This is a genomic window from Streptomyces sp. NPDC096205, assembly GCF_044763135.1.
In the GTDB taxonomy this organism is placed as follows: domain Bacteria; phylum Actinomycetota; class Actinomycetes; order Streptomycetales; family Streptomycetaceae; genus Streptomyces.
On sequence record NZ_JBIWFS010000006.1, the window covers coordinates 138,259 to 192,845 of the forward strand.

At 71.6% G+C, this 54,587-nt stretch carries 55 protein-coding genes and 1 riboswitch; of the genes, 27 read left to right on the forward strand and 28 right to left on the reverse strand.

Annotated elements, in window-relative coordinates:
• Nucleotides 1–407: 407 nt before the first annotated feature.
• Nucleotides 408–1,793 carry a trehalose-6-phosphate synthase gene (locus ACIQ6Y_RS22845; RefSeq protein WP_404041785.1) on the reverse strand — a complete coding sequence of 462 codons (1,386 nt, stop codon included), beginning with the start codon at nt 1,791–1,793 and terminating at the stop codon, nt 408–410.
• Between the two features lie 69 nt (nt 1,794–1,862).
• Nucleotides 1,863–2,807 (reverse strand): glucosyl-3-phosphoglycerate synthase, encoded by a 945-nt coding sequence (locus tag ACIQ6Y_RS22850; RefSeq protein WP_404041786.1) that lies wholly within the window; start codon nt 2,805–2,807, stop codon nt 1,863–1,865.
• Nucleotides 2,808–2,965: 158 nt separating this feature from the next.
• Nucleotides 2,966–3,113, forward strand: a riboswitch (SAM riboswitch).
• 18 nt (nt 3,114–3,131) lie between these two features.
• Here ACIQ6Y_RS22850 and thrC point away from each other — a divergent pair.
• The 5 genes from thrC to ACIQ6Y_RS22875 all read left to right on the forward strand — a co-directional run bounded on the left by thrC (nt 3,132) and on the right by ACIQ6Y_RS22875 (nt 8,677).
• Nucleotides 3,132–4,415, forward strand: coding sequence for a threonine synthase (gene thrC / locus ACIQ6Y_RS22855; RefSeq protein WP_404041787.1), 1,284 nt, complete (start codon nt 3,132–3,134; stop codon nt 4,413–4,415).
• A complete protein-coding gene (locus tag ACIQ6Y_RS22860) occupies nt 4,412–4,687 on the forward strand; it encodes a MoaD/ThiS family protein (protein ID WP_404041788.1) in 276 nt (91 codons plus the stop codon). Before thrC ends, ACIQ6Y_RS22860 begins: the two co-directional genes overlap by 4 nt.
• Nucleotides 4,688–5,138: 451 nt before the next feature.
• Nucleotides 5,139–5,345 (forward strand): cold-shock protein, encoded by a 207-nt coding sequence (locus tag ACIQ6Y_RS22865; protein WP_019057200.1) that lies wholly within the window; start codon nt 5,139–5,141, stop codon nt 5,343–5,345.
• A gap of 409 nt (nt 5,346–5,754) precedes the next feature.
• Nucleotides 5,755–7,377: a chaperonin GroEL gene (gene groL / locus ACIQ6Y_RS22870; RefSeq protein WP_404041789.1), complete on the forward strand. Its 1,623-nt coding sequence runs from the start codon at nt 5,755–5,757 to the stop codon at nt 7,375–7,377.
• Between the two features lie 172 nt (nt 7,378–7,549).
• Entirely contained in the window at nt 7,550–8,677 is a 1,128-nt protein-coding gene (locus tag ACIQ6Y_RS22875) for an NADH:flavin oxidoreductase (RefSeq protein ID WP_404041790.1), read from the forward strand.
• A 3-nt stretch (nt 8,678–8,680) separates the two neighbouring features.
• Here the strand turns inward: ACIQ6Y_RS22875 and ACIQ6Y_RS22880 are convergent, their stop codons facing one another.
• Nucleotides 8,681–9,250 (reverse strand): hypothetical protein, encoded by a 570-nt coding sequence (locus tag ACIQ6Y_RS22880; protein WP_404041791.1) that lies wholly within the window; start codon nt 9,248–9,250, stop codon nt 8,681–8,683.
• Between the two features lie 85 nt (nt 9,251–9,335).
• On the opposite strand from ACIQ6Y_RS22880, the gene ACIQ6Y_RS22885 reads away from it, so the two are divergent.
• Nucleotides 9,336–9,983, forward strand: a complete 648-nt coding sequence (locus ACIQ6Y_RS22885; RefSeq protein WP_404041792.1) for a dihydrofolate reductase family protein — start codon at nt 9,336–9,338, stop codon at nt 9,981–9,983.
• Nucleotides 9,984–10,001: 18 nt separating this feature from the next.
• On the opposite strand, the gene murQ is transcribed toward ACIQ6Y_RS22885, so the two are convergent.
• The gene (murQ, locus tag ACIQ6Y_RS22890; protein WP_404041793.1) at nt 10,002–10,919 is read right to left on the reverse strand and encodes an N-acetylmuramic acid 6-phosphate etherase; all 918 of its coding nucleotides are present in this window, start codon (nt 10,917–10,919) and stop codon (nt 10,002–10,004) included.
• 113 nt (nt 10,920–11,032) lie between these two features.
• Nucleotides 11,033–11,968 (reverse strand): MurR/RpiR family transcriptional regulator, encoded by a 936-nt coding sequence (locus tag ACIQ6Y_RS22895; RefSeq protein ID WP_404041794.1) that lies wholly within the window; start codon nt 11,966–11,968, stop codon nt 11,033–11,035.
• A 56-nt stretch (nt 11,969–12,024) separates the two neighbouring features.
• On the opposite strand from ACIQ6Y_RS22895, the gene ACIQ6Y_RS22900 reads away from it, so the two are divergent.
• Together ACIQ6Y_RS22900 and ACIQ6Y_RS22905 are read left to right on the forward strand one after the other, a co-directional pair.
• Nucleotides 12,025–12,405 (forward strand): hypothetical protein, encoded by a 381-nt coding sequence (locus ACIQ6Y_RS22900; RefSeq protein ID WP_404041795.1) that lies wholly within the window; start codon nt 12,025–12,027, stop codon nt 12,403–12,405.
• Nucleotides 12,402–12,668 carry a DUF4031 domain-containing protein gene (locus tag ACIQ6Y_RS22905; RefSeq protein ID WP_404041796.1) on the forward strand — a complete coding sequence of 89 codons (267 nt, stop codon included), beginning with the start codon at nt 12,402–12,404 and terminating at the stop codon, nt 12,666–12,668. The genes ACIQ6Y_RS22900 and ACIQ6Y_RS22905 overlap by 4 nt, the downstream gene beginning before the upstream one ends.
• Before the next feature lie 19 nt (nt 12,669–12,687).
• Here the strand turns inward: ACIQ6Y_RS22905 and ACIQ6Y_RS22910 are convergent, their stop codons facing one another.
• Nucleotides 12,688–13,782, reverse strand: a complete 1,095-nt coding sequence (locus ACIQ6Y_RS22910) for a GNAT family N-acetyltransferase (RefSeq protein WP_404041797.1) — start codon at nt 13,780–13,782, stop codon at nt 12,688–12,690.
• 26 nt (nt 13,783–13,808) lie between these two features.
• Nucleotides 13,809–14,453 (reverse strand): hypothetical protein, encoded by a 645-nt coding sequence (locus tag ACIQ6Y_RS22915; RefSeq protein WP_404041798.1) that lies wholly within the window; start codon nt 14,451–14,453, stop codon nt 13,809–13,811.
• 57 nt (nt 14,454–14,510) lie between these two features.
• On the opposite strand from ACIQ6Y_RS22915, the gene ACIQ6Y_RS22920 reads away from it, so the two are divergent.
• The gene (locus ACIQ6Y_RS22920; RefSeq protein ID WP_404042156.1) at nt 14,511–15,170 is read left to right on the forward strand and encodes a maleylpyruvate isomerase family mycothiol-dependent enzyme; all 660 of its coding nucleotides are present in this window, start codon (nt 14,511–14,513) and stop codon (nt 15,168–15,170) included.
• Nucleotides 15,171–15,262: 92 nt separating this feature from the next.
• Nucleotides 15,263–15,955 (forward strand): copper homeostasis protein CutC, encoded by a 693-nt coding sequence (locus ACIQ6Y_RS22925; RefSeq protein WP_404041799.1) that lies wholly within the window; start codon nt 15,263–15,265, stop codon nt 15,953–15,955.
• A gap of 182 nt (nt 15,956–16,137) precedes the next feature.
• On the opposite strand, the gene ACIQ6Y_RS22930 is transcribed toward ACIQ6Y_RS22925, so the two are convergent.
• Nucleotides 16,138–18,102 carry a HelD family protein gene (locus ACIQ6Y_RS22930; RefSeq protein ID WP_404042157.1) on the reverse strand — a complete coding sequence of 655 codons (1,965 nt, stop codon included), beginning with the start codon at nt 18,100–18,102 and terminating at the stop codon, nt 16,138–16,140.
• A 343-nt stretch (nt 18,103–18,445) separates the two neighbouring features.
• On the opposite strand from ACIQ6Y_RS22930, the gene ACIQ6Y_RS22935 reads away from it, so the two are divergent.
• Complete coding sequence (locus tag ACIQ6Y_RS22935) at nt 18,446–18,625, forward strand: hypothetical protein (protein WP_404041800.1); 180 nt, start codon at nt 18,446–18,448, stop codon at nt 18,623–18,625.
• A gap of 64 nt (nt 18,626–18,689) precedes the next feature.
• Here ACIQ6Y_RS22935 and ACIQ6Y_RS22940 read toward each other — a convergent pair whose 3' ends face one another.
• The 5 genes from ACIQ6Y_RS22940 to ACIQ6Y_RS22960 all read right to left on the reverse strand — a co-directional run bounded on the left by ACIQ6Y_RS22940 (nt 18,690) and on the right by ACIQ6Y_RS22960 (nt 25,109).
• Nucleotides 18,690–20,333, reverse strand: a complete 1,644-nt coding sequence (locus ACIQ6Y_RS22940) for a DNA repair helicase XPB (RefSeq protein WP_404041801.1) — start codon at nt 20,331–20,333, stop codon at nt 18,690–18,692.
• Nucleotides 20,334–20,393: 60 nt separating this feature from the next.
• Nucleotides 20,394–21,311, reverse strand: coding sequence for an RICIN domain-containing protein (locus ACIQ6Y_RS22945; RefSeq protein ID WP_404041802.1), 918 nt, complete (start codon nt 21,309–21,311; stop codon nt 20,394–20,396).
• A 65-nt stretch (nt 21,312–21,376) separates the two neighbouring features.
• Nucleotides 21,377–21,793 carry a CHAP domain-containing protein gene (locus ACIQ6Y_RS22950; RefSeq protein ID WP_404041803.1) on the reverse strand — a complete coding sequence of 139 codons (417 nt, stop codon included), beginning with the start codon at nt 21,791–21,793 and terminating at the stop codon, nt 21,377–21,379.
• A gap of 69 nt (nt 21,794–21,862) precedes the next feature.
• Nucleotides 21,863–22,129: a hypothetical protein gene (locus ACIQ6Y_RS22955; protein ID WP_404041804.1), complete on the reverse strand. Its 267-nt coding sequence runs from the start codon at nt 22,127–22,129 to the stop codon at nt 21,863–21,865.
• Between the two features lie 283 nt (nt 22,130–22,412).
• Nucleotides 22,413–25,109: a helicase-associated domain-containing protein gene (locus ACIQ6Y_RS22960; RefSeq protein ID WP_404041805.1), complete on the reverse strand. Its 2,697-nt coding sequence runs from the start codon at nt 25,107–25,109 to the stop codon at nt 22,413–22,415.
• Nucleotides 25,110–25,351: 242 nt separating this feature from the next.
• Here ACIQ6Y_RS22960 and ACIQ6Y_RS22965 point away from each other — a divergent pair, with 242 nt between their 5' ends.
• Nucleotides 25,352–26,287 (forward strand): hypothetical protein, encoded by a 936-nt coding sequence (locus ACIQ6Y_RS22965; RefSeq protein ID WP_404041806.1) that lies wholly within the window; start codon nt 25,352–25,354, stop codon nt 26,285–26,287.
• A gap of 65 nt (nt 26,288–26,352) precedes the next feature.
• Entirely contained in the window at nt 26,353–26,997 is a 645-nt protein-coding gene (locus tag ACIQ6Y_RS22970; protein WP_404041807.1) for an HAD family hydrolase, read from the forward strand.
• Nucleotides 26,998–27,009: 12 nt separating this feature from the next.
• On the opposite strand, the gene ACIQ6Y_RS22975 is transcribed toward ACIQ6Y_RS22970, so the two are convergent.
• Nucleotides 27,010–27,261 carry a hypothetical protein gene (locus ACIQ6Y_RS22975; protein WP_404041808.1) on the reverse strand — a complete coding sequence of 84 codons (252 nt, stop codon included), beginning with the start codon at nt 27,259–27,261 and terminating at the stop codon, nt 27,010–27,012.
• A gap of 151 nt (nt 27,262–27,412) precedes the next feature.
• Between ACIQ6Y_RS22975 and ACIQ6Y_RS22980 the strand changes: the two genes are divergently transcribed.
• Nucleotides 27,413–27,796, forward strand: a complete 384-nt coding sequence (locus ACIQ6Y_RS22980) for a cold-shock protein (RefSeq protein WP_404041809.1) — start codon at nt 27,413–27,415, stop codon at nt 27,794–27,796.
• A gap of 12 nt (nt 27,797–27,808) precedes the next feature.
• Here the strand turns inward: ACIQ6Y_RS22980 and ACIQ6Y_RS22985 are convergent, their stop codons facing one another.
• From ACIQ6Y_RS22985 to ACIQ6Y_RS23000, 4 genes are all read right to left on the reverse strand, one after another.
• Nucleotides 27,809–28,648 carry a 1,4-dihydroxy-6-naphthoate synthase gene (locus tag ACIQ6Y_RS22985; protein WP_404041810.1) on the reverse strand — a complete coding sequence of 280 codons (840 nt, stop codon included), beginning with the start codon at nt 28,646–28,648 and terminating at the stop codon, nt 27,809–27,811.
• Entirely contained in the window at nt 28,645–29,397 is a 753-nt protein-coding gene (locus tag ACIQ6Y_RS22990) for a futalosine hydrolase (protein WP_404041811.1), read from the reverse strand. The genes ACIQ6Y_RS22985 and ACIQ6Y_RS22990 overlap by 4 nt, the downstream gene beginning before the upstream one ends.
• The gene (locus ACIQ6Y_RS22995; RefSeq protein ID WP_404041812.1) at nt 29,364–29,843 is read right to left on the reverse strand and encodes a DUF2771 domain-containing protein; all 480 of its coding nucleotides are present in this window, start codon (nt 29,841–29,843) and stop codon (nt 29,364–29,366) included. Before ACIQ6Y_RS22995 ends, ACIQ6Y_RS22990 begins: the two co-directional genes overlap by 34 nt.
• A 133-nt stretch (nt 29,844–29,976) precedes the next feature.
• A complete protein-coding gene (locus ACIQ6Y_RS23000; RefSeq protein ID WP_404041813.1) occupies nt 29,977–31,401 on the reverse strand; it encodes an MFS transporter in 1,425 nt (474 codons plus the stop codon).
• A gap of 309 nt (nt 31,402–31,710) precedes the next feature.
• Between ACIQ6Y_RS23000 and ACIQ6Y_RS23005 the strand changes: the two genes are divergently transcribed.
• The gene (locus ACIQ6Y_RS23005) at nt 31,711–32,637 is read left to right on the forward strand and encodes a DUF3027 domain-containing protein (RefSeq protein WP_404041814.1); all 927 of its coding nucleotides are present in this window, start codon (nt 31,711–31,713) and stop codon (nt 32,635–32,637) included.
• Here ACIQ6Y_RS23005 and ACIQ6Y_RS23010 read toward each other — a convergent pair.
• The 4 genes from ACIQ6Y_RS23010 to ACIQ6Y_RS23025 form a co-directional block, all read right to left on the reverse strand.
• The gene (locus ACIQ6Y_RS23010; protein WP_404041815.1) at nt 32,628–33,218 is read right to left on the reverse strand and encodes a Uma2 family endonuclease; all 591 of its coding nucleotides are present in this window, start codon (nt 33,216–33,218) and stop codon (nt 32,628–32,630) included. The genes ACIQ6Y_RS23005 and ACIQ6Y_RS23010 overlap by 10 nt on opposite strands.
• A gap of 91 nt (nt 33,219–33,309) precedes the next feature.
• Nucleotides 33,310–33,474: a hypothetical protein gene (locus ACIQ6Y_RS23015; RefSeq protein WP_404041816.1), complete on the reverse strand. Its 165-nt coding sequence runs from the start codon at nt 33,472–33,474 to the stop codon at nt 33,310–33,312.
• Entirely contained in the window at nt 33,468–34,319 is an 852-nt protein-coding gene (locus ACIQ6Y_RS23020) for a helix-turn-helix domain-containing protein (RefSeq protein WP_404041817.1), read from the reverse strand. Before ACIQ6Y_RS23020 ends, ACIQ6Y_RS23015 begins: the two co-directional genes overlap by 7 nt.
• 140 nt (nt 34,320–34,459) lie before the next feature.
• The gene (locus ACIQ6Y_RS23025) at nt 34,460–34,987 is read right to left on the reverse strand and encodes an ATP-binding protein (RefSeq protein WP_404041818.1); all 528 of its coding nucleotides are present in this window, start codon (nt 34,985–34,987) and stop codon (nt 34,460–34,462) included.
• A 156-nt stretch (nt 34,988–35,143) separates the two neighbouring features.
• Here ACIQ6Y_RS23025 and ACIQ6Y_RS23030 point away from each other — a divergent pair, with 156 nt between their 5' ends.
• From ACIQ6Y_RS23030 to ACIQ6Y_RS23065, 8 genes are all read left to right on the forward strand, one after another.
• Nucleotides 35,144–36,001 (forward strand): helix-turn-helix domain-containing protein, encoded by an 858-nt coding sequence (locus ACIQ6Y_RS23030; protein WP_404041819.1) that lies wholly within the window; start codon nt 35,144–35,146, stop codon nt 35,999–36,001.
• Nucleotides 35,989–36,171 (forward strand): DUF397 domain-containing protein, encoded by a 183-nt coding sequence (locus tag ACIQ6Y_RS23035; RefSeq protein ID WP_404041820.1) that lies wholly within the window; start codon nt 35,989–35,991, stop codon nt 36,169–36,171. The genes ACIQ6Y_RS23030 and ACIQ6Y_RS23035 overlap by 13 nt, the downstream gene beginning before the upstream one ends.
• Nucleotides 36,172–36,231: 60 nt before the next feature.
• Nucleotides 36,232–39,345: a sacsin N-terminal ATP-binding-like domain-containing protein gene (locus tag ACIQ6Y_RS23040; RefSeq protein ID WP_404041821.1), complete on the forward strand. Its 3,114-nt coding sequence runs from the start codon at nt 36,232–36,234 to the stop codon at nt 39,343–39,345.
• A gap of 224 nt (nt 39,346–39,569) precedes the next feature.
• Nucleotides 39,570–40,346 carry a calcium-binding protein gene (locus tag ACIQ6Y_RS23045; RefSeq protein WP_404041822.1) on the forward strand — a complete coding sequence of 259 codons (777 nt, stop codon included), beginning with the start codon at nt 39,570–39,572 and terminating at the stop codon, nt 40,344–40,346.
• Between the two features lie 47 nt (nt 40,347–40,393).
• Nucleotides 40,394–41,188, forward strand: coding sequence for a calcium-binding protein (locus ACIQ6Y_RS23050; RefSeq protein ID WP_404041823.1), 795 nt, complete (start codon nt 40,394–40,396; stop codon nt 41,186–41,188).
• A 212-nt stretch (nt 41,189–41,400) separates the two neighbouring features.
• Nucleotides 41,401–42,156 carry a calcium-binding protein gene (locus ACIQ6Y_RS23055; protein WP_404041824.1) on the forward strand — a complete coding sequence of 252 codons (756 nt, stop codon included), beginning with the start codon at nt 41,401–41,403 and terminating at the stop codon, nt 42,154–42,156.
• A gap of 107 nt (nt 42,157–42,263) precedes the next feature.
• The gene (locus tag ACIQ6Y_RS23060; protein ID WP_404041825.1) at nt 42,264–43,166 is read left to right on the forward strand and encodes a calcium-binding protein; all 903 of its coding nucleotides are present in this window, start codon (nt 42,264–42,266) and stop codon (nt 43,164–43,166) included.
• A 102-nt stretch (nt 43,167–43,268) separates the two neighbouring features.
• A complete protein-coding gene (locus tag ACIQ6Y_RS23065; RefSeq protein ID WP_404041826.1) occupies nt 43,269–44,918 on the forward strand; it encodes a DUF5707 domain-containing protein in 1,650 nt (549 codons plus the stop codon).
• 6 nt (nt 44,919–44,924) lie between these two features.
• Here the strand turns inward: ACIQ6Y_RS23065 and ACIQ6Y_RS23070 are convergent, their stop codons facing one another.
• Both ACIQ6Y_RS23070 and ACIQ6Y_RS23075 read right to left on the reverse strand, forming a co-directional pair.
• Entirely contained in the window at nt 44,925–47,321 is a 2,397-nt protein-coding gene (locus ACIQ6Y_RS23070; RefSeq protein ID WP_404041827.1) for an HAD-IC family P-type ATPase, read from the reverse strand.
• Nucleotides 47,322–47,418: 97 nt separating this feature from the next.
• Entirely contained in the window at nt 47,419–47,691 is a 273-nt protein-coding gene (locus ACIQ6Y_RS23075) for a DUF2530 domain-containing protein (RefSeq protein ID WP_404041828.1), read from the reverse strand.
• A 134-nt stretch (nt 47,692–47,825) separates the two neighbouring features.
• Here ACIQ6Y_RS23075 and ACIQ6Y_RS23080 point away from each other — a divergent pair, with 134 nt between their 5' ends.
• Nucleotides 47,826–49,277, forward strand: a complete 1,452-nt coding sequence (locus tag ACIQ6Y_RS23080; protein ID WP_404041829.1) for an NCS2 family permease — start codon at nt 47,826–47,828, stop codon at nt 49,275–49,277.
• A gap of 4 nt (nt 49,278–49,281) precedes the next feature.
• Here ACIQ6Y_RS23080 and ACIQ6Y_RS23085 read toward each other — a convergent pair whose 3' ends face one another.
• Complete coding sequence (locus tag ACIQ6Y_RS23085; RefSeq protein WP_404041830.1) at nt 49,282–49,470, reverse strand: ribbon-helix-helix protein, CopG family; 189 nt, start codon at nt 49,468–49,470, stop codon at nt 49,282–49,284.
• A gap of 149 nt (nt 49,471–49,619) precedes the next feature.
• Between ACIQ6Y_RS23085 and ACIQ6Y_RS23090 the strand changes: the two genes are divergently transcribed.
• Genes ACIQ6Y_RS23090 through thpR form a run of 3 tightly spaced genes read left to right on the forward strand, consistent with a single transcriptional unit; the run spans nt 49,620 to nt 52,013 of the window.
• On the forward strand, nt 49,620–50,057 hold the full coding sequence (locus ACIQ6Y_RS23090) for a MarR family winged helix-turn-helix transcriptional regulator (RefSeq protein WP_386377691.1): 438 nt from the start codon (nt 49,620–49,622) through the stop codon (nt 50,055–50,057).
• 24 nt (nt 50,058–50,081) lie between these two features.
• Nucleotides 50,082–51,425 carry an MFS transporter gene (locus ACIQ6Y_RS23095; RefSeq protein WP_404041831.1) on the forward strand — a complete coding sequence of 448 codons (1,344 nt, stop codon included), beginning with the start codon at nt 50,082–50,084 and terminating at the stop codon, nt 51,423–51,425.
• Nucleotides 51,426–51,440: 15 nt separating this feature from the next.
• Nucleotides 51,441–52,013: an RNA 2',3'-cyclic phosphodiesterase gene (gene thpR / locus ACIQ6Y_RS23100; RefSeq protein ID WP_404041832.1), complete on the forward strand. Its 573-nt coding sequence runs from the start codon at nt 51,441–51,443 to the stop codon at nt 52,011–52,013.
• A gap of 144 nt (nt 52,014–52,157) precedes the next feature.
• Here thpR and ACIQ6Y_RS23105 read toward each other — a convergent pair whose 3' ends face one another.
• From ACIQ6Y_RS23105 to ACIQ6Y_RS23115, 3 genes are all read right to left on the reverse strand, one after another.
• Nucleotides 52,158–53,147 carry an aldo/keto reductase gene (locus ACIQ6Y_RS23105; protein WP_404041833.1) on the reverse strand — a complete coding sequence of 330 codons (990 nt, stop codon included), beginning with the start codon at nt 53,145–53,147 and terminating at the stop codon, nt 52,158–52,160.
• A gap of 52 nt (nt 53,148–53,199) precedes the next feature.
• Nucleotides 53,200–53,790 (reverse strand): Uma2 family endonuclease, encoded by a 591-nt coding sequence (locus ACIQ6Y_RS23110; protein ID WP_404041834.1) that lies wholly within the window; start codon nt 53,788–53,790, stop codon nt 53,200–53,202.
• Nucleotides 53,791–53,862: 72 nt separating this feature from the next.
• Nucleotides 53,863–54,543 carry an SGNH/GDSL hydrolase family protein gene (locus tag ACIQ6Y_RS23115; protein ID WP_404041835.1) on the reverse strand — a complete coding sequence of 227 codons (681 nt, stop codon included), beginning with the start codon at nt 54,541–54,543 and terminating at the stop codon, nt 53,863–53,865.
• Between the last annotated feature and the right edge of the window lie 44 nt (nt 54,544–54,587).

A 54,587-nucleotide genomic window follows, 5' to 3' on the forward strand; every position in this document is an offset into this window, starting at 1 on the left:
GGTTGCGGGGGGGGGGGGGGGGGGGGGGGGGGGGGGGGGGGGGCCCCCCCCGGGGGGGGGGGGGGGGGGGGCCCCGGGCCGGGGGGTTGTCCGTCCTCGGTCCGGCGATCTGGTCGGCTACAGGGTCGAACTGGGTTTCCGCCGGCCGCTGCGGGCGGACAACCCCCCGTCCCGTCCCCTTCCCGCCGTACGCGGCTGGCCGCAATGCCCACCGTCCGTGGTGGCTTACGGCCGTACGCGGCTGACGGTGGCGTCCTTGAGGGGCGCGGGGAACTGCGCGACCAGCCGACGGCGGCCCGCGGTCGCATACGGCGGGGACGGCCCACTTCCTCAGGGGCGCGGGGAACTGCGCGATCAGCCCACGGCGGCCCGCAGGTGCATACGGCGGGAGAGGGACGGGGCGCTGGTCAGCGGGTCAGGGCGTTCAGTTGGTCCAGGAACCACTGGGCCGGAGGCAGGGCGGTGGCGGAGGCGGCGAGTCTCTTGGTGCGTTCGGCGCGTTCGGCCGGGGGCATGGTGAGGGCGTCGTGGAGGGCGTGGGCCGTGCTCACGATGTCGTAGGGGTTGACCCCCAGCGCGTCCTCGCCGAGCTCCTCGTACGCGCCGGCCTCTCGGGAGAGGACCAGTGCGCAGCCCTGGTCGGAGACGACGGGGACCTCCTTGGCGACGAGGTTCATGCCGTCGCGGATGGGGTTGACGAGGGCGACGTCGGCGAGGCGGTAGGCGGCGAGGGAGCGGGCGAAGTCGTCCTGGACGTGGAGGACGACCGGGGTCCAGGTGGGGGTGCCGTAGGAGGCGTTGATCTCGTCGGCGAGGCGCTGGACCTCTGCCGTGTAGTCGCGGTAGACGGCGAGGTCCTGGCGGGAGGGGTAGGCGAAGGCGACGTGGACGACCTGTTCGCGCCACTCGGGGTGGAGGTCGAGGAGGTGGCGGTAGGCCAGGAGGCCTCGGACGATGTTCTTCGAGAGCTCGGTGCGGTCCACTCGGACGATGGCTTTGCGGCCCTCGCCGATCTCGGTGCGGAGGGACGTCATGCGGTCCTGCACGTCCTGCCGGTGGGCGCGTTCGCGCAGGAAGTCCGCGTCGGCGCCGAGGCCGTGGACGCCGATCCGGGTGTCGCCCGGGCCGCCGGCGAATTCCTCGCAGCACGCGGTGAAGGCGTTCGCCCAGCGGTGGGTGAGGAAGCCGAGGCGGTCCGCGCCGAGCATGCCCTTCAGGAGCTGGGCGGAGATGTCGTCCGGGAGCATGCGGAAGTACTCGGGCGGGGCCCAGGGGGTGTGGGAGAAGTGGCCGATGCGCAGGTCGGTGCGCAGGGTGCGCAGGAGGCCCGGGACCAGGGCGAGGTGGTAGTCCTGGACGATCACTGCCGCGCCCTCGGCCGCCTCGGCGGCGAGCGCTTCCGCGAAGGCCCGGTTGTAGGTTTCGTAGGAACTCCACTGGCGGCGGAAGTCCTCGTCGAAGACCGGTTCCAGTGGGGTCTGGTACAGCATGTGGTGGACGAACCAGAGGACCGAGTTGGCGATGCCGTTGTAGGCGTCGGCGTGGACGTCGGCCGGGATGTCCAGCATGCGGACGCCCGGCTCGCCCTCGCCGCGGCGGACGGCCTCGCGGTCGCCGTCGGACAGGGCCGAGCAGACCCAGAGGGCGCCGGCGTCCGGGCCGATCGCGGAGAGGCCGGAGACCAGTCCGCCACCGCCGCGTCTTGCGTGCAGCGCGCCGTCCTCGCGCAGTTCGTACGAGACCGGGCCGCGGTTGGACGCGACCAGCACCTGTGCACCGTGCGTGGAAGCCATAGCCCTCAACCTAGCCCGGCCCGGAAACGCTCAAACGCGCGTATCAGCCGGATACGGAGAGTTCGGGCGTCACGCGACCTTGCGTGACGCGTACTCTGCGATCTCCAGCATCGGCGGACGCTCCTCGGTGTCCACGGAGTAGGTGCGGGCCTCGAAGCCGTCCTCGCCCCGTTCGAACTGGGTGAGGGCGGGGCGGATGAGGTGGCCGCGGGCCAGGCGGAGCTGGGCCGTGCGGTAGATCGCCGCCGCCATGCGGCCCAGGGCCTGGCCGTCCTGGTGGCGGTGCTTGCGGACGCCGACGTCGACCTGGGCGAGGGCGTCCAGGCCCACCAGGTGCAGGGAGTCCACGAGCATGCCCAGCTCCACGCCGTAGCCGACGGGGAAGGGGAGCTGTTCGAGGAGGCTGCGGCGGGCCGCGTACTCGCCGCCCAGGGGCTGGACGAAGCCGGCGAGCTGGGGCCAGTGCATGTTGAGCAGGGGGCGGGCCATCAGCTCGGTGACGCGGCCGCCCTGGCCCTGGGCGCCGGCCAGGGGGCGGTCGTACATGCCCTTGACCAGGTCCACGTCGGGGTCGGTGAGCAGGGGGCCGACGATGCCGGAGACGAAGTCCGAGGAGAACTCCTTCAGGTCGGCGTCGATGAAGCAGACGATGTCCCCGCTGGTGACGAGGAGCGAGCGCCAGAGCACTTCGCCCTTGCCGGGGACGGACGGGATGCGGGGGAGGATGTCGTCGCGGTGGACGACCTTGGCGCCTGCCGCTGCGGCGACCTCCGCGGTGCGGTCGGTGGAGGCCGAGTCGACCACGACTATCTCGTCGACGAGGGGGACCTGCTGCATCAGGTCGTGGCGGATGATCGCGACGATGTCGCCGACCGTCTCCTCCTCGTTGAGCGCGGGCAGCACGACGGAGACCCTCAGGCCGCTCGCGCGCTTCGCGGCCAGGATCTGGTGGAGCGGGCGGTCGGTGACGGACCAGGAGCGAGTGGTCAGCCAGCGCTCGACTTCTTCCAGCACAGCCTGCGGCTCCTCTGCGTTCTCTCGGCGAGGGGGTCGGAAGTGATCCATCTCGCGGTTCGGACGGCTATCTCAACTGTCCTGGCCTTCGGTTACAGTCTTGAACAACGCTGATGACCATCGCATGTCGGGGGTCCTCCGCGTGGACAACTCCATACCGCTCATCCAGAGGGGCAGAGGGATACGGCCCGATGAAGCCCCGGCAACCCTCCAGTCGGTTCTCCTGACATTCGTGCAGCGAGGCTCCCGGCTAGGGAAGGTGCCAAATCCGTCTCACGGCGAGATGCGTCGTGAGGAAGATGAGGAGAAAGGGCCTCGCCTCACATGGCTGCGCAGACTGTTGCAACCTCCACCGATTCCACCGTCGACCTCGGGCCGGCCGCCGCCCTGAGCTGTCGCGAGTGCGGGCACCAGGTGCCCCTCGGACCCCTCTTCGCCTGCGAGGAGTGCTTCGGACCGCTGGAGATCGCGTACGACTTCTCCTCCTACGACGCCGAAGAGCTGCGCAAGCGGATCGAGTCCGGCCCCGCGAACATCTGGCGGTACGCGCCGCTGCTGCCGGTGCCCGCCGACGTGGCCGAGAAGCCCAACCTGAACCCCGGCTGGACCAAGCTCGTGCAGGCAGACAACCTGGCGCGCGAGCTGGGCGTGACCGGCGGGCTGTTCATCAAGGACGACTCCGGCAACCCGACTCATTCCTTCAAGGACCGGGTCGTCGCGCAGGCTCTCGAGGCCGCGCGTGCCTTCGGGTTCACCACCCTCTCGTGCTCCTCCACCGGCAACCTGGCCGGCGCGGTGGGTGCCGCCGCCGCTCGTGCCGGTTTCCGCTCGTGCGTGTTCATCCCGCACGACCTGGAGCAGGGCAAGGTCGTCATGGCCGCGGTCTACGGCGGCGAACTCGTCGGCATCGAGGGCAACTACGACGACGTCAACCGCTTCTGCTCCGAGCTCATCGGCGACCCGGCGGGCGAGGGCTGGGGCTTCGTCAACGTCAACCTGCGCCCGTACTACGCGGAAGGGTCCAAGACCCTCGCGTACGAGATCTGCGAGCAGCTCGGCTGGCGGCTGCCCGACCAGATCGTGGTGCCCATCGCCTCGGGCTCGCAGCTGACGAAGATCGACAAGGGGCTCCAGGAGCTGATCAAGCTCGGGCTCGTCGAGGACAGGCCGTACAAGATCTTCGGTGCGCAGGCCGAGGGCTGCTCGCCGGTGTCCACCGCCTTCAAGGCCGGGCACGACGTGGTGCGCCCGCAGAAGCCGGACACCATCGCCAAGTCGCTGGCCATCGGCAACCCGGCCGACGGGCCGTACGTCCTGGACATCGCGCGCCGCACCGGCGGTTCTGTGGAGGACGTGACCGACGAGCAGATCGTCGACGCGATCAAGCTGCTCGCCCGGACCGAGGGCATCTTCGCCGAGACGGCCGGCGGTGTGACCGTCGGCGTGACGAAGAAGCTGATCGACAGCGGTGTCCTCGACCCCTCGCTGACCACCGTCGTCCTCAACACGGGTGACGGCCTGAAGACCCTCGACGCGGTGGCCGGTACCGGTCTGACCGCCACCATCCGCCCCAACCTGGACTCCTTCCGAGAGGCTGGCCTCGCATGAGCGTGACCGTCCGCATCCCCACCATCCTGCGCACCTACACCGGCGGTCAGGCCGAGGTTCCCGCCCAGGGCGCGAACCTCGCCGAGGTCATCGCCGACCTGGAGAAGAACCACACGGGCATCGCCGCCCGGGTGCTCGACGACCAGGGCAAGCTGCGCCGGTTCGTGAACGTGTACGTCAACGACGACGACGTGCGCTTCGAGCAGGGGCTGGAGACCGCGACCCCGGACGGGGCCGGCGTCTCCATCATTCCGGCGGTCGCCGGCGGCTGAGACCCGCCCGCCCATTACCTTCGGTAAGGGTGGTCACCGAGAGTTCATCGAATTGCCCCCTCCGTGAGAGAAGCGGAGGGGGCAATTCTGCATGGTTGAGCACGGTAGAGTTGGGGAAGCCCGCCGCCTCCGTATGCCGGGTGCATATGAAGTCCGCTCGAGGATCCGTCGAGAACCGACGAGAAGCAGCCAAAGTGCCCGGCGGTTTTGCGCCTTTCGCTCCTTATGTGCGGCCCGACTTGCCCTGAAACAGGGTGAATTCTTGGCAAACTCCCGAACGCCTGCGTCCTGAATTCTCGTCCGATTGACCTGTTGCAGACGGCAGTTGGACAGATACATTCAGCCGCGGTCGACGCGTTCCGGCGCACGCCCCCGGCCAATGGGGGGTGAGGTCTGACCCGGGTCCGCGAAGTGTGGATCTGTGCAAGGGCCAGTAATAGGGGAGTTAGGCATGGCTCAGGGCACCGTCAAGTGGTTCAACGCGGAGAAGGGGTACGGCTTCATCGCGGTCGACGGTGGTGCGGACGTCTTCGTCCACTACAGCGCGATTCAGATGGACGGGTACCGCACCCTGGAAGAAGGCCAGCGAGTCGATTTCGAGATCTCGCAGGGCCAGAAGGGGCCGCAGGCGGACATGGTCCGGCTGGCGACCAGCTGAAGCACGCGTCGACTCACTGCGCGACGTTCTTCTTCGAAGGGCCCGCACCTCCCGGGGTGCGGGCCCTTCGTCCTGCCCGCAGTCTCCTGGACGTGCCGCTCGCCCGTGTCCTGTTCGCCTCCGGCTGATCCCCCCGGCCCGAACCCCGCGCCTGCGGCTGATCCCCCCGGCCCGAACCCCGCGCCTGCGGCTGATCCCCCCGGCCCGAACCCCGAGAGCCGCTTGCACTCGCAGGGGGCGAGTGCTAATCATTGCGTTAGCACTCTGAAGGTGAGAGTGACAACGAAGGACCGGGTCGGTGAGGCCGCAGGCCAAGTGGGGCAAGGAACCACGGGGCAGGCAGGCCGTCCGTCGCGGGCGCGGGCGCGGTCCGAAGGAATCACCCCCAGTCCTGGAGGGACCACTTCACATGGCCAAGATCATCGCGTTCGACGAGGAGGCGCGGCGCGGCCTCGAGCGCGGCATGAACCAGCTCGCGGACGCCGTCAAGGTGACGCTCGGCCCCAAGGGTCGCAACGTCGTCCTCGAGAAGAAGTGGGGCGCCCCCACGATCACCAACGATGGTGTCTCCATCGCCAAGGAGATCGAGCTCGAGGACCCGTACGAGAAGATCGGCGCCGAGCTGGTCAAGGAAGTCGCCAAGAAGACGGACGACGTCGCCGGCGACGGTACGACCACCGCCACCGTTCTCGCCCAGGCGCTCGTGCGCGAGGGTCTGCGCAACGTGGCCGCCGGTGCCAACCCGATGGCTCTCAAGCGCGGCATCGAGAAGGCCGTCGAGGCCGTCTCCGGTGCGCTGCTCGACCAGGCCAAGGAGGTCGAGACCAAGGAGCAGATCGCCTCCACCGCCTCCATCTCCGCCGCCGACACGCAGATCGGCGAGCTCATCGCCGAGGCGATGGACAAGGTCGGCAAGGAAGGCGTCATCACCGTCGAGGAGTCGCAGACCTTCGGTCTGGAGCTCGAGCTCACCGAGGGCATGCGCTTCGACAAGGGCTACATCTCCGCCTACTTCGCGACCGACATGGAGCGCATGGAGGCGGTGCTCGAGGACCCGTACATCCTCATCGCCAACTCCAAGATCTCCTCGGTCAAGGACCTGCTCCCGCTCCTGGAGAAGGTCATGCAGTCGGGCAAGCCGCTGCTGATCATCGCCGAGGACGTCGAGGGCGAGGCCCTGTCGACCCTGGTCGTCAACAAGATCCGCGGCACCTTCAAGTCCGTCGCCGTCAAGGCCCCGGGCTTCGGTGACCGCCGCAAGGCCATGCTCGGCGACATCGCCATCCTCACGGGCGGCGAGGTCATCTCCGAGGAGGTCGGCCTCAAGCTGGAGAACGCGACCCTGGACCTCCTGGGCCGCGCCCGCAAGGTCGTCATCACCAAGGACGAGACCACCATCGTCGACGGCGCCGGCTCCTCGGAGCAGGTGGGCGGCCGCGTGAACCAGATCCGCGCCGAGATCGAGAACAGCGACTCCGACTACGACCGCGAGAAGCTCCAGGAGCGCCTGGCGAAGCTCGCGGGCGGCGTGGCCGTCATCAAGGCCGGTGCCGCCACCGAGGTGGAGCTCAAGGAGCGCAAGCACCGCATCGAGGACGCCGTTCGCAACGCGAAGGCGGCCGTCGAGGAGGGCATCGTCGCCGGTGGTGGCGTGGCCCTGCTGCAGGCCTCCCAGGTCTTCGAGAAGCTGGAGCTCGAGGGTGACGAGGCGACCGGCGCCAACGCCGTGAAGCTCGCGCTGGAGGCCCCGCTGAAGCAGATCGCCGCCAACGGTGGTCTCGAGGGTGGCGTCATCGTCGAGAAGGTGCGCAACCTTCCCGTCGGCCACGGCCTCAACGCCGCGACCGGTGAGTACGTCGACATGATCGCCGAGGGCATCATCGACCCGGCGAAGGTGACCCGCTCTGCCCTGCAGAACGCCGCCTCCATCGCCGCGCTGTTCCTGACCACCGAGGCCGTCATCGCCGACAAGCCGGAGAAGGCCGCTGCGCCGGCCGGCGGCGGCATGCCGGGCGGTGACATGGACTTCTGATCCTCCCGAGGATCAGCGGCAGTCCTGCGCACGAGGGCGGCACTTCCTGTCTCCGACAGGGGGTGCCGCCCTTCGGCGTGTCCGGGGTCATAGGCAGGTACTTAAGAACCTGCAAGAATGCGCACTCACATACCGACCGGTTTCACCGGCGCACGACCTGAGGAGCCCCCACGTGAGCGTCACCGAGTCCCCCGCCTCCCGCGCCGCCGCGGTGCTGTCCCGGCCGATCACGCTGAACGGCCTCACCGTCCCCAACCGGATCGTGATGGCCCCCATGACCCGCATGTTCTCCCCGGGCGGCATACCGGGTGAGGACGTGCGCTCCTACTACGCCCGCCGCGCCGCGGCCGGCGTCGGCCTGATCGTCACCGAGGGCACCTACGTCGGCCACGACTCGGCCGGCAACAGCCGCCGCGTCCCGCGCTTCCACGGCGAGGAGCAGCTGGCGGGCTGGGCGAAGGTCGCCGAGGACGTGCACGCGGCCGGCGGCACGATCGTCCCGCAGCTGTGGCACATCGGCATGGTCCGCAACCAGGGCGACGGCCCGTTCCCCGACGCCCCCGCCATGGGCCCCTCCGGCCTGGTCACCGCGGGCGCCGAGCCCACGGGTAAGGCCATGACCCAGCAGGACCTGGGCGACGTCGTCGCCGCGTTCGCGCGGGCCGCCGCGGACGCCGAGCGCATCGGCTTCGACGGCGTGGAGATCCACGGCGCCCACGGCTACCTCGTCGACCAGTTCCTGTGGGCCGGCACCAACCGCCGTACCGACGCCTACGGCGGTGACGCGGTGGCCCGCACCAAGTTCGCCGCCGAGATCGTCGCCGCGGTGCGGGAGGCCGTCTCCCCCGAGTTCCCCGTCATCTTCCGCTACTCGCAGTGGAAGCAGCAGGACTACACCGCCCGCCTCGCCGAGACGCCCGAGGAGCTGGAGGCCGTCCTCACCCCGCTCGCGGCGGCCGGCGTCGACGTCTTCCACGCCTCCACCCGGCGCTACTGGCTCCCCGAGTTCGACGGCTCCGACCTGAACCTGGCCGGCTGGACGAAGAAGCTCACCGGCAAGCAGGTCATCTCCGTCGGCTCGGTCGGCCTCGACGGCGACTTCATCGGGGCGTTCCAGGGCGAGGGCGCGCCGCTCGGCAGCATCGACAACCTCCTGGACCGGCTGGAGTCCGACGAGTTCGACATGGTCGCCGTCGGCCGCGCGCTGCTCCAGGACCCGGAGTGGGCGGCCAAGGTGCTCGCCGACCGGACGGCCGAGCTCAAGCCGTACGACGCCGCCGCGCTGAAGACCCTCAGCTGACCTTCACAGGCTGCCGTTCAGCGGCTCGATGTCGACGCGGACCGGGGTGCCCCAGACACGCAGCACCTCGTAGTCGGTGAACTCGTGGACGAGCCGGTACGCCATCGCGGCCCGGGGGCCCCGGCGCTGGGCCGCGAGGTAGAGCTCCGCCTCGCGGCGGTCCCGCCGGGGCGTGCCGCACAGCTGCCACTCCTGGCCGTTCCACAGCTCCGGCAGCCACCGCTGCTGGGGCTGCGGCCGGTCGCCGCGCACCCCGTACCTGGACGGCGCGTTCTCCGCGGGCCGGGACGCGGCCGGACCGTTGATCTCGGCCCGCCGGGCCGCCCTGCGCCGCGTCTCGCACAGCAGGCACAGATCGGGCGCCGCGCTGTCGACCGGCCCGTTCGGGTGCTCGGCACAGCGCGTGGCGGGTGCTGCCGTGCTGATGCCCTCCTCCAGCAGGTCAAGGGCCCGTCGCAGATCCCCCTTCACCTCGTGCAGCCTGGCATCGGGCGTGTCGGCGGTCAGCGCCTCCCCGTGCTCCCCGAGGAGACGCAGGGCACGGCCTAGGGCGGTGAGCTGGGCGTGGTTCATGTTGTCCCAGGATAGGAGGTGCCGCCGATGAGTTTCCGGTGGCTTCCCGGTCTCAAGTCCTGGAGACGACTTCAGGAGGAGCCACATGAGTCAGCTGCTGCGCGTCCAGAATTTCTGTGTCTCGAGCGACGGGTTCGCCTCCGGGGAGGGGCAGAGCCTTCAGAGGCCGTTCGGGCATGCCGATCCGGGGGCGATGTTCTCGTGGGCCGGGGCCACGGCGAGCTGGCCCAACCGGACCGACCCCGGCGGGAGCCGGGGCCTCGACGACTACTTCACACGTGACTTCGCCCGGAACATCGGCGCCGAGATCATGGGGCGCAACAAGTTCGGGCCCCAGCGTGGCCCGTGGCAGGACCACGAGTGGCAGGGGTGGTGGGGCGACGAGCCCCCGTTCCGTACGCCGGTGTTCGTGATGACGCACCACCCGCGGCCCTCGTTCACCCTGTCCGACACGACCTTCCACTTCGTCGACGGTGATCCGCTCACCGTCCTGCGGCTGGCCCGGGAGGCCGCGCAGGGCAAGGACGTGCGGCTCGGCGGCGGCGCCACCACCGTGCGGGAGTTCCTGGACGCCGACCTCGTCGACACGCTGCACGTGGCCGTCTCCCCGGGCGTGAAACTCGGCTCGGGCGTACGGCTCTGGGAGTCTCCCGACGAGCTCCTCGACCGCTTCCACCTGGAGGTCGTGCCCAGCCCCAGCGGGGTCACGCACCATCTGTTCTGGCGGAAGTGAGCGCGGCCGAGCCCTGGGTCAGCCGCTCGTCGCCGACAGCGCCGCGCGCAGGTGGCCGCCCGACTCCTCCAGCAGGCGGGCGGCCGTCGGGCCGTCCACGTCGGCGAGGATGGTGAGGATCGCGTCCTTCACCTCCCCGTCGGTCGCCGCCAGCGCCGCTTCGATCTCGTCGGCCGTGGCCCCGGTGGCCAGCGCGACGATACGGCGGGAGCGGGCGCGCAGCTTCTCGTTGGAGGCCCGTACGTCGACCATGAGGTTCCCGTAGGTCTTGCCCAGCCGGATCATCGTGATCGTCGAGATCATGTTGAGGACGAGCTTCTGGGCCGTGCCCGCCTTCAGCCGCGTCGAGCCGGTGATCAGCTCCGGGCCCGTCACGACCTCGATGCCGTGCTCGGCGGCGGCCGCCAGCGGACTGCCCGTGTTGCAGGACAGGCCCACCGTGAGGGCGCCCAGCGACCGGGCGTGCTCCACCGCCGCCACGGCGTACGGGGTGCGGCCCGAGGCCGAGATGCCGATCACCGTGTCGTCGGGGGCGACCTTGAGGGCGTCCAGGTCCGCCCGCGCCAGCTCCTTCGAGTCCTCCGCGCCCTCGACGGAGGTCACCATCGCCTGGGGGCCGCCCGCGATCAGGCCGATGACCTGGGCGGGGTCGGTGTTGAAGGTCGGCGGGCACTCGGAGGCGTCCAGGACGCCGAGTCTGCCGGCGGTGCCGGCGCCGGCGTAGATCAGGCGGCCTCCGGTTGCCATGCGGTGGCTCACGGCGTCGATGGTTCTGGCGATTTCCGGCAGGTGCCGGGACACGGAGGCCGGGACCGTCGTGTCCCCTGTGTTCATCAGGCGCGCGATCTCCAGGGTGGGGAGGCGGTCGATCTCCGCGAGTTCCGGGCGGAAGGCTTCTGTGGTGAGGGTGTCCAGGTGGAGGTCTTCGGGAGTCATGGGGGGCGGCTCTCTCCGGGTTCAACTAAGACCGTAGGGGTTGTTCGTTGTGGTCGGGTGCCGGTTTGTTGTGGCTTGTCGCGCAGTTCCCCGCGCCCCTGACAGCATCCACTTCACCTGCGATGGCGATGTGCCAGTGCCTCGTACGACGCCGCCAGGGCCGGGGCCGCCGTTTCGTAGGTGCGTTGCATGACGCCTACGAACAGGCAGTCCACGACGAGGAGTTGGCTGGTCCGTGACGACATCGCGGCCGGTCTCAGCTCTGTCTCGCGGGCCGTGGACGTCGTCAGGACGTGGTCGGCGTACTGAGTGACCGGGGAGTCGGGGCGGCCGGTGATGGCGACGGTCGTGGCGCCGTGCTCGAAGGCGACGCGGAGGGGTTCTATGACGTCCCCGGTGGAGCCGGAGTGGGTGATCGCGATCGCCACGTCACCCGCCCTCAACTGCACCGCGTTGGTCACCGCGAGGTGGGGGTCGCTGTGGGCGTGGGCTATGAGGCCTATGCGCAGGAGCTTCTGGGTGAGGTCCTGGGCGACCAGACCGGAGGCGCCTATGCCGTAGACGTCGATGCGGCGGGCGGAGGCGGCCGCGGTGACGGCGGCGCCGAGCTGCACGGTGTCCAGGGCGGCGGCGGTGTCGGCGAGGGTCTGCTGTTCGTCGTAGGCCAGCTTCGCCACCACGTCCGCGATGGGGTCGTCGACGGCGATGTCGGTGGTGATGGAGGGCGCGCGGCCCGACTGCTGCTGGGCCGCGAGGCCGGCGAGGGCGAGGCGCAGGTCGCGGTAGCCGGGGTAGCCGAGCAGGCGGGCGGTGCGCACGACGGTCGCCTCGCTGGTGCCGGTCAGTCCGGCGAGGCCGGTGACCGTGAGGGCCGCGCAGCCGGCCGGGTCGCTCGCGACGGCCTCGGCGACACGCTGCATGGAGCGGGTCATCGAGGGGGCGAGGGTGCGGACCTTGGCGGCGAGGGCGGCCGGAGCGGGCGGGGTGTCGCCGCCCGAGGAGGAGCTGCCGCCCGACGGGGAGAAAGTTTCCTTCACTACACGGGTCACCCGTGAAAGATATTTTCGGCTCGGTGTCGCGGTCAAGAGTGCGCACAATGGGAGCTATGGAAGCCCTCAGCCCCTTGGAACAGGCCCTGCACGCTGCCCGCGCACTGGTGCTCGCCGACCTCATGGCGGGACGGGTCGCCGAGGCGGACGTCGTCTCACTGGTCGAGGAGTCCGTCGCGCAGCGCCGCTGGTGGGTGGAGCAGTGGCCGGAGGGCGCCCACTATGTGGCCGGGCTGGTTGCCCAGGACGTCCAGGACGCGCTCCTGGAGCGGTACGGGCGCTGGCCGTTGTGCCCGGTGTGCGGCTCGGGCGACCCGCACTCGCTGGACGTCGAGCCCGAACTGGGCCCCGACCCGCACTGGGTGTGCCACAAGGCCGGGGTGCGGGTGGCCCGGGTCGGCACGCTGGGCGCGGCCGGCGGGGCCACGTCCTCGTGACCGTCTACATCGACCCGCCCCAGTGGCCGGGGCACGGCCGGATGTGGTCCCACCTGGTCAGCGATGTCTCCTACGACGAACTGCACACTTTCGCCGACCGGCTGGGCGTGCCGCGCCGCGCCTTCGAACGCGACCACTACGACATCCCCGCGCACCGCTACCGGGACGTGGTGCGGGCAGGCGCCGTGGAGGTCAGCAGCCGCGAGGTGGTGCGGCTGCTGCACGGCGCCGGGCTGCGGCGCAGGAAGAACAACAGCTCGTAGCCGTCAGCCCGCCGGCCCGTCAGCCCTTCAGCTCGAACACCAGCAGTTCGCCGGCGTCGCCCTTCTCGCCGACCTGGACGAAGCCCGTGCGGGTGACGACCGCCTGGGAGGCGAGGTTGTCCCGGTCGACGGTGGCGACCAGCGTCGTGACGTCCTCGCGGTCCAGCGCCCAGCGGGTCAGCGCGCCCAGCGCCTCGGTGGCGTAGCCCTGGCCGCGGGCGGACTCGGCGAGGTCGTAGCCGACCTCCACCCGGCCCTGCTCGTCCGGCGCGCCGTGGAAGCCCATGCCGCCGACCGCGCGGTCGTCCTCCTCGCGGACGAGGACGTACACACCGAACTCGGGGCGGTGCACCCCCGCCTCGTACGCCTGCCACAGCATCTGGGAGGCGACCCGGGTGCCGTCGAAGGGCCCGTCCTCGACCCAGTCGAAGCCGCCGTCGCCGCCGCTGTGGAGGTCGGCCGCGGCGGCGGGGGTGACGCCCTCCAGGGCGAGGCGGTCGGCCCGGATGACGTGGTTGTTGGACCAGCGCCAGCCGGTGACCGGCTCGCGGCCCGGCAGGTCGCCGCGGCCGGTCGCCCACAGCAGGGTCGGCCACGGGGCCGGGCCCGGCCGGACGGTCGGGAAGATGGTCGTCAGGACGTACTCGGCGACCTCGGCGGGCGGCTCGTAGGGCGTGTCGAAGGCGCGGGCGATGTCATGGGTGTGCAGCAGCACCTCGGCGATGCCCATCGCGGCGAATCCGTCGCGGTTCGCGCTGCGGAAGGGGTACGGGTGGAAGCCGCGCGCCGCGCGCGGGGTGGTGCGCAGGGTCGCCGAGAACAGGGCGCCCATGACCTCGACGACCTCGATCTGGCCGGCGTTGTCCGCCTTGTAGTCGCCGTTCTCGTCGCCGTCGACGGTGATGTCGAAGGGCGCGTACGACGACTTGAGCCGTCCGGCCAGGTTGCCGGCGTACCCGATGAGGTCGCTGGCGATGTGCGTGACCGTCTCCCGGCAACTCCACTCCAGGCCCGCGGCCTTGGTGCCCGACCAGTCCTCCCCGACCACCGTCCGCAGCAGTGCCGCGCAGCTCGCGACCGCCTCTTCCGCCCGTTCCGCACCCATGAATCGCATGCGGGCAGGCTAGGCGGCCCCTCGCCTCAGGTCGACAGCATTTCCAGCTCACCGCGCAGGTTGTAGCGGGCCGTCGCCTCCCAGTGCTTCTGCCCGAAGGGCGTGTGGAACAGCCGTGGCAGTTCGAGAAGTTGGCGCAGGATGTCCGAACGGCCCGCGCGGAAGGCGTCGTTGGGCACGAAGTGGTACTCCTCGCGTACGGCGGCGGTGTACGCGGCGTACGCCGACGGCGGCGAGGCCAGGACCGCCAGGTCCGCGTCGCACAGCACCTGCCCGTCGAAGTCGTCCTCGCCCGGGTCGTGCGTCACGGTCAGCCGCACCAGCCGCGCCACCTCGGCGGTCCTGACGTCGGACACCCCCGCCTCGGGCAGCGCGCGCTCGGCGAGCCGGGCCGACCGCTCCTCGTTCTCCGAGCGGTCCGGCAGATACACCGCGTCGTGGAACCAGGCCGCCAGCCGTACGACGTCCGCGTCGGCGGCGTACCGCTCCAGCGTGTCGACGTGGTCCAGCACCGCGACCAGGTGGGCGAGCGTGTGGTAGTGCCGCTGCGGCTCCTGCCAGCGGGTGAGCAGGTTGTCGGCGTACGGCGCCGGGTCGGGGCCACCGCCGGGACCGCGGGCGCCCTCCAGGGCACGGGCGAAACGGGCACGCAGGACGTCGAGATCGGCCATGCGGCCATTCTCCCGCGTGGGGCGACGGGCCCCGCCTAGCGTGGCCGTATGACTGACATGGCTGAGGTACACGACCCGGAACTGCCCGGACGACTGCTCGTCACGGAGCGGGACGCGCTGATCCCGCTGCTGCGGGGACGCCCCGAGGAGGACTTCGCGATTCCCACCGCCGCCTGTCCGGGGTGGTCGGTGCGGGATGTGCTGGCGCACTGTTCGTCGGCGCTGATGCGGGTGGTGGAGGGCCGGTTCGAGGAGGGCGTGTTCTCGCCCGCTTCGAACGACCGGGACATCGCCGAGCGGGCCGGGTGGAGCAACCAGCAGGTCGTCGACGAGCTGGAGCGCGGGATGACCGAGGCCGGGGCGGCGATCGTGAAGGCGGGCGGACGGCTGGACATGGTCGCGCTGGGGGAGTGGGTGCACGCCGGGGACGTGCGCGAGGCCTTCGGCGAGCCGGGTGCCTACGCGGGCCCCGGCCTCCCGCACGCCCTCGCCCTGCTGGCCTGGCTGACCCGGGCCAAGGGGCACGTGCCGCTGCACGCCGACCTGGACGACGCCGACGAGCCGCTGCGGCTGGGCGAGGCCAGCGGTGAGCGGACGCCGGCCCGCTACATCGGGGACGCGCCGACGCTGGTCCGGCTGTACGCCGGGCGGCCGCTGAGCGGGGCCTCCTACGAGCTGGCCGGGGTCGAGGCCGCCGAACTGAACATCTTCGGCTGAAGGGCGATCTCGCGGCCCGGCGCCTTCCCGACGTACCCTGAGATTGGACTAGACCTGTAGCCGCTCCAGGGAACACCGACGGAAGGGGTCCTATGAGCACGCGTGCAGTCCTGGAGGTGATCGCCCTCGACGCCGAGGACGCGGTCGCCGCCCAGGCCGGAGGCGCGGACCGCCTTGAGGTGGTCACCGACATGGCCGCCGACGGGCTCACCCCGCCGGCTGCGACCGTCGCCGCGATCCGCGCCGCCGTCGACATCCCGCTGCGCGTGATGCTGCGGCTCGCGGGCGGGTTCGCCGCCGGGGAGGTCGGCCTGCTGGTCGACGCCGTGCATCGGATGCGGGGGGCCGGGGCGAGCGAGTTCGTCCTCGGCTTCCTGGACGCCCACGGCGGGGTCGACATGTACGCCGTCGAGCGGGTCGTCGCCGAGCTGGACGGGTGTCCCTGGACCTTCCACCGCGCGATCGACCGGGCCGCGGACCGGGACGCCCTGCGCAAGCAGCTCGACGGGCTGCCCGGCCTGGACACCTACCTGACCGCAGGCGCGGCCGCCGGGGTCGACGACGGCCTGCCCACGTTGGTGGCGGAGGCCGCGCGGCAGGGCGAGCCGGGGTACGAGCAGCAGATCCTCGTGGGGGGCGGGTTGCAGCTGGAGCACGTACCGCGGTTGCGGGAGGCGGGGATCGACGCGTTCCACATCGGCGGAGCGGCTCGCTCGGCGGGTTGGGCGGGGGTGGTGTCGGTGTCGGCTGTGGCTGAGTGGCGGCGGGTGCTGGACGCGGACTGAGGGGGCTGGTTCCGGCGCCTACCGGGCTGCGGGTGATCGTGGGTTGCTCGCGCAGTTCCCCGCGCCCCTGGGGACGTCACCCCTGGGTGCGTGCCCTAGGGGGCGCGGGGAACTGCGCGACCAGCCACGGCGGTGGGACAGCCCGGTACGAACGGTCACCACCCCCGAACAGCCCCGGAACGTCAGCCCAGTTGCACCGGCAGTGGCGCCCCGTGCACCACGGTCAGCCCCGACACCGCCCTCGTCAGAGCCACGTACAGCCGCCGCAGCCCGGTCCGCTCGTCCGGCTCCCCGTCCACCACGGCCTGCGGCTCGTCCAGCACGACATAGTCGTACTCCAGACCCTTGGCGAGAGACGCCGGCACCAGCGTCAGCCGCGTGTCGGGAGTCGTCTCCTCACCGGGATCGAGGTAGCTGATCCCGGCCGACCCCAGCGCGGAAGCCAGCGCAGCGACACGCGCATCCGCGGCGATGAGGCCGATCGACCCCTCCTGCCGCAGGGAATCCCGTACGGCATCGATCACCGCGGTGTCCCCCTCCGCCGCGCGGACCTCGAAGGACCCGGGGTTCTCCCGGACCGAGGCCACGGGCGTGAGCCCGGGCGCGATGTGCGGCAGCAGCCGGGAGGCGTAGGTGATGACATCGGTCGGGACACGGAAACCGGCGGTCAGTTCCTCGATCACCGCGTCGGACTTGCCGAGATGGGCCAGCGCCTCCTCCCAACTGCGGGTCGCCCAGGGGGTGGTGCCCTGGGCGAGGTCGCCGAGGACCGTCGCGGAGCCGGTCGTGCAGCGCCGGCCCACCGCCCGGTACTGCATCGGGGACAGGTCCTGCGCCTCGTCCAGCACCACATGCCCGAGGGAGTGCGTGCGCTCCACCAGGTCGGTGGCCTCGTCGATCAGCACCGCGTCGGCCGGCGACCACTTCGCCGACTTCACCGACCGCACCGGCTTCGCCCACAGGATCGTCTTGCGCTCGTCCTCGTCGAGGATGCCGTCGGCGTGTACGGCGAGGAAGTCCGCGTCCGTCAGCAGCCGCAGGACGAGTTTCGCCGGGTCGACGGCCGGCCAGAGGGCCTTCACGGCAGCCTTGACCGCGCTGTTGCGGGCCACCGCGTCCTGGACCCGGTCGTCGGGGGCCTCGCCCGCCCGCTCCATCTGCACCAGCACCGCGTGCGCGATCCGCTGGGGCAGGGCCTCGCGGGCGGCGCCGTAACGCAGACCGCGGTCCAGCAGCTCGCGGACGATCTCCTCCAGCTCGTACGCCGGGACGCGCCAGCGGCGTGAGCCACGCACGACCACCACCGCCTCGGTCGGCATGACCACATGCGCGTACAGGGCCCGGCGCAGCACCTCGGCCATCCTCGCGTCGCCCTTGACGACGGCGGCGGCCGCGTCGTCCGTGCCGCGCACCTCCACATGCGCCACCAGGTCGTCGACGGTGGCCTGGCGGACGGTCAACTCGCCCAGCGCGGGCAGGACTTGCTCGATGTAGTGGAGGAAGGACTTGTTCGGTCCGATGACGAGCGTGCCGGTGCGGGCGAGGCGCTCGCGGTGGGCGTACAGCAGGTACGCGACGCGGTGCAGGCCGACGGCCGTCTTGCCGGTGCCGGGGCCGCCCTGCACACACACCGTGCCGCCAAGCCCCGACCGTACGATCTCGTCCTGCTCGGGCTGGATGGTGGCGACGATGTCCCGCATCGGGCCCACACGCGGGCGCTCGATCTCCTGCTGGAGCAGCTTGCTGGTCTTCGCCGCCTCGGCCGGGTCGGAGAGGTGCTCGTCCTCGTACGCCGTGAGGTCGCCGCCGGTGTAGCCGAAGCGGCGGCGCAGCGCGATGTCCATCGGGTCCTTCTTGGACGCGCGGTAGAACGGCTGCGACACCGGGGCACGCCAGTCGATGACCATCGGGTCGCCGTCGGCGTCATGGACGTGCCGCCGCCCGATGTAGAAGCGCTCGCCCTGCGCGCCCTCGGCCTGCTCGGCCCCGGGGGCATGCAGGAAGTCGAGGCGGCCGAAGAACAGCGGGGTGTCGCTGAGGTCGGCCAGCGCCTTGATGCGGTCGTCGATCTGGCGGGCCAGGACCTCGGCGTTGACCCAGTTCGCGGTCACGTCGCGGATGTCCAGGGACTCCACGTCCTCGCGCATCGCACGCAGCGCGGCACGGGAGGAGGCCAGGTGGGAGCGCTCTCGGGAGAGGGGATCGACAGCGGGCGTGGACAAGGGAGTGCCTCCGTAGGACCTGCTGGACGGGTGGCTGCGGGATGCCGACCGGTTTCCGTCCGGTCGACGGCGCTCCGGCGAGGGGAGGCGGGCAAGAGCGGCGATTGTAGGGCAGCGGCCGGGGCGGAGGCCAACGGTTTTCCCGTCCCCTAGGGGACGCACGGTCCCGCCCTCGGGGGCCCGCTCCCTCTGGGGTCGGACGAGGCCGGACGGGGGTTCAGCCCCTGGACGGATGTCGCACTTATGCCCGGAATCGCACTATGGAGACATGAGCGCAGCAACCATCCACCCCGCCCACCTCCAGCCGTCCGGTGCCAGCGCCCTGATCGCGGGACATCGCCACCGTCTGGGCGACGCCCTGCGCGCGATCAAGGTGTTCGCGGGTGCCGCCGTGGACGTGGTCCTCCTCGGCGAGTACGGCGAGGAGGCCGGCGTCCGCCGACGTTAGGCTCCGGAGCCGCATCCGCCGCTGTCCGGAGCCGCGTCCCCCCACTGGCCCCCGAAACCCCAGGTCAGCTCTCCGCGAGCAGCTCGTCCGCGTCCATGATGCGGTACGCGTAGCCCTGCTCGGCCAGGAAGCGCTGCCGGTGGGCGGCGAAGTCCTGGTCGATGGTGTCGCGGGCGACGACCGAGTAGAAGTGCGCCTGGTGGCCGTCGGCCTTGGGCCGCAGGACCCGGCCGAGACGCTGGGCCTCCTCCTGACGGGAGCCGAAGGTGCCCGAGACCTGGATGGCGACGGTCGCCTCCGGCAGGTCGATGGAGAAGTTCGCCACCTTCGACACCACGAGCACGCTGATCTCACCCTCCCGGAAGGCGTCGAAGAGCTTCTCGCGCTGCGCGTTGGAGGTCTCGCCCTTGATCACCGGCGCGTCGAGGTGCTCGCCCAGCTCGTCGAGCTGGTCGATGTACTGCCCGATGACGAGGATCTGCTGCCCGGCGAACCGGCGCACGATCGCCTCGGTCACCTTCCGCTTGGTGGCGGTCGTCGCACAGAAGCGGTACTTCTCCTCCGTCTCCGCGGTCGCGTACGCGAGGCGCTCGGAGTCGGTGAGGTTCACCCGCACCTCCACGCAGTCCGCGGGCGCGATGTACCCCTGCGCCTCGATCTCCTTCCACGGAGCGTCGAACCGCTTGGGCCCGATCAGCGAGAACACGTCCGACTCGCGGCCGTCCTCGCGGACCAGGGTCGCGGTCAGGCCCAGGCGGCGGCGCGCCTGGAGGTCGGCGGTGAACTTGAACACCGGCGCGGGCAGCAGATGCACCTCGTCGTAGACGATCAGACCCCAGTCGCGGGAGTCGAACAGCTCCAGGTGCGGGTAGACGCCCTTCCGCTTGGTCGTCAGCACCTGGTAGGTGGCGATGGTGACCGGCCGGATCTCCTTGCGCGTCCCGCTGTACTCGCCGATCTCGTCCTCGGTCAGCGAGGTCCGCTTCACCAGCTCGTGCTTCCACTGCCGCGCGGAGACGGTGTTGGTGACGAGGATCAGCGTCGTCGACCTGGCCTGGGCCATCGCCCCGGCGCCTACCAGCGTCTTTCCGGCGCCACAGGGCAGCACGACGACTCCGCTGCCGCCGTGCCAGAAGTTCTCCACGGCCTGCTTCTGGTACGGCCTGAGCGCCCAGCCGTCCTCGGCGAGGTCGATCGGGTGCGCCTCGCCGTCGACGTACCCGGCGAGGTCCTCGGCGGGCCAGCCCAGCTTGAGCAGCGTCTGCTTGATCTGCCCGCGCTCGGAGGGGTGCACGGCGACGGTGTCCGGGTCGATGCGTGCGCCGACCAGCGGGGCGATCCGCTTGGAGCGCAGCACCTCCTCCAGGACCGGCCGGTCGGTGGTGGTGAGGACCAGCCCGTGCGTGGGGTGCTTGGACAGGGTGAGGCGGCCGTAGCGGTCCATCGTCTCGGCGATGTCCACCAGCAGCGCGTGCGGCACGGGGTAGCGGCTGTATTGCACCAGCGCGTCCACGACCTGCTCGGCGTCGTGCCCGGCGGCGCGCGCGTTCCACAGGCCCAGCGGGGTGACCCGGTAGGTGTGGATGTGCTCGGGCGCCCGCTCCAGCTCGGCGAACGGCGCGATGGCCCGTCGACAGGCGTCCGCCTGCTCGTGGTCGACTTCCAGGAGCAGGGTCTTGTCCGACTGGACGATCAGCGGTCCGTTCACGTGCGTGTCCATCCCTTCCACGCGGGCCAAACGTCCAGTGTGCCCCATCGGGCGCCGATCTCAGCCGTCGTGCTCCGCATCGGGCTCTACGACGAACAGCTGGGCGTCGGTGTCGGCACAGGGGGCGACGACGGCCTCGGCGCCCGCGCCCGTGCCGGCGACGGCCACGCAGGTCGTGTCGGTGACGTGGATCCGATAGGTGCCTTTTTCACCGTCCTCGGTCGGCACGAAGCGGAAGAGGGTCGTCTGCCCGCAGTCCTCCCACGGCTCCAGCAGACCCTTCGCCTTCCCCGAGTCGAGGGCCTTCAGACAGCCCTTCCCGTGGTCGGGGTGTTGCCAGGAGATGCGGTAGGTGTCCCGGCCGGCCGGGACCAGGGTCGTGGCGGGCGGCACCGCCTCGGCACAGGGACGCTGCACCGCGACGAGGGAGTCGTAGCGCCCGTCCGGCACCTGCCCGTCGGTCAGGCACAGCCCCGGGGAGCCGGCCGGCCGGATGAGTAACTCCTCACCCGGCAGCCGGGCCCCCGCGTCCGTCCCGCCCGAGTCCCGCAGCATCCAGGCCCCGGCCGCGAGCGCCGCGACGGCGAGGGCGGCCCCGCCGGCCAGCCACCACCCTCGCCGCGCGACCCCCCAGGGGCGACGGCCCCCGACCCCCGTACGAGAGCCGTCCTCCCCGGCCGGTTCCTCCGCGGGCGTCTGCCCCGCGGCCTCGGCCCGCCGGCGCGCGGCCAGCCACTCCTCCACGGCGTCGCCCTCCCCGCAGGCGCGGATGAACGCGGTCAGCAGCTCCGGCCGCGGCAGGGTGCCGTGGCGGAGCACGTCGGCGAGGGTGCTGCGCGGCAGCAGCTCGCCCTGCTGGGCGGCGCGCTCCTCCAGCTGCCGGTAGGTCAGCCGGGAGCGCGCCTTCAGCTCCCGCAGCTCCGCCGCGAGCTCGGCTGCGGTCCGTACCTCCTGCAACGCGGGTGACCTGTGGCTCATGAGGCAGATCCTGGCGTGGACCTGCCACGTTGGAAAGCACTTTCAGGACACCGCGCGAACGGTGGCTACCGCGCCTTGGGCGTGGTGTAGCCCAGCACCCGGCCCGCCGTGGCGGACTGGGACTTCTTGTAGGTGAGCCGCTCCAGCGAGGTGTTGCCCTCGACCGAGTGGTACACCTTGCGCGAGGCGCTGTACGAGGTCACGATCCCGACGTGGTCGGCACGCCCGTCGCCGTTGTTGTCGTAGGACACGGCGTCACCCGGCTTCGGCTTGTACGAGCCCGACGCCACCTGCCCCTTGCTGTGCCAGGTCCCGTTGGCCCGGCCGTAGGTACGGAAGGAGTCGGCGGCCGCGTTCAGCCCGGTGATCTTCGCCTTGCCCCAGTACCAGCTGTACTTGGCGAAGTCGGCGCACCAGGCGCGCGAGGTCCACTTCACGCTGGTCCACTTCTTCGTCCAGGCGCCGTCGACCTTGACGTACATGTAGCCCTTGCTGGTCCCGCAGGCCTGGCTGTTGGTGATGGTGCCGTGGCGCGGCGCGCTGGTGCCGTCTCAGCGGTAGTTGGCCTTCGCCGTCCAGAAGCCGGTGTAGAAGTTGCAGTTGTTCTTCTCGGTGTCGCCGTCCTTGGCGTCCCCCTCGTAGATCCGCTTGCGCACCTCCGCGTTGGTGCTCTGGTACTGCCCCAGCGCGATGTCCGCTGCCGCCGCCCCCGGAGCGGGCGCCGCGTGGGCCGGCCCGGCCGTGGCCACCCCGCCCGCCATCAGGGCCAGGACCGCCCCCGCGACGGCCGTGGTCTTCGACGCGCTCGTCACCGACATGCGTGTGTCCTTCCATCCGATCCGCACCGGCCCCGCTGACGGGACCGGCTGACGAACCGAACACTGGCGGGGGCACGTGGACCCGCTCAACGGCTTGCCCCGTCCGGGACATGTCCGGGACACACGGGGGCTGTCCGGCCTGGTCACAGGCGTGTCCGAGCGGATTCGGGCGGCCCCCGGACGCGGGCGACAGGGCCCTGGCGGCGGGGGCGGGTCGGCCTTCGAGGCGGGCCGGTCTTCGGGGTCGGACATTCTTCGGGCGGGCCCGCCCTCCCCCGGGGGGCTACTCCTCCGCCAGCTCCGCCACGCCCGTGATCCGGTGCAGCGGGTACGTGCGGACCTCGTCCGCCGTGTGGTCGTACGCCGTGACGAAGCCGCCCTCGACGCGGACGGGGGCGATGACGCGCTGGCTGGCGGCGCCCTCGGCGTTGACGTAGCCGATCCAGAGGGCCTGGCCGGTGAGGACGGCGGCCTGCATGGTGGCGAGGGTCTCGGCGGGGGAGGTGCGGGGGAGTTCGCCGGGCGCGAGAGGGGCGTCGTCCGGGCCGTCCACCGGCTTGCGCGGGGCCGTGGAGGCCAGGTCGCCCGCACGGATGGCCCGGATCGCCGCCGTAAGGAGCGTGGTGTCGGGGGTCGGAGGGCCGTCCGGGACCGGCTCGGGCGCGGTGCGCGGCGGCGTGCGGTGGGCGTGGGCGCGGGTGATCAGGACGTCGCCCTCCGCCGACTCGGCCGCCGGTGCGAAGCCCATCGCGCGCAGCCCCTCCAGCAGCGACGCCGGGTCGGCCTGCGCGGCCAGCACGGTCGGTGCGAGGCGGCGCAGCCGCAGCCCGGCGGCCCGCTTGTCGGCGACGATCTCGTTCAGCAGGGCGTCGTCGTCGCAGCGCACGTACGCCGAGGCCGCGCCCACCCGCAGATGCCCGTGCCTGCGGGCCACGTCGTCGATCAGGTACGCGAGCGGCTGCGGGACCGGCGTACGGGAGTGCGCGGCGAGGAAGGCGTGCAGGTCGGACGCGGTCCGGCCGGCGTCCAGGGCCCGGCGTACCGAGGCGGGCGTGAAGCGGTAGACCGTCGCACCGCCCTTGGACTCGACGTCCGCGAGCACCCCGAGCATGTCGGCCAGCGGCCGCTCCAGCGGACCCGGCGCCACCGCCGTCAGGTCGGCCTGCAGCAGCACATGGTCCAGCGGCTCCGGCAGCAGCGGCGCGAGCAGCCGGGCGGCCGCCGCCGAGGCGACGGCCTGCTCGGTGGCGGAGAGCGGCTCGACGGGCACGGGCCTGTGATGGACGGGAAGCTTGTCACCGGGACCGCCCTCATAGGCGGCGACTGCCTCGCCGGCGGCGACTGCCTCCCCGGCAGCGAGCGTCTCCCCGGCGCCGAGCGCCTCCCCCGCAGGCCGCGCGAGACCGCCCCCGCCCGCAGACGCCTCCCCGGCAGGCCGCACAAGGCCCCCCGAGGACCACCCCGCGCCCCCGGCCCCGCGGCGTCCGGCCCCGCCCGACCCCGGCAGCGCCAACAGCGCCCGCCCCTGTGACGACAGCGCGCCGCGCCCCGTCACACCGAGCAGCTCCGCCTCCGTCAGGGTCCAGCGGGCCAGCCTGGTGCGCAGGTCGTCCTCGTCGCGTCGGCCGCCGCGCAGGGGCCGCTCCCAGTGGAGCCGGGCCAGTACCGACTCGGGGTCGGGGGCCGCGCCCTCGGGCAGGCCGGCCAGCAGGACCAGTACCCGGTGGCGCACCTCGGGCGCGGCCGACCGGTCGAGGCCCGGGCCCAGTGCCGACAGGGTGCGGTCCTTGGCGTCCCGGCCGCCGATCACACCGGAGGTGCGCGTCGCCCGCAGCCAGGTCTCGGCGAGCTGCGCCCACCGCTCGGCGCCGGGGCGCTCCAGCCACTCGTCGTAGGCGGGGGTCGCCGCGTACCGCTCGTCGGCCTCGCCGTCGGACGCGATCAGCCCGGCCCCGTACGCCAGTTCCACCCAGAACGCGGCGACCGGCTCCGACACGTCCAGCGCGACCGCCGTCCGCTTCAGGTCGCGCACGCTCAGCCCGCCGGCCCGCAGCACCGCGGGACCGCCCTCGTGCCACTCCTTCAGCAGCTCCTCGACGGTCGCCAGCGCCGTGAACGCCTGCCCGGCCGCGGTCGAGTCCACCACCTTCGCGCCGTGCGTGGCCGCCGCCACGACCGCGGGCGGCACCGGCTCCGGCGTACGGTGCGCCCGCCCGGCCCGCAGATGCAGAGCCACCTCACGCGGCAGCACCACCGTGCCCGGCGCGGTCGGCAGCAGCAGCCCGCGGTCCAGGAGCCAGCGCAGCCGGGGCGCCGGATCGGCGGTCACCTGCCCGTACGGCGGCCCCCACACCAGCCGCTCCAGCACCTCCACCGAGTCCGCCGGCGCCTCGTCGAGCAGCGCCGACAGCCGCGTCCGGTCCCGGAACAGCCCGCTCAGCGCGTCGGCGGCGGACACCGGGTCATGGGTGGACGGCAGCCCGGCCGCGGTCACGATCTCCTGGATCCGCCCCGGCGACATGCCCGCCGTCGCCTCCCGCACGGTCGGCCCGAGGCCCGTCGGGGACGGATGCTGCGGCGAGGGCGCGAGCAGCTCCCGGGCCGTGCGCACCAGCCGCAGCCGGTCGTCGCCGCCCCACACCAGCGCCTGCTCCCGCAGCGTGCCGAGCGCCTGCGGCAGCGCGGCCGCCACCAGCGGGTCGCCGTCGTCGCCGGCCATCAGCCCGAGCAGCTCCTCGTACGACGCCGGATCGCCCGCCACCGCCAGCGCCTCCGCCGTCTGCAGCGCGAACCGGTCCAGCCGCTCCAGGGCACGGACGACCGACGCGCGTGTCCCCGCCCGCGTGGCGAGCTGCGTCAGGTCGGTCGGCACAGGGGTGATGAGGTCGGGGCGGCTGCGCAACAGCGCGGCCAGCGAGGAGTCGTCCCTGTTGCGGAGCGCTTCCGCAAGGGACCGGGGAGCCGGGGCCTCGGTGCTCATCTTGCCCACGTTAGCGGGTGCCGCCGACAGTGAGGCGGGGCCGGACCGAGGCGGGTGGCTGCCGACCTCCCCGGTCTGCGGGCCGCGTGTGGCCGGTCGCGCAGTTCCCCGCGCCCCTGAAGGCGATGCCCTTGGGGCGACGTCCCCAGGGGCGCGGGGAACTGCGCGAGCAACCCGCAACCACCCGCAGCGCGAAGGCGAGATCAGCCGCCCCCGACCGTCCGCGCGGTACCTTCGTGCCCGTGGGGATCGAGAGCGACCAAGTCGTCTACGAGTATCTGAGCCGCGTGGGAGACGTGGCGCACCAGAGGCAGCTGCCCTCGGCCGAGCGCATGCGCCTGGTCTCCGCGCTGCGGGACGAGATCGACCGCAGACGCGCGAAGGCGGTGGTGGACTCCCCGGCCGCGGTGCGCCGCATCATCGAGCGCATCGGCACCCCGGACGACGTCGTCACGGCCGCCGGCGCCAGGGGCCGTGTCACCGCCGAGCAGGCACCCGGACCCGCCGCCGTACCCGTCCAGCGCGACGGCGCCGACACCCCCCGCCCCGGCGTGCCCCGCCCCCGCTCCGAGGGCGCCGCGCCCCCGCACCTGGCCACCGCCGACGAACTCGGCGACAGCGTGACGCAGCCGGACTGGTGGCGGGTGGAGAACAGCGGCCCCTACGGCCCCGGCGACGAGGTCCCCGGCTTCGTCGGCGGCGTGACGATCCCCGAGCTCCTCAAACGCCCCCCGCGCAAGGAGGAGGCACCCGAGGAGGACAAGGAGGACCCCGAGGAGGCCGAGGAAGCCGAGGAGGAGGCTTCCGGGCGCCGCCGGCGGCTGAGGCTGCCCGCCGTACGCCGGTGGAACAACCCCGTGCTGCTGTGCGCGGTCGCGCTGCTGGCGGCGGGCGCGGTGGTCGGCCGGCCGGAGCCGATGGCCCTCGGCTGGCTGATCGTCTGGGCCTCGCGGCGGCTGACCAAGGCGGAGATCAAGGGCACGGTCCTGGTCGTGCCGGGCCTCGTCGTCGCCGCCGGCCTGGTCTGGCTGTGGGGCCGCGGCGCCGGCCGCTGGGGCGACCCCATCGCCCAGGGCCACACCGCCGACGCCCTCACCGACACCTACCCCTGGGTGCTGCGCGGTGCCGCCCTCGCCTCCGCCCTGTTCCTCTTCTGGCGCTCCCAACGCCAGAAGTGAGACGCCTGGACCCCGTACGCGACAGAAGTGAGACACCCGGACCCCGTCCGCACGCCCCCGGCACAATGGCCCATATGGCCTACTCCACCGCACCCGCGATCACCGTCGGCTTCGACCTCGACATGACCCTGATCGACTCCCGCCCCGGCATCCACGCCTGCTACACGGCGCTCGCCGAGCGCACGGGGACGTTCATCGACGCCGACCTCGCGGTCACCCGGCTGGGTCCGCCGCTGGTGGAGGAGATAGCGAACTGGTTCCCGGCCGCGCACGTCCAGGAGATGGCCGATCTGTACCGGTCGCTGTACCCGACGTACGCCATCACCGGCACCCTCGCGCTGCCCGGCGCCCGCGAGGCGATCGACGCCGTGCACGAGGCGGGCGGGCGCTCGCTCGTGGTCACCGCGAAGTACGAGCCCAACGCCGAGCTGCACCTGGAGCACCTGGGCATCCGGCCGGACGTGCTGGCCGGCGACCTGTGGGCCGAGCAGAAGGCGGTGGCGCTGCGCGAGCACGGCGCGGGCGTGTACGTAGGCGACCACGAGGGCGATGTGCGCGGGGCCCGCGCGGCGGACGCCCTGTCGGTCACCGTGGCGACGGGCCCCTTCGGAGCGGAGGAGCTGCGCGCGGCGGGCGCCGACGTCGTCCTCACGGACCTCACCGAATTCCCGCAGTGGCTGGCCGGCCACCTGGAGACCACCCGCGGCTGAAAAAAGCCCCTCCTACGAGGCGGCCGCGCGAGCCCGTCGCCGCCCCGCGGCGATCGAGCGCAGCACCCCCGCGCCCGCGATCAGGAATCCGACGCCCATCAGCATGCTCAGCCCGAACATGTATGTCGGAAAAGGCGTCGTCCCCAGCAGCAGCGGGGCCAGAGTGACCAGAGTGGCCACCGCACCGAGGAAGAACACGATCGCGCCCGCGCGGATCAGTCGGTCACCGGGCGCGGCGGAATTCGTTTGGGTTTTGTCACGCACCCGACCAGGGTAGTTCCCAGCCCGAAGGAACAACCGGGCGACGTCTTGTCAGCCGCCCGGGGACCATTAGCCTGGGTACCGGCGGGTCAGGGACGACCCGCCGCATGGCGTTATAAGCAATTTTCCGACGAGTACGAGGACGAGGACAGACGTGCCTACCGGCAAGGTCAAGTGGTTCAACAGCGAGAAGGGCTTCGGCTTTCTCTCCCGCGACGACGGCGGTGACGTCTTCGTCCATTCCTCGGTTCTCCCCGCCGGAGTCGAGACGCTCAAGCCGGGACAGCGCGTGGAGTTCGGGGTCGTCGCCGGTCAGCGCGGCGACCAGGCCCTGTCGGTGACGCTCCTGGAGCCCACCCCGTCGGTCGCGGCCGCCCAGCGCAAGAAGCCGGACGAACTGGCCTCCATCGTGCAGGACCTGACCACGCTCCTGGAGAACGTGACGCAGACCCTGGAGCGCGGCCGCTACCCCGAGAAGACCGCCGGCAAGAAGGTCGCCGGCCTGCTGCGCGCGGTCGCCGACCAGCTCGACGTCTGAGCCACCCCGGACTTACGGAAAGTCCAGCGCGTCCGGCCCGAGGGGCGGCAGCAGCCCCTCGGCCGTCGCGCGTGTGAGCAGCCCGCGCACGGCCGCGTAGCCGTCCTCGCCGAGATCGGCCGTGAACTCGTTGACGTACAGCCCGATGTGCTGGTCGGCGACCGCCGGATCCATCTCCTGGGCGTGCTCCATGACGTACGGCCGGGAGGCCTCGGGGTCGTCCCACGCGGCTCGTACGGATGTACGGACCGAGTCGGCGAGGAGTCGCAGCGTGTCCGCGCCCAGCGACCGCTTGGCGATGATCGCGCCGAGCGGGATGGGCAGCCCGGTGGTGCTCTCCCAGTGCTCGCCCATGTCGGCCAGCTTGTGCAGCCCGTAGTCCTGGTACGTGAACCGCGCCTCGTGGATCACGAGACCCGCGTCGACCTTCCCGTCGCGCACCGCCGGCATGATCTCGTGGAACGGCATCACCACGATCTCGCCGACCCCGTCCGGGATCGTGTCCGCAGCCCACAGCCGGAACAGCAGGTACGCCGTCGAGGTCCGGCTCGGCACCGCGATCGTCGCGCCCTTGAGGTCGGCGCCCGCCTCCCGGGTCAGCACCAGCGGCCCGCAGCCCCGCCCCAGCGCGCCCCCGCAGGGCAGCAGGGCGTACTCGTCGAGGACGTACGGCAGGACGGCGTACGACACCTTCAGCACGTCGAACTCGCCGCGCTCGGCCATGCCGTTGGTGATGTCGATGTCGGCGAACGTCACGTCCAGCGCGGGTGCGCCGGGGACGCGGCCGTGGGCGAGGGCGTCGAAGACGAAGGTGTCGTTCGGGCAGGGGGAGTACGCGATCCGCAGGCTCATGCCGGTTTCCAACTCTTCAGGACGGGTGCGAGCTTCCCGAAGGCCGTCGTCAGGGCGGCGAGCGCGTCGCCGATGCGCCAGGCGGCGCGGTCGCGCGGGCCGACGGGGTTGGAGACCGCGCGGATCTCCAGCACGGGCGTGCCGTGCAGCGCGGCGGCCGCCTCGGCGACCCCGAAGCCCTCCATCGCCTCGGCGAGGACACCCGGGTGACGCCGGCGCAGGGCCTCGGCGCGGGCGGCGGTGCCGGTGACGGTGGAGACGGTCAGCACGGCGCCCGTCGCCGCGCCGGTGGCGGCGGCGCACTGCCGTACGAGGTCCTCGGGCGGACGGTGGGTGACGGTCCCGAAGCCGAGCTCGGTGACCGGCAGGAAGCCGTCGGCGCTCTCCGCGCCCAGGTCGGCGACGGTGATCGCGTCGGCGACGACGAGCGAGCCGACGGGAGCGGCGGGCAGGAATCCGCCCGCGACACCGGCGGACACGACCAGCGTGTACGGCGTCCCGTCCAGGGCGGCGGCCGTCAGCGCGGCCGACACCGACGCGGCGGCGCGGGCCGGGCCCACCCCGGCGGCCAGCAGGTCCGGGCCGCCGTCCGGCAGCCGGTGCAGGACCGCGCCGGGCAGGTCCACCTCGGCGGGCGGCTCCGGGAACGCCCGCGCCACCGCGTCCCGTTCGGCAGGGACGGCGGTGGCGACGAGGACGCGTGAGGCGGGCGTGGTCAGTCCTCGGCCTTCTTCAGCTTGAAGGACCACAGGCCCTTGACGCCCTTCTCGCCCTCCTGGATGGAGACGGTGTTGGTGTCGCCCTCGGTGCCGTACTGGGCGTTGAAGAACGCGCTGCTGGGGATCGTGCGGTACGTCTTCTTGCTGGCGTCGGTGAACTGGCGGCCGTTCACCAGGACCACCCAGCCCTCGTCCGCGATCTCCGGGTCGACACCGAAGCGGACGGTCTCGTCCTGGCCCACCTCGATGGACTCGATGTCGTCGGTGTTCTTGGCGCACTTGCCCAGCGACTTGGCGTCCAGCTTGTCGCCGTCGTTGTAGCAGACGGCCTCGGCGTTGACCGAGCTCGAACCGACGGTGACCGTCGAGACGGGCGTCGGCTTGTCGCAGGCCGTGAGGACGAGCAGTCCGGCACAAACGGCGCCGGCGGCGGCGACGGCGCGGCGGCGTCGCACAGCGGATTGCAGCGTGGTCATGGCCGAAGGCTATCGGGCCCCCCGGCCCGCCCACCCACCTGGGGGCGGGGCCATGCCGTGGGTTACGCCACTCGCACCTGGCGGCACACCTCACGCACGCCGGCCTCGACCCGGGCCGGGACCGCCGGTGGGCTCACGCCACCCGCGTCCGCTGCGCCCCGCTGTGCCGGGCCGAGCTCAGCAGCCCCCGCAGGGTCGTCAGCCAGCCCGCCGCCACGATCGCGGCCCCCACCGACAGGCCCAGGGCGCCGTTCAGCGGCATGGCGATACCGACCGCGCCGCCGAACACCCACGACATCTGCAACAGGGTCTCGGAGCGGGCGAAGGCCGAGGTGCGGACCTGTTCGGGGACGTCGCGCTGGATCAGGGCGTCCAGCGACAGCTTGGCCAGGGCCTGGGCGAAGCCCGCGAACGCGGCCAGGCCCGCCACCAGCGCCGCCCCGAAGAACACGGCCGCGACGACCGCCGCGCCCAGCACCAGCGCCACCACCGTCACGATGATGATCTCCGGCGCCCGCGAGCGCAGCCACGCCCCCACCGCCGTACCGGCCGCGTTGCCCACGCCCGCCGCGACCGCGACCATGCCCAGCGACACCGCCGCGCTCTGCCCGGTCATCGGATGCTCACGCAGCAGGAACGCCAGGAAGAAGATCAGGAACCCGGACAGACAGCGCAGCGCGCAGTTCGCGCCGAGGGCGTGGGTGACCGCCGGGCCGACCGTCCGCAGCCCCGGCCGCTTGACGGGCTTGAGATGCGGCCCGTGCAGATGCTCGGCGTCCGCCGCCAGCAGCGCCCGGTCCTCGCCGCGCGCCGAGTCGACCTTCGGGGGCAGCGTGAACGACAGGACCGTACCCGCCACGAACAGCACGAACGCCCCGTACAGTGGCCAACGCGGCCCGATCGCCTGCAGCCCCGCCCCCACCGGCGCCGCGATCCCGGTGGCCAGCAGCCCGCCCAGGGTGACCCGGGAGTTCGCCTTCACCAGCGAGAACATCGGCGGCAGCAGCCGCGGCACCACCGCGCTGCGCACCACGCCGTACGCCTTGGACGCCACCAGCACGCCGAGCGCCGCCGGGTACAGCTGGAGACTGCCCGAGATCACCGCACCCGACAGCACCAGGGCGAGCAGCGCCCGCGCCAGCATCGCCATCGCCATCGCGGCCCGGCGCCCGTGCGGTACGCGGTCCAGGAGCGGGCCGATCACCGGGGCGAGCAGCGTGAAGGGCGCCATCGTGATGGCGAGGTAGAGCGCGACCCGGCCACGGGCCTCGTCGGTGGGCACGGAGAAGAAGACGGTGGAGGCCAGCGCGACCGTGATCATCATGTCGCCGGCGCCGTTCACGCCGTGCAGCTCGATCAGCTTGCCCAGGCCCGACTCGCCGGCCCCCTGCGCGTGCGTGGCCTTTCTGATACCGCGCGCCGGGCCGGTCAGCGGCAGGTGCAGGGCACGCCCCACCCGGCGGACGGAGCCGCGGAACCGGCCCGTACCGCCACCCCGGCTGCTCCCGTTGACCCCACCGACACCGGTGGTTCCCTGGGACGACCTCGCGGCTGCCACGACGCCATAGTGCCCCGAACCGGGCATGTGTAGTGCGGTTACCGCGCGTATGGCCCCGTACTTTCGCGGTTCGCGGGCCCCGGCGGAGGCCGGTGAAGATCACTCCGATCGATCAGGAAACCACGTCGGTGTAGGCCGAGCGCGCGCGAACAGGTAGCGTGCGTATCTCAGCCATCCCGCACAATGGATGGCACAGGTGCGCCCGAGTGTGATCGGAGGCGGACGTCGACGCGGCCCACAGGTCCGCTCCGTCCGCGCCGCCGCCGAGGAGGCACCCACGAGAGACGGCGTAGGAGAGAAGCGATACCTGTGAGCGCAGCGACCACGCGAAGCCGCACCCCTGACCGCCTGTGCGCCGAGGCGGTCGACCTCGCCCGCGCCGCAGCCGAGGAGGCTGCCGCCCCCGGCGTGGTCGGCGAGCACGCCGGACTGGTCTCCGAGGGCGACCGGGTGGTCACGCACTTCTTCGAGTGCAAGGAGCTCGGCTACCGCGGCTGGCGCTGGGCGGTGACCGTCGCCCGGGCCTCCCGCGCGAAGGTCGTCACCCTCGACGAGGTCGTCCTCCTGCCCGGCCCCGACGCCCTCCTCGCCCCCGAGTGGGTGCCCTGGAGCGAGCGGCTGCGCCCCGGCGACATGGGGCCCGGCGATCTGCTGCCCACCGACGCCGAGGACCTGCGCCTGGAGCCGGGCTGGACCGGCGAGGACGAGCCGACACCGAACTCCCCCGTCTCCGAGGACCTGGCGGAACTGGTCGAGGCGGAGGACGCCGAGGTGACGCCGGCCGCCCCGGCGAGCCTCCCGACGGTTCCGTCCCGGGGTTCGATCGCCGCGGTGGCCGAAGAACTCGGCATGCGCCGGGCTCGCGTCCTGTCCCGCTACGGCCTGCACATCGCGGCCGACCGCTGGGAGGAGTCCTTCGGCGCGACGACCCCCATGGCCCAGGCGGCCCCCGCCACCTGCGTCAGCTGCGGCTTCCTCGCCCCCATCGGCGGCTCCCTCGGCCAGGCCTTCGGCGTCTGCGCCAACGAGTTCTCCCCGGCGGACGGCAGGGTCGTGTCCCTGTCCTACGGCTGCGGCGGCCACTCCGAGGCCGCGGTCATGCCCGCCCCACCCCGCCCCCCCGCCCCGGTCATCGACGAGACCCGCGTCGACCCGTTCCCGCTCCGCCCGGCGCGGGACGGGGGTTCGGTGCCGGACGTCACGGACGAGGATGCGGCGGAGCTGGGTCACTCGTAGAGCGGCAGGTTCTCCGTGCCGATCGTCCAGTCGCCGATGGTGACGTCCTCGCCGTAGACGAAGTCCTTACGGGTCGCGTAGCGCGGGCCGTCGGGGGTGGGGTGGATGTCGGTGAGGACGGCCCCGGTGCCGGTGCGGGGGTCGAAGATCGCGTAGACGGGGATGCCGATCAGCGGGTAGTCGCGGACCTTGCCGACCCAGTCGTTGTCGGGGTTGGAGCGGGAGACGACCTCGATGGCGGCGATGAGTGTGCGGGGGTCGATGGAGCCCTCGACATCAAGGTCGTTCCACGCGATCACCATGACGTCGGGGTGGCGCATGATGCCCTCGGACTCGTCCTCCACATCGGGTGTGCCGGTGTGGGCCAGCAACTCGTCCGGCATGAGCCTCTCCAGACGTCGGCTGACGTGGGCGGCCGTGACCTCGTGGGGCCCTCCCGGCGACATCATGTCGTGAACGATCCCTTCCTTGGTGATCTCGAACTTCCCGGGCAGGGAGTCGTCCATCGACTGAACGAAGTCGCGCATGGCCCGATACAGGTGGGAAGCGCCCTGTCGTGCGTCGTCCGGGGCGATGGTCATGGCGCTCGCTCCTCGTCTGTGCCCAGGGGCAAGGATCGTCGCTCTCATGCTAGGCGGCCTCCAGGCCATTGGATCGGCAGCGGTCGCCTTGTCAGATCAGGACCCAGCTCTGCAAAGGGCTGAGGGACTGCCACTCCAGCGCCTTGGTGAAGGCGTCGTCCTTCATGGCCTGCATCTCGTCGAGGCGGTGTGGAGCGACGACGGCGAGGGCGGCGCGGAGAGCATCGGGAGTCGGCGCAGGGCGGGGGATCAGCACGTCTCCGTGGCACGGCAGTCGCGGCAGCGGCCCGGGGACGGGGCGCGGAAGGGGCGGTCGCAGCCTTCGCAGTCCTGGAGGGGGTGGATGACTCTTCGGGGTGGGGCGGGCGCCCGGAAGGGTGGTGGCGGGGGTAGCTGGGCTGTCAGGCGGTGGGCCAGGAGGGCGGCCGGGCGGCGTACGCCCTCTCTGGGCAGGTCGGCCGTCAACGCGTCGCGTACGGCGGTGGGGGTGACGTCTCTCTCCAGCCAGGCGGCGACGCCCGGGGCCAGGTGGGCCGTGTCGAGGGCCGACAGGAGCAGGCGGGGGTCGTGGCGGCGCAGGTCCGCCAGGAGGTCCGTGGCCTGGCGCAGGAGGCCCGGCGCCGGGTGGGCCGGCTTGGGCACCACCGGGAGGGACTTGCGGGGCGTGCGCTTCTTCGGCGGGGTCGGCCTGTGCTGCTGAGCCTCCCGGCGGGCCCCCGGCTGGTTGCAGGAGACCGTCCGGGTGACGATCCGGCCCCCTGCGACACGCTTGCGCTCCCGGCGCAGGTAGCCGTGCGCCTCCAGCTCCCGCAGGGCCCCGGCGATACGGTTCACGCCCTCCGGGAACCGGGCCGCCAGGCTCTTGATGTCCACCTGGGCCTGCTTCGGCAGCGACTGGATGTGCACCGCCAGCCCGATCGCCAGCAGCGACAACTCCTGGTGCTGGGCCAGGTGGTTGCCGATCACCGTGAAGCGGGTGGTGTGGCGGGTGTTGTCGTGGCGCAGGCCGCCGTGGGGGGAGTTGGACCGCCGGATCGGGTGGTTGTTGCTGCCCGTCCGGGACTCGGCGCAGGGGGGCGCGCTAGGGTGCTGGGTGTCCATCGGGAAGCCCTTTTCTTCCTCGGTGGTCAGGCCCTCGCAATGGGATGGCAGTCCCTGCGAGGGCCGTCACATGTCTGGGGTTGTCTCGCGCTGAGCGTAGAGCAAACAACCTGCCCCGAATCCAGCCCAGTTGGCGATGTTCACCCTTGCGAGCGAACGGACGCTCGTGGCGGGAGGGGTGGGCTTGGTGGGGTCCTTTCACCTGGTGCTTTTTCAGGGGTACCGCCTGTGCCACCGGCGTACGACAGCCTGTGTGCCGGTGTCTCGGGCAGGGACACCTCCGCCCAGACCGTCTTGCGTGGGGCCGGCCCCTCGGCCACGCCCCAGCGGTCGGCCAGCGCCGCGACGAGCAGCAGGCCCCTGCCTGACTCCTGGTCGTCGGCCGGGTCCTGGGGAACCGGGTTCCGGTCACCGCGCGTGTCCGTCACCTCGATACGGAGGGTCGTACCGACGACGTAGGCGGTGAGCCGGAAGTCGCGGCCCGTGACGCGGCCGTGCGTGACCGCGTTCGCGGCGAGCTCGGCGACGATGTGCGCCGCCGGGTCCGACGGGAGGCCCCACGTGCGGAGTTGCTCCACGGCGAGGAGACGTGCGAGGCGGGCTCCGCGGGGCGTGGGGGACAGTCGGAGGCTGAAGTTGCGTACGGCGATGACTGTTTGCTCGTTCACGTCACTCAGCGTGGCCACGTGTGCGTACCGTGAACAGTGACGACGCCGATGCGTACGGTGACTGTCCGGACGTTGTCCGGCCGTGTCCAGGCTGTCGGAGTGGGGCCGACGGGTAAGGCGTCGCTGCATGGTCGTACGACGGAGGGGTGCGGGTTTATGTCGGTGCAGGCGGACGAGCCGGGCTGGGAAGTCGACCCGGACGACGAGTGGGGCGTCGCGGTCATCGCGACCGTAGGACGACAGCTCAAGCTGCGCAGGGAGGCCGTGGGGATGCGCGTCCCCGAATTCGGCAAGGCCATCGGCTACGGGGAGGACCTCGTCTACAAGGTCGAGGGCGGCAAGCGGATTCCCCAGCCGGAGTATCTGGACAGGGCGGACGAGGTGCTGCGGGCGGAGGGGTTACTCGCCGCGATGAAGGAGGACGTGGCGAAGGTCCGTTACCCGAAGAAGGTGCGGGCCTTGGCGAAGATGGAGGCCAAGGCGGTCGAGCTTCAGTTGTACGACCCGCTGAACGTCCATGGGCTGCTGCAGACGCCGGAGTATGCGCGTGGGCTGCTCATGATGCGGCGGCCTGCCTATAGCGCGGACGAGGTGGAGCGCTACATCGCCGCACGCGTGGCTCGTAAGTCAGTCTTCGAGCGGGACCCGGGCCCCGAGATCAGCTTCGTACTGGAGGAGTGGACGCTCCGGCGCCCCCTCGGAGGCACCGCAGCGCTGCGCCGCCAGCTGGAGCACCTTCTGGAGATGGGGCAGTTGCGCAACGTCGAGCTTCAGGTCATGCCGATGGACCGGGAGGAGCATGCAGGGCTCGCAGGCGGCATCGAGGTGCTGAAGTTCGCGGACGGCTCAGCCGTCGGCCGGTCTCCCGGGGTGGCCAACGGCCGACCGGTCCACGAGCCCCGGCATCTCCGTATCCTTGAGCTGCGCTACGGCATCATCCGGGCGCAGGCTCTCACGCCCCGTGAGTCGACGGCCTTCATTGAGCAACTGCTGGGGGACACATGCAAGACCTGAAGTGGTTCAAGAGCAGCTACAGCAGCAGCAGCGAAGGTGACTCCTGCGTCGAGGTCGCCGAAGGCCCCCACACCATCCACATCCGCGACTCCAAGCAGACCCACGGCCCCCTCCTCACCCTCACCCCCTCCGCCTGGTCCGACTTCGTCACCTACGCCTCGGAGGGCTGAGCGCACACTCTCCTCGAGGACGGGTACCTTCAAGGTCACCCCGATGAGGAGAGTGTGGACGTGAGCAAGTTCGTGCGGCCCGCGGCCGAGGGTGCGGACCCGTTCGGGACCGCCCGGCTCAGGCGAGGCGTCCTGGATGCGTGGGCGACCAGCCCGGCCCGGTTCCGGGAGGACGCGAACGCCGAGGAGGATCTGGTCCTCGGCGGGTACCGGGACCGGCTCGTCGTGGAGCTTGCCCAGAATGCCGCGGACGCCGCCGCCAGAGCCGGGGTGCCGGGCCGGCTGCGGCTCACCCTGCGGGACGGGGTGCTGGTCGCGGCCAACACCGGGGCGCCTCTCGACGCCGCCGGGGTCGAGTCGCTGGCCACCCTGCGTGCCTCCGCGAAGCGGGAGAGCGGCACCGCCGCCGTGGGGCGGTTCGGGGTCGGGTTCGCCGCCGTGCTCGCCGTCACCGACGAGCCGGCCGTCGTAGGGCGGCACGGGGGCGTGCGGTGGTCGCTGCACGAGGCGCGGGACCTCGCTGCCGACACCGCCCTGCACAGTCCCGGCCTGGGGGACGAGATCCGCCGGCGTGACGGGCATGTGCCGCTGCTGCGGTTGCCCTTCGCCGCCGAGGGCAGCGCGCCCGCCCCGTACGACACCGCCGTCATCCTGCCGCTGCGCGACGCCGCCGCCGCCGACCTCGCCGAGCGGCTCCTCGCCGCCGTCGACGACGCCCTGCTGCTCGCCCTGCCCGGCCTGGACGAGGTCGTCGTCGAGGTGGCCGACGAGACCCGCACCCTGCACCGCCGTACCGACGGCGACCTGACCGTCGTAGAGGATTCCCGGGACGGGACCACCCGGTGGCGGACCGCCGCGGCGCACGGTTCGCTCGCCGCCGAGCTGCTCGCCGACCGGCCCGTCGAGGAGCGGCTGCGGCCGTACTGGTCGGTGACCTGGGCCGTGCCCGTGGATGCCGATGGCTCGCCCGCCCGGCCTCGTACGAGTCCCGTCGTGCACGCGCCCACCCCCAGCGACGAGCCCCTCGGGGTGCCCGCGCTGCTGATCGCGTCCTTCCCGCTGGACACCACCCGGCGGCATGCCGCCCCCGGGCCGCTGACCGATCACCTCGTCGAGCGGGCGGCCGACGCCTACACCGAACTCCTCGCCGCCTGGCGGCCGGTGGGGGCCGGGATCATCGACCTCGTGCCCGGTCCGCTGGGCAAGGGCGCGCTGGACGGGGCGCTGCGGCAGGCGATCCTGGAGCGGCTGCCGCGGACGTCCTTCCTGCCGCCCGCCGCCGGGCCCGGCGAGGACCTGCCGGAGTCGCTGCGCCCGCGGGACGCGGAGGTCGTCGAGGGGGCCGGGGCCGAGACCGTGGCCGTCCTGGCCGAGGTGCTGCCGACCCTGCTGCCCGCCGGCCTGGAGCGCCGCGTCGAGCTGCGCACGCTCGGGGTGGCCCGGGTGCCGCTGACCGACGCCGTCGACCGGCTGGCCGGGCTCGAGAAGGAGCCCGACTGGTGGCGGCGGCTCTACGACAGCCTGGCCGGGGTCGACCCGGACCGGCTGACCGGGCTTCCCGTGCCGCTCGCGGACGGCCGTACGACGATCGGGCCCCGGCAGGTGCTGCTGCCCACCCCGGACGCGGCCGGCATCGACGCCGAGGTGCTGGCCCGCCTCGGGCTGAAGGTCGCCCACGAGGACGCCGCCCACCCGCTCCTGGAGAAGCTGGGCGCGCTGCCCGCCACGCCGCGGGCCGTGCTGACCACGCCCCAGGTGCGGGCCGCCGTCGCCGCCTCGCTGGACGACGAGGGCGCACTGGACTGGGAGGCCGACGCCCCGGACGCGGAGGAGCTGGCCGACACCGTGCTCGCGCTGGTCCGCGACGCCGGTCTCGAACCCGGTGACGAGCCCTGGCTCGGCGCGCTCGCGCTGCCCGACGAGGACGGCGAACTCGCCCCCGCCGGAGAGCTGGTGCTGCCGGGCAGCGCCTTCCACCAGGTCATGCGTGAGGGTGAACTCGCTTCGGTCGACACCGACCTGGCGGAGAAGTGGGGCGAGGCGCCGCTGGCCGCCTGCGGAGTGCTGGCGAACTTCGCCCTGGTCCGCGCCACCGACGTCGTCCTCGACCCGGACGAACTGGAGCCGCGGGAAGGGGACTTCGCCGAACCCGACGACGCCGGGCTGCTGGACGCCGTGGACGTCTGGTGCGAGGACATCCTCGATCGCTTCCCCGACTCGCCCGTGCCGCCGGTCGCCACCGAGCTGGTCGCCGTACGCGATCTCGACCTCGTCGACGACGACCGCTGGCCGCAGGCCCTCGCCCTGCTCGCCCAGCCGCCGCTGCGGGACGCCCTCACCCAGCCGGTGCGCATCCTGCTGCCCGACGGCACCCACGAGACCGTACGGCCGTACACGGCCTGGTGGCTGCGCGGCCACCCGGTGCTGGACGGCCGCCGCCCCGCGGGCCTGCTGGCGGCGGGCGGGGACCCGCTCCTGCGCGGGCTGTACGACGAGGCCGACGCGACCGGCTTCGACGACGAACAGGTCCTGCGGGCGCTCGGCGTACGCACCTCGGTGGCCGCGCTCCTCGACGAGCCGGGCGGCGCGGCCGAGCTGCTGGAGCGCCTCGCCGACCCGGAGCGCGAGGTGTCGGCCGCGCAACTGCACGGGCTGTACGGCGCGTTGGCCGACCTCGACCCCGAGCAGGTGACGCTGCCGGACGAGCTGCGGGCGGTCGTCGACGGGCGCACCGCCGTCGTGGACGCCGCCGACGCGGTGGTCGTCGACTCGCCCGACCTGCTGCCCTTCACCGAGGGCGTGCCCCTGCTGCCCGTCCGCCCGGCACGCGCCGCCGAACTGGCCGAGCTGTTCCAGGTGCGGCGGCTGAGCGAGTCCGTGTCCGGGGCGATCGGCTCCGAGGGCGCCGAGCACGACGTACCGGAGCCGGTGCGGGTGCTGCTCGGCCCGCGCACACCGTCCTCGTACGTCGAGCACGAGGAACTCGTCGTCGACGGCGTGGAGATCGACTGGCGGCTCACCGACGACGGCGTCCTGCACGCCGCCACCCTGGAGGGCGTCGCCGCGGGGCTCGCCTGGGCGGCCGGCCAGTGGCCACGGCGCTTCGAGGTGGCGGCCCTGCTGGAGGACCCGACCCGCACGGCGGAGCTGGCGCGGGACCGCTGGTTCGACTGAGTTCCGCGGGAGGGCCGTACGGCCGGCGGACATCACGTGTCCACCGGCCGTACAACCATTCCCGTCCCTCACGGATCTGATCAGGTGAGTCAAACGACTCCGAGATTCGGCTACTTGGCCCTCGTCACGCTCACGAGCCGTGCGTACGCGTCTGCGTTCTGCGTCTGTCTCGGCCTCGGCCTCGCAGAGCGACGAGGTCCCTTCCCGTGGGGGGAAACCCAGATATGCGCAAGCGTGTCACCCTTTGCGTCCTCACCGGCGCCCTGGCACTGTCCACGCTCGCCGTCCCGGCCGCACAGGCCGACGGCAGCTACGGCGATACCAAGATCACCAAGGTCGTCGTCGACGGCGACAACAAGGTCGTCGTCGGCAGGGACGAGACGAGGTTCACGGTCAGCGTCACGGTGACCGACGACTCCGGCTTCGGCTTCTGGTCCGAGGCCGCGGAGTGGCTGGACGTGTACGGCCCGGACTCCGGCTGGTTCCAGGCGAAGTACCCGAGCTGCTCGCGCGTCGACGACACCACCGCGACCTGCACCGGCGGGTTCGTGATCAACCCGAGGACCGACGCGCCCGAGCACCTCACCGACGACAACGCCGGCACCTACCGCGTCGACACGTGGATCAACGCCTCGGACAAGGACTGGGTCTGGAAGGAGTCCGCGGGCACCTTCAAGCTCCAGCGCCACACCAGGCTGACCGCCAACGCCTCCCCGGAGCCCGTCCGCAAGGGCCGCACCGTCACGGTCACCGGACGGCTGACCCGCGTCAGCTGGGAGACGCTCACCTACGGCGGCTACGGCGGCCAGTACGTCAAGCTCCAGTTCAGGAAGAAGGGCGCGACCTCCTTCACCACGCTGAAGACGGTCAAGTCGACGTCCTCGGGCTATGTGAGCGCCACCACCACGGCCGGCTACGACGGTGCCTACCGCTTCGTGTACGCCGGCAACTCGGCCTCCGCCGCCGTCACCTCCGCGGCCGACGCCGTCGACGTGCAGTAGGCACGCGCCCGGTCCCGGACATCCCTGCGAATCCCGAGAAGGAACCCATGCGTACTCGTGTCACCATCGCCGCGGTCTGCGGCACGCTGGCCCTCTCCGCCCTCGCCCTGCCGGCCGCCCAGGCCGACGAGGTGCCGGCCGGCATCACGGTCTCGAACGTCGTCGTCAACGACGGCAAGCCGATCGTCTTCAACGCCACCGGCGTCAAGCCGGTCAGCGTCTCCATGACCGTGAAGGCCCCGGCGGGCGTCAAGAGCGTCGGAGCCACGCTCTGGAGCGGCGGCACGCTGCCCTCCCCCGACGACCTCGACGACGACAGCTGGCCCGACATGTCGGGGCCCCAGACCCCCGACCGCCTGCTCGACTGCACCGAGGTGAACGCCACCACCGCCACCTGCCGGGCGACGTTCATCCTCCGTCCGTGGCGCGGGGACGGCTTCAGCTGGAACACCCTCGTGACCGTGACCGACAAGAACGGCGGCACCTACCGGAACGAGAACGTCAAGACCTTCGAGACCAAGCGCCACACCATCGTGCGGGTCAACGCCTCCCCGGAGCCGGTCCGCAAGGGCAGGACCATCACCGCCACGGGCAAGCTCACCACCGCCGAGTACACCTTCGAGTACGGCTATGTCCCGCTGCCCCACCAGTACGTGAAGCTGCAGTACAAGAAGGCGGGCACGTCCACCTGGACCACGCTGAAGACCGTCAGGTCGTCGTCCACCGGCGCCCTGACCGCCACCACCACGGCGACGTACGACGGCTACTACCGCCTTTCCTACGCCGGTGACGCGCACAACGCGCCGTCCGTCTCCGTCGCCGACCACGTCGACGTGCAGTAGGCGCGGTCGGGGCGTCCCGTACACGGCCGGCCGGGCCCCGCGCAGGGGCTCGGCCAACCTCGAACAAAATCTTCGCCAGTCGTACAACCATTCCCAGCCGTCACAGATCTGATCTTCCGAGTCAACAGACTCCTAGATCTCCCGGACCTCGCCGCGCTCACGAGCCGTGTGCCACGAAGGGCAACGAGGTCCCGTCTCAGTGGGGAAGAGACATGCGCATGCGTGCCACCCTCGGCGTCGTCACCGGCGCCCTGGCCCTGTCCGCTCTCGCCGTGCCGGCCGCCCAGGCCGACGGCTCGCAGGGTGACACCACCATCACCAAGGTCGCCGTCAACACCGTCAACAAGGTGTACGTCGGTACCACCGCGGTGAAGTTCAAGGTCGCCGTCACGGCCACCGACAACTCCGGCATCCTCGGTGCCGACGAGTTCGACCTCTACGGTCCGAACTACGGCCTGCTCACCACCAGCAAGCCCACCTGCACGGCCTCCAGCGCCACCACGTCGACCTGCGTCGGCTGGGTGACCGTGGACCCGCGCGTCGGTGACCTGTTCAACAACAACGCCGGCACCTGGTACGTCGACGCCTGGATCGACGCCAAGGACGACGACTACATCTGGAAGGAGAAGGCCGGCGCCTTCAAGGTCCTGCGCGCGACGAAGGTCACGACCAACGCCTCCCCCGAGCCGGTCCGCAAGGGCAAGACGATCACCGTCGCGGGCAAGCTGACCCGCGCCAACTGGGAGACCGGCGTCTACAACGGCTACGGCAGCCAGTACGTGAAGCTGCAGTACAAGAAGGCCGGCAGCACCAGCTACGCCACGCTGAAGACGGTCAAGGCCACCACCACGGGCGCCCTGAGCACCACCACGACCGCCACCTACGACGGTTACTACCGCTTCTGGTTCGCCGGCAACTCCGTCAGCGCCCCGACGCCCTCCGCGGCCGACTACATCGACGTGCAGTAACACCCCCGGGTCCCCGTGACCCACCCCCGCCCGCCCCGGCAGCCGGCCGGGGCGGGCGTCCCCCTCCACTGCCCTCGGGCACACTCCGAGCACCCTGAAGGACCTCTATGCGTACGCGCACCACTGTCGCCGCGGTCTCCGGCGCCCTCGCCCTGTCCGCTCTTGTCATGCCGGCCGCGCAGGCCGGGACCGATGGCTCCGCCGGTGTCGGCCGCCCGAGTGTCGCCGAGCAGCACGGTGTGGCCGTGCCCGGTGCGGTGTCCGGAGCGTCCAGGTCCGCCTCCGTCGGCGCGCAGGCGGCCCCGACCGTCAGCAACGTCCGCATCAACGCCGGCAAGTCCGTCGTCGTCGGCAGCCAGAGCGCCAAGACGTTCACCGTGTCCCTGACGGCCAGCCACCCCAGCGGCATCAAGTCCCTCTACATCGACCTGTGGCACGGCGCGGACCCGGACGCCGCCGACGGCTGGCTTCCGCCGGCCGAGGGCGTCACCTGCGCGGTCGTCAGCTCCACCACCGCCGCCGACTGCAAGATGACCATCACGGCCCGCCCCGGTCTGAACGACCCGAACGGCAAGGGCGACCTGTACGCCAACATCCTGGCGGGCACCTGGCACGTGGGCGTCGGCGTGTGGGCCAACGACGACAGCGAGTACGTCAACGACTTCTACAAGACCCACCGGGTCCAGCGGAACGCCGTCCTGACGATGAACGCCTCCCCGGAGCCGGTCCGCAAGGGCAGCACGCTCTCCCTCAAGGGCGCCTTCACCCGGGCCAACTGGGAGACGGGCACCTACAGCAAGTTCACCAACCAGTACCTGCAGCTGCAGTTCAAGAAGGCCGGCAGCACCGCGTACTCCAAGGTGAAGACCGCCAAGTCGAACAGCTACGGCGCCATCAGCACCAGCAACACCGCTGTGTACGACGGCACCTGGCGCTTCTACTTCTCCGGCGCGTCCACCACTACGTCCCCGCTGACCGTGTCGCCGGGCGACTACGTCGACGTGCGGTAAGCAGCACGCAGTACCACCCCGCCCGGCCCTGGGGTTCTCCCGGGCCGGGCCCCCTCCGGGGCCCGCGGGCGTCAGTACCCATGAGCACCGGAAGGAAAATCCATGCTTGCACGTGTCACCACGGCCGCCGTCTCCGGCGCCCTGGCCCTGACCGCCCTCGCCGCCCCGGCCGCGCTGGCCGCCGACGATCCCCACGACGGCAAGCCGTATGCGCTGAACTTCAAGTACTCCGACGTCAAGGTCAACAACGGCAAGCCGATCGTCGCAGGCACCGCCGGCTCGGTGAGCGCGCCGTTCAGCTACACGCTCACGCACCCCGCCGGCGCCGATCTGCAGGACATGGATCACCTCCTCACGTTCGCGCCCGTCGGCGCGGCCCCCGACGACCGGCGCGTCCAGCACATCTGGGCCTCCTGCGAGGCGGTCACGGCCACGGTCGCCAACTGCGGGGGCTCGATCTACTTCCGTCCGGGCCATGACCTGGACAACGCGGACGCCACCACGTACACCATCAGCGCTGTCTCCTACGACTGGAACGGACAGAACGACCCGGTCAACGGCGACCTCGAGGAGCCGCCCCCCATCGACTGGGACAAGGTCGGCATGTCCGAGCAGAGCGGCCTGGGCACCGTCAAGTACCAGCGCCTGGCGAAGCTGGCCGTCAACGCCACCCCGGAGCCGGTCACCAAGGGCAGGACCATCACGGTCATCGGCAAGCTGACCCGCGCGAACTGGGACACCCACTACTACGGCGGTATCGCCGGCCAGTACGTGAAGCTCCAGTACAAGAAGCAGGGCACGACCAGCTGGACGACGCTGAAGACCGTCAAGTCCAGCGCCACGGGTGCCCTGAGCGCGACCACCACCGCGACGTACGACGGCTACTACCGCTACTCCTACGCCGGTGCCACGACGACCACGGGTGCCGTCTCCGTCGCGGACCACGTCGACGTGACCACGCAGGCCGTCCCGGGCGGCTCGGTCGCGCCCGTCGTCGCCGGGCAGCGGTTCGGTGACTTGGCGCCCGAGAACGGGCCGGTCGTCTCCGACGTCACGGTCCACGGCGGCAAGAACGTCCTCGTCGGCAGCCAGAGCGCCAAGACGTTCTCCGTGTCCGTGACGGCGAGTCACCCGAGCGGCATCGCCGACGCGAGCGTGTACCTGTGGCGCGGCTCGAACTCCGTGACCGACGTCGAAGGTCTGCTGCCGCAGAACGAGAACGCGGCCACCTGCACGGCCACGTCCGACACCACCTCGACGTGCAAGCTGACCGTCACGGCCCGCCCCGGTCTGAGCAACCCCGAGGGCGTGGGCGACCTGTTCGCCGACTACCTGGCCGGGAGCTGGCGGGTGGCCGTCCAGGTCAAGGCCAAGGACACCACCGTCACCTCGAACACGTCGTACAAGGGCGTCAAGATCCAGCGCAACACCGCACTGACGGTCAACGCCTCGCCCGAGCCGATCGCCAAGGGCCGCACCCTCACCGTCACGGGCAAGCTGACCCGCGCCGACTGGGAGACGGGCACCTACGGCCCGCTCGCGGGCCAGTGGGTGAACCTCGAGTTCAGGAAGAAGGGCGCGACCGAGTGGACGTTGGTCGCGCAGACCAAATCCACCTCCACGGGCGCGCTGAAGGAGACCACGACCGCCACGGCGGACGGCTCCTACCGCTTCGTCTACGAAGGGGGCGGCTACAACATCAACACCAACGGCCCGTCCGTCTCCCGCGAGGACGCCGTCGACGTGCAGTAAGCGGTTCTACGCGGGAAAGCGGCGGTCGACCCATCTCCACACGCACTCCAGGACGACCGCCGCCCCCGCCGCGATGCCGACCGCGAGCCACGGCATCTCCATGCCGACCAGCCGCAGCGCGAAGAACTCCTGCAGCCACGGCACGACCAGGACCAGCAGGAACGCGCCGCCCATCGCCGCGACCAGCAGCACACGCCACCAGGTGTAGGGGCGGGCGATGATCGCCAGCACCCACATCGACACCAGGAACAGCGTCAGGGTCGCGGCGCTGGTCTCGGCGTCCAGCGCGCCCTCGCCGTGGTAGTGGTTCCCGGCGATGACATACGTCGTGAAGGTCGCCGCCGCCGCCACGACCCCGCCCGGGATCGCGTACCGCATGACCCGCCGTACGAAGTGCGGTCTGGCCCGCTCCTTGTTGGGCGCGAGGGCCAGGAAGAACGCCGGGACGCCGATCGTCAGGGTGGACAGCAGGGTCAGATGGCGGGGAAGGAACGGGTACTCCACGCGCGTGCACACCACCAGGACCGCCAGCAGCACCGAGTAGACCGTCTTGACCAGGAACAGCGTCGCCACGCGCGTGATGTTGCCGATCACCCGGCGGCCCTCGGCGACCACCGACGGCAGGGTCGCGAAGCTGTTGTTCAGCAGCACGATCTGCGCGACCGCGCGGGTCGCCTCCGAGCCCGAGCCCATCGCGACCCCGATGTCGGCGTCCTTGAGCGCCAGGACGTCGTTGACGCCGTCGCCGGTCATGGCGACCGTGTGGCCGTGGGACTGCAGCGCGCCCACCATGTCCCGCTTCTGCTGCGGGGTGACCCGCCCGAACACCGTGCCCTGGTCCAGGGCCTCGGCCATGGGCTCCCGCTCGGCCGGTATCCGCCGCGCGTCGACCACCGACCCCGCCAGGCCCAGCTTGCTCGCGACCGCGCCCACCGACACCGCGTTGTCGCCGGAGATGACCTTCGCGCGGACGTTCTGCTCGGCGAAGTAGCGCAGTGTGTCCGCGGCGTCCGGGCGCAGCCGCTGCTCCAGCACCACCAGCGCGGCCGGCTCGGCATCGCGCGCGACCTCGGGGTCGTCCAGCTCGCGGGCGGCACGCGCCAGCAGCAGCACCCGCAGCCCCGCCTCGTTGAGCCGCTCGGTCTCGCCGAGGGCCGGGTCGTCGTCGGCGAGCAGCACGTCCGGGGCGCCGAGCAGCCAGGTGCCGCTCTCGCCGTCGCCCTCGCTGAAGGTGGCGCCGCTGTACTTGCGGGCCGAGGAAAAGGGCAGGGACTCGGTGCAGCGCCACTCCTCGCTGTCGGGGTAGGCGTCGATGATCGCCTTCAGGGAGGCGTTGGGCCGCGGGTCGGACTCGCCGAGCGCGCCCAGCACCTGATGGACGTACCCCTCGTCGTAGCCGTCGAGGACGCGCAGCTCCGTCACGTCCATGCCGCCCTCGGTGAGGGTGCCGGTCTTGTCCAGGCAGACCGTGTCGACGCGGGCCAGGCCCTCGATGGCGGGGAGCTCCTGCACCAGGCACTGTTTCCGGCCGAGCCGGACGACGCCTATCGCGAAGGCGACCGAGGTGAGCAGCACCAGGCCCTCGGGGACCATCGGCACGATGCCGCCGACCGTGCGGGCGACGGAGCCGCGCAGGTCGTTGCTCTCCACGACCAACTGGGTGACGATCAGGCCGAGTGCGGCCGGGACCATCATCCACGTGACGTACTTCAGGATCGTGGAGATGCCCGAGCGCAGCTCGGACTGCACGAGCGTGAAGCGGGAGGCCTCCTCGGCGAGCTGCGCGGCGTACGCCTCGCGCCCGACCTTGGTGGCCCGGAAGGCGCCGCCGCCCGCGACCACGAAGCTGCCGGACATCACCTGGTCGCCGGGCCGTTTGACGACCGGGTCGGCTTCACCGGTCAGCAGCGACTCGTCGACCTCCAGGCTGTCCGCCTCGACGCACACCCCGTCCACGACGGCCTTGTCGCCGGGCCCGACCTCGATGACGTCGTCCAGCACGATCTCCGACGTCCCGATCTGTACGGCCGTACCGTCCCGGCGCACCGTCGGGCGGGCCTCGCCGATCACCGCGAGGGAGTCCAGGGTCTTCTTCGCCCGCCACTCCTGGACGATGCCGATGCCGGTGTTGGCGAGGATCACGAAGCCGAACAGGCTGTCCTGGATCGGCGCGACGACCAGCATGATCAGCCACAGCACACCGATGATCGCGTTGAACCGCGTGAAGACGTTGGCGCGGACGATCTCGGCGACGGACCGGCTGCTGCGCACCGGCACGTCGTTGATCCGGCCGGCGGCCACCCGCTCGGCGACCTCGGCCGCGGTGAGGCCGTCCGCCGGCGCGGAGGGCGCGGACAGGGGATGCACAGGATCGAGGTCGGCGCCCGCGTCGGTGTGCGTCATGCATTCGACGGTACGTGCGGAGGCGGGCGTTCACCCGCCGAGCAGGGGGAAGTTCCGACCACGGGAGGACGCGTGTAGTGCCGTGGTCGTACGGGGGCTACGGGGTGGCCACGTCCGGGTGCTCGGCGGCCGCCGCCCGCTTGATCGCGGCGTCCCGCTTGCGGACGTACCAGATACCGATCAGCCCCAGGCCCGCGCCCGCCAGGCAGGTCCACACCCACCAGGCGTGCCCGCGGTCGTCGAACCAGCCGTAGAACGGCAGCTGCACCAGGAAGAGGACGAACCAGAGGATCGTGCCGCCGACGATGGTCGGGACGACCGGGCCCTCAAGGGGTTCCGGCGCCTCGTGCTGCGGGGTCCACTTCGCCATGCGGGCAGTGTACGAGCCCGACCGGAGGGCTCGGCGGGCGATCAGGTCTACGCGCGGAGATGGCCAGCAGGAAAGTCATATGTTCATACTGAAACCGTTTACCTCTGACCACTTCTGCTCGTAGGAACCAACAAATGTCCACCTCGGCCCCCGCCAAGGTCCCCGCTCCGGAGCAGCCGGGCGGCGCGCCCGCGTACGGCGCTCTCGACCGCTACTTCAAGATCTCCGAGCGCGGCAGCACCCTGTCCCGCGAGGTCCGGGGTGGTTTCGCCACCTTCTTCGCGATGGCCTACATCATCGTGCTGAACCCGATCATCCTGGGCAGCGCGAAGGACATGTACGGCCACCAGCTCGACAACGGCCAGCTGGTCACCGCGACGGCCCTGACGGCGGCGTTCACCACGCTGCTGATGGGCGTCCTCGGCAATGTGCCGATCGCGCTGGCCGCCGGTCTCGGCGTGAACTCCGTCGTCGCCCTCCAGCTCGCCCCGCGCATGTCCTGGCCGGACGCCATGGGCATGGTCGTGCTGGCCGGTTTCGTGGTCATGCTGCTGGTGGCGACGGGTCTGCGCGAGCGCGTGATGAACGCGGTGCCGTTCGGCCTGCGCAAGGCCATCTCCATCGGTATCGGCCTGTTCATCATGCTGATCGGCCTGGTCGACTCCGGCTTCGTCTCCCGCATCCCGGACGCCGCCCACACCACCGTCCCGCTCCAGCTGGGCGGCACCGGTCACCTCAACGGCTGGCCGGTGCTGGTGTTCATCCTGGGCGCACTGCTGACGCTCGCGCTGATCGTCCGCAAGGTGCCCGGCGCGATCCTGATCTCGATCGTCGCCATGACCGTCCTCGCGGTGATCATCGAGGCCGTCGCGACGGTCCCGTCCTGGGGCCTGACGACGCCCAAGTGGCCGGGCAACCCGGTCGCCACCCCCGACCTCGGCCTGATCGGCGAGTTCAGCCTGTTCGGCGGCTTCGAGAAGGTCGGCGTACTGACCGGCATCCTCTTCGTCTTCACGGTCCTGCTGTCCTGCTTCTTCGACGCCATGGGCACGATCATGGGCGTGAGCGACGAGGCCAAGCTGACCGACGCCCAGGGCCAGATGCCCGGCATCAACAAGGTGCTGTTCGTCGACGGGATCGCGGTCGCCGCGGGCGGTGCCAGCTCCTCCTCGGCCACCACCGCCTTCGTGGAGTCCACGGCCGGTGTCGGCGAGGGCGCCCGCACCGGCTTCGCGAACATCGTCACGGGAGGCCTCTTCGCCGTCGCGCTGTTCCTCACGCCGATCGCCACGATGGTCCCGTCCCAGGCGGCCACCCCGGCCCTGCTCGCGGTCGGCTTCCTGATCCTGGCCGGCTCGGTCAAGGAGATCGACTGGGCGGACCACACGATCGCCGTCCCGGCGTTCGTGACGATGGTGATGATGCCGTTCACCTACTCGATCACCAACGGCATCGGCATGGGCTTCATCACCTTCGTGGCGATGCGCCTGGCGGCCGGCCGGGCGAAGGAGATCCCGGCGGCGATGTACGTGGTCTCGGCGGTGTTCGCCTTCTACTACCTGATGCCGGCGCTGGGACTGACCTGATCGGTCATGTGAGGCCGTAGAACTTCTCGGTCTCCTCGACGGCGGACTGGAACCGTTCGTCGAAGTCATCACGGATGAGCGTCCGGACGACATAGTCCTGGACGCTCATTCCTCTTTTCGCCGCATGGTGCCGGAGCCGTTCGAGCAGCTCCCCGTCTATCCGCAGGCTGAGCACGCTGGTCCCCATGCACACGAGGGTCGCCGCACACGGGTGGCCGATGCGTCACTTTCCGGAATCGGCTCACTCGTACGGGTGACCCGGGCGTTTGAGTGGTGAGGGTCACGGGCATCCGGCCCGCCCCGAGTGGTCTTTAGTCAGAGTAATGAGTTAAGCTAAGGAACATGCCGGACCTCACCCATGGCGACGACGCTGCCGCCGTGAACTCCCTGCGCTCAGCCGTGATGCGGCTCTCCCGCCGCCTCAAGCACCAGCGGGTCGACGAGTCGCTGAGCCCCACCGAGATGTCGGTGCTGGGCACCCTGTCCCTGTGCGGCCGGGCGACCCCGGGCGAACTGGCCCGCAAGGAACACGTCCAGCCGCCGTCCATGACCCGGATCGTCGCGCTGCTGGAGGCCAAGGGCCTGGTCCGGCTCGAGCCGCACCCCGAGGACCGGCGCCAGAAGGTCGTCACCCGCACCGAGCAGGCCGAGGCGATGCTCGAGGAGAGCCGCCGCAAGCGCAACGCGTTCCTGGCCGCGCTCGTCGAGGACCTCGACGAGGACGAGTGGGCCAAACTGCGCGCCGCCGCCCCCGTGCTGGAGAAGCTCGCACATCTGTAAGTCGCACCGAGGAGGCGAACGCTCTTGAGTACGGGCCCCGGAACAGTTTCCGCACCCGCACCGGCCACCCCTACCCCGTCCACCCGCTCCTCGATGTTCAGCTCGCTGAAGATCAGGAACTACCGCCTCTTCTTCCTCGGCCAGGCCGTCTCCAACATCGGCACCTGGATGCAGCGCATCGCCCAGGACTGGCTGGTGCTCAGCCTCACCGGCTCCGCCACCGCCGTCGGCGTCACCACCGCCCTGCAGTTCCTCCCGATGCTTCTGTTCGGCCTCTACGGCGGCGTCCTCGTCGACCGCCTCCCCAAGCGGCCCACACTGCTGGTCACCCAGACCGCGATGGCCCTCACCGGCCTCGCGCTGGCCGCCCTGACGATCACCGGCCAGGTCCAGGTGTGGCACGTCTACGTCGCCGCCTTCGCCGTCGGCCTCGCCACGGTCGTCGACAACCCGGCCCGCCAGTCCTTCGTCACCGAGATGGTCGGCCCCGACCAGCTGCAGAACGCCGTCAGCCTCAACTCGGCCAACTTCCAGTCGGCCCGCCTGATCGGCCCCGCGGTGGCCGGCCTGATGATCACCGGCGTCGGCACCGGCTGGGCGTTCCTGCTGAACGGCCTGTCCTTCGTCGCGCCCATCGCAGGGCTGCTGCTGATGCGCGCCCGCGAACTGCACGCCGTCGAGCGTGCCCCGCGCGGCAAGGGACAGCTCCGCGAGGGCCTGCGCTACGTCTCCGGCCGCCCCGAGCTGATCTGGCCGATCGTGCTCGTCGGGTTCGTCGGCACCTTCGCCTTCAACTTCCCCGTCTACCTCGCCGCCTTCGTCGACGACGTCTTCCACGCGGGCGCCGGCACCTACAGCCTCTTCAACACCCTCATGGCCGTCGGCTCCGTCGCCGGAGCCCTGCTCGCCGCCCGCCGCGGCACGGCCCGCCTGCGCGTGGTCAGCACGGCCGCGCTGCTGTTCGGCCTGATCGAGGTCGTCGCGGCCGGGGCGCCCACCCTGTGGATGTTCGCCGCGCTGATGATCCCGCTGGGCCTGTTCGGCATGACCATCAACGTCACCGCCAACACCAGCCTCCAGATGGCCACCGACCCGGTCATGCGCGGCCGCGTCATGTCCCTCTACATGATGGTCTTCCTCGGCGGCACCCCGATCGGCGCGCCCATCGCCGGCTGGATCACCGACACCTACGGCCCCCGCGCCGGCCTCGCCGCGGGCGGCGCCGTCGCGGCCCTCGCCGCGGCCGTCATCGCCGTGATCCTGGCCCGCACGGGCGGCCTGCGCCTGTCCGTGGGCTGGCGCCACGGCCACCCGAGCGTGCGGTTCGTGCCGCGCGAGCGGCGGGAGGAGCTCGCGGCGGCGGCCTGATGGCAGGGTGAGGCCATGAGACTCTTCGCCGCCGTGCTGCCCCCGGACGAGGTGGTCGGGGAACTGGCCGCCGAGGTGGAGGCGCTGAAACGGCTCCCCGGCGCGGACCGGCTCCGCTGGACCGGCCGCCCCGGCTGGCACTTCACCCTCGCCTTCTACGGTGAGGTCGACGACACCGTCGTACCGGACCTGTCGGCCCGCCTGGAGCGCGCCGCCCACCGCACGGCCCCCTTCCCGCTCGCGGTGAGCGGAGGGGGCCAGTTCGGCCACGGCCGCGCCCTGTGGGCAGGGGCCGACGGCGATGTGGCGTCCATGCGGCTGCTGGCCGACCGCAGCGAGGCCGCCGCCCGCAAGGCGGGCCTCGACATGGGCGAGCACCGCCGCTACAAGGCCCACCTCACAGTGGCCCGCAGCCGCGACGCAGTGAACGTGAGGGCGTACGTGGACGCGCTGGCCACGTTCGTCAGCCGCACCTGGACCGTGGCCGAGCTGGTGCTGGTCCGCAGCAACCTGCCGGCCTCCGGCGTGCCGGGCGAGCAGCCCCGCTACGAGGCGGTCGCCCGCTGGCCACTGGGCGCGGCCGGTTAGGCTCGTTCCCGTGGACCCGAAGACCCGGAACCGGATCATGGCCGGTGCGCTCGTGCTGATGTTCGTCGTGGTGGCGGTGGCGGCGGCGCTGGGGAGGTAGCTCGCCCCAGGCCGCCGCCGCCTCCGCATGCGTGCCTTTTCGGCCTACCAGGCGAAGGCCTCCGGAGACGGCCCCGGCCCGGGGAAGATCTCGTCCAGCCCGGCGAGCAGCTCCGGCGACAGCTCCAGCTCGACGGCCCGCAGCGCCGACTCCAGCTGCTGCGCCGTACGCGGCCCCACGATCGGCCCCGTCACACCCGGCCGGGTCAGCAGCCACGCCAGCGCGACCTCGCCGGGCTCCAGCCCGTGCTTGTCGAGCAGCTCCTCGTACGACTGCACCTTGGCCCGCACGGCGGCGTCCTTGAGCGCCTCGGCGGTACGCCCGCTGGAGCGCCGCCCGCCCTCGACCTCCTTGCGGACGACCCCGCCGAGCAGACCTCCGTGCAGCGGCGACCAGGGGATGACGCCCAGCCCGTAGTCCTGCGCGGCCGGGACGACCTCCATCTCGGCGCGGCGCTCGTAGAGGTTGTACAGACACTGCTCACTGACGAGCCCGTACGAGCCTCGCCGCGCGGCCGTCTCATTGGCCTGGGCGATCTTGTACCCGGGGAAGTTGCTGGACCCGGCGTAGAGGATCTTGCCCTGGGCGACGAGGGTGTCGATGGCCTGCCAGATCTCCTCGAACGGCGTGGCCCGGTCGATGTGGTGGAACTGGTACAGGTCGATGTGGTCGGTGCCCAGGCGCTTCAGCGAGGCGTCCACGGCCCGCCGGATGTTCAGGGCCGACAGCTTGTCGTGGTTCGGCCAGGGCTCGCCGTCCGTGCCCATGTTCCCGTACACCTTCGTGGCGAGCACGACCTTGTCCCGGTTCGCCGCGCTCTTGGCGAACCAGCTGCCGATGATCGACTCCGTACGGCCCTTGTTCTCACCCCAGCCGTACACATTCGCCGTGTCGAAGAAGTTGATCCCCGCGTCCAGCGCCGCGTCCATGATGGCGTGGCTGTCCGCCTCGTCCGTCTGCGGTCCGAAGTTCATCGTGCCGAGGACCAGTCGGCTGACCTTGAGTCCGGTGCGTCCGAGCTGCGTGTACTTCATGGTCTCCAAGCCAACGGCTTGGAGTGCGCTCTATGCAAGGAGCCTGTGGCGCTCAGTCCCGGGGGAACTCGTCGGTCTTGAGGACCAGGCCGAGGGGGGTCCCCGTCAGGTCCACCTCGTCGCCGAAGCGGATCTTGGTCTCGGTGACGTAGTCGTCGTCCTTGGGGTTGGTGTAGATGTGACAGCGGCCCTGGTACGGGTCGGCGACGAGATAGACGGGCACCTCGGCGGCGGCGTAGGCGGCCTTCTTGGGGCCGTAGTCGTTGGGGGCGGTGCCCTTCGAGACGACCTCGGCGACGAACTCGACGTCCTTGTGGCTCCAGTGGCCCGTGCCGTCCTTCTCGGCGGAATCGCGCAGCTTGGCCAGGTCCGGGCAGAAGCCGTTCTTGTAGCCGGGGAAGTCGATCCGCACGTCCGAGAAGACCTTGATGTGGCGACCGAAGTGGTCCTCAAGAGCCCAAAGGAGCCTACGGATGATCTCCCAGTGAGTGTCCCGTTGCGGCGTCATGTAGATGGTGCCCCCGACGATCTCGACCCTGTATCCATCGGGGACGGGCATCATCTCAAGCCGCTCGAACAGCTCATCGAGCGTGTTCAGATCGCTGCTCTCGGCCATCTCGATCCTGTCTTCAACGACGGTCATCGTGGCGCTCCTCCCCGGCCGGACTCACCACAAGCCCAGCCGCGCAGTACAACGATACGCACGGTCACCACGTCACGTACGGACCTCGTACTCCGCTCCCCATCCCCACTCCCGCCACATCGCGTCCGCGAAGGCCGCCGCCAGCTTGTGCTCGCCGGAGGCGTTCGGGTGGGTGCCGTCGTAGGTGTCGCTGTGGAAGTCGTACGAGTCGGGGACCGAGGCCAGCAGCAGGGGTGAGGCCGGCTCGTCGAGGTCGGTCACCGCCTTGGCGAGCAGGTCGTTGAAGAGGCCCACTTGCGCGGCGAAGTCCGGGTCGGCGTCCGCGCGGACGTTCCGGATCACCGGGAGCAGCACCATGCGGATGCGGGGGTTGGCCGTGCGGGCCGCCGCCACGAACGCCCGGACGTTGTCGGCCGTCTGCTCGGCGTTCGTGTAGAAGCCCAGGTCGATCAGGCCCAGCGACACCAGCAGCACGTCCGCCCGGCACGCCCGCACGCTCTCCCCGATCAGCGGGACCATGTGCTGCCAGCCCTCGCCCCAGCCGGCGAGGTGGGCGCGGGGGAAGTCCGGGTCGGCGTAGTCGTACGAGGTCGGCTCCTGCGCGGCCTGGTCGTACAGCGTCTCGCGCGGGCCGACGAGGGCGAACGGGCCGTCGTAGGTGTCGCGCAGGTGCTGCCACATCCGGTAACGCCATGTGTGTTCGCCGGCGCTGCCGATCGTCATGGAGTCACCTACGGGCATGAACCTGAGCATCCGCTCATGATGAGGGATCCCGGTGACCGGTGGGGCGCCCGGGG

Excerpts from the sequence above, each read along its gene's own strand:
- ACIQ6Y_RS23050 (WP_404041823.1), top strand. The coding sequence starts at position 40,394 with ATGCGTACTCGTGTCACCATCGCCGCGGTCTGCGGCACGCTGGCCCTC.
- ACIQ6Y_RS22935 (WP_404041800.1), top strand. The coding sequence starts at position 18,446 with ATGAGCGCAGCAACCATCCACCCCGCCCACCTCCAGCCGTCCGGTGCC.
- ACIQ6Y_RS23115 (WP_404041835.1), bottom strand. The coding sequence starts at position 54,543 with ATGCTCAGGTTCATGCCCGTAGGTGACTCCATGACGATCGGCAGCGCC.
- ACIQ6Y_RS23055 (WP_404041824.1), top strand. The coding sequence starts at position 41,401 with ATGCGCATGCGTGCCACCCTCGGCGTCGTCACCGGCGCCCTGGCCCTG.
- ACIQ6Y_RS22845 (WP_404041785.1), bottom strand. The coding sequence starts at position 1,793 with ATGGCTTCCACGCACGGTGCACAGGTGCTGGTCGCGTCCAACCGCGGC.
- ACIQ6Y_RS22910 (WP_404041797.1), bottom strand. The coding sequence starts at position 13,782 with ATGCGATTCATGGGTGCGGAACGGGCGGAAGAGGCGGTCGCGAGCTGC.
- ACIQ6Y_RS23075 (WP_404041828.1), bottom strand. The coding sequence starts at position 47,691 with ATGGCGAAGTGGACCCCGCAGCACGAGGCGCCGGAACCCCTTGAGGGC.
- ACIQ6Y_RS22925 (WP_404041799.1), top strand. The coding sequence starts at position 15,263 with ATGAGCACGCGTGCAGTCCTGGAGGTGATCGCCCTCGACGCCGAGGAC.
- ACIQ6Y_RS22945 (WP_404041802.1), bottom strand. The coding sequence starts at position 21,311 with ATGAGCCACAGGTCACCCGCGTTGCAGGAGGTACGGACCGCAGCCGAG.
- ACIQ6Y_RS22995 (WP_404041812.1), bottom strand. The coding sequence starts at position 29,843 with ATGACCACGCTGCAATCCGCTGTGCGACGCCGCCGCGCCGTCGCCGCC.
- ACIQ6Y_RS22865 (WP_019057200.1), top strand. The coding sequence starts at position 5,139 with ATGGCTCAGGGCACCGTCAAGTGGTTCAACGCGGAGAAGGGGTACGGC.
- ACIQ6Y_RS22900 (WP_404041795.1), top strand. The coding sequence starts at position 12,025 with ATGGAAGCCCTCAGCCCCTTGGAACAGGCCCTGCACGCTGCCCGCGCA.
- ACIQ6Y_RS22920 (WP_404042156.1), top strand. The coding sequence starts at position 14,511 with ATGGCTGAGGTACACGACCCGGAACTGCCCGGACGACTGCTCGTCACG.
- ACIQ6Y_RS22955 (WP_404041804.1), bottom strand. The coding sequence starts at position 22,129 with ATGTCGGTGACGAGCGCGTCGAAGACCACGGCCGTCGCGGGGGCGGTC.
- ACIQ6Y_RS22930 (WP_404042157.1), bottom strand. The coding sequence starts at position 18,102 with ATGCGCGAGGACGTGGAGTCCCTGGACATCCGCGACGTGACCGCGAAC.
- ACIQ6Y_RS22970 (WP_404041807.1), top strand. The coding sequence starts at position 26,353 with ATGGCCCATATGGCCTACTCCACCGCACCCGCGATCACCGTCGGCTTC.
- ACIQ6Y_RS23060 (WP_404041825.1), top strand. The coding sequence starts at position 42,264 with ATGCGTACGCGCACCACTGTCGCCGCGGTCTCCGGCGCCCTCGCCCTG.
- groL (WP_404041789.1), top strand. The coding sequence starts at position 5,755 with ATGGCCAAGATCATCGCGTTCGACGAGGAGGCGCGGCGCGGCCTCGAG.
- ACIQ6Y_RS22880 (WP_404041791.1), bottom strand. The coding sequence starts at position 9,250 with ATGAACCACGCCCAGCTCACCGCCCTAGGCCGTGCCCTGCGTCTCCTC.
- ACIQ6Y_RS22885 (WP_404041792.1), top strand. The coding sequence starts at position 9,336 with ATGAGTCAGCTGCTGCGCGTCCAGAATTTCTGTGTCTCGAGCGACGGG.
- ACIQ6Y_RS23045 (WP_404041822.1), top strand. The coding sequence starts at position 39,570 with ATGCGCAAGCGTGTCACCCTTTGCGTCCTCACCGGCGCCCTGGCACTG.
- ACIQ6Y_RS23035 (WP_404041820.1), top strand. The coding sequence starts at position 35,989 with ATGCAAGACCTGAAGTGGTTCAAGAGCAGCTACAGCAGCAGCAGCGAA.
- ACIQ6Y_RS23105 (WP_404041833.1), bottom strand. The coding sequence starts at position 53,147 with ATGAAGTACACGCAGCTCGGACGCACCGGACTCAAGGTCAGCCGACTG.
- thpR (WP_404041832.1), top strand. The coding sequence starts at position 51,441 with ATGAGACTCTTCGCCGCCGTGCTGCCCCCGGACGAGGTGGTCGGGGAA.
- ACIQ6Y_RS22985 (WP_404041810.1), bottom strand. The coding sequence starts at position 28,648 with ATGAGCCTGCGGATCGCGTACTCCCCCTGCCCGAACGACACCTTCGTC.
- ACIQ6Y_RS22860 (WP_404041788.1), top strand. The coding sequence starts at position 4,412 with ATGAGCGTGACCGTCCGCATCCCCACCATCCTGCGCACCTACACCGGC.
- ACIQ6Y_RS23090 (WP_386377691.1), top strand. The coding sequence starts at position 49,620 with ATGCCGGACCTCACCCATGGCGACGACGCTGCCGCCGTGAACTCCCTG.
- ACIQ6Y_RS23010 (WP_404041815.1), bottom strand. The coding sequence starts at position 33,218 with ATGACCATCGCCCCGGACGACGCACGACAGGGCGCTTCCCACCTGTAT.
- ACIQ6Y_RS23065 (WP_404041826.1), top strand. The coding sequence starts at position 43,269 with ATGCTTGCACGTGTCACCACGGCCGCCGTCTCCGGCGCCCTGGCCCTG.
- ACIQ6Y_RS23110 (WP_404041834.1), bottom strand. The coding sequence starts at position 53,790 with ATGACCGTCGTTGAAGACAGGATCGAGATGGCCGAGAGCAGCGATCTG.
- ACIQ6Y_RS22950 (WP_404041803.1), bottom strand. The coding sequence starts at position 21,793 with ATGTACGTCAAGGTCGACGGCGCCTGGACGAAGAAGTGGACCAGCGTG.
- thrC (WP_404041787.1), top strand. The coding sequence starts at position 3,132 with ATGGCTGCGCAGACTGTTGCAACCTCCACCGATTCCACCGTCGACCTC.
- ACIQ6Y_RS22915 (WP_404041798.1), bottom strand. The coding sequence starts at position 14,453 with ATGGCCGATCTCGACGTCCTGCGTGCCCGTTTCGCCCGTGCCCTGGAG.
- ACIQ6Y_RS23030 (WP_404041819.1), top strand. The coding sequence starts at position 35,144 with ATGTCGGTGCAGGCGGACGAGCCGGGCTGGGAAGTCGACCCGGACGAC.
- ACIQ6Y_RS23070 (WP_404041827.1), bottom strand. The coding sequence starts at position 47,321 with ATGACGCACACCGACGCGGGCGCCGACCTCGATCCTGTGCATCCCCTG.
- murQ (WP_404041793.1), bottom strand. The coding sequence starts at position 10,919 with ATGACTCCCGAAGACCTCCACCTGGACACCCTCACCACAGAAGCCTTC.
- ACIQ6Y_RS23080 (WP_404041829.1), top strand. The coding sequence starts at position 47,826 with ATGTCCACCTCGGCCCCCGCCAAGGTCCCCGCTCCGGAGCAGCCGGGC.
- ACIQ6Y_RS22960 (WP_404041805.1), bottom strand. The coding sequence starts at position 25,109 with ATGAGCACCGAGGCCCCGGCTCCCCGGTCCCTTGCGGAAGCGCTCCGC.
- ACIQ6Y_RS23020 (WP_404041817.1), bottom strand. The coding sequence starts at position 34,319 with ATGGACACCCAGCACCCTAGCGCGCCCCCCTGCGCCGAGTCCCGGACG.